The 55185-nt window shown below is 63.3% G+C and carries 54 protein-coding genes and 1 tRNA gene (1 of these 55 cut by a window edge); 29 read left to right on the forward strand and 26 right to left on the reverse strand.

Going from position 1 to position 55185, the window contains the following annotated elements:
• Nucleotides 1–358 carry the 3' portion of a response regulator transcription factor gene (locus tag AC4PTT_RS03815; protein ID WP_113153204.1) on the forward strand. It extends 254 nt beyond the left edge of the window, so only the last 358 of its 612 coding nucleotides appear in the window; its start codon lies beyond the left edge, outside the window; it ends in the stop codon at nucleotides 356–358.
• A gap of 87 nt (nucleotides 359–445) precedes the next feature.
• On the forward strand, nucleotides 446–928 hold the full coding sequence (locus AC4PTT_RS03820; protein ID WP_090328370.1) for a GlcG/HbpS family heme-binding protein: 483 nt from the start codon (nucleotides 446–448) through the stop codon (nucleotides 926–928).
• A gap of 133 nt (nucleotides 929–1061) precedes the next feature.
• Here AC4PTT_RS03820 and AC4PTT_RS03825 read toward each other — a convergent pair whose 3' ends face one another.
• From AC4PTT_RS03825 to AC4PTT_RS03845, 5 genes are all read right to left on the reverse strand, one after another.
• A complete protein-coding gene (locus tag AC4PTT_RS03825) occupies nucleotides 1062–3047 on the reverse strand; it encodes a copper amine oxidase (protein ID WP_206994897.1) in 1986 nt (661 codons plus the stop codon).
• A gap of 27 nt (nucleotides 3048–3074) precedes the next feature.
• On the reverse strand, nucleotides 3075–4508 hold the full coding sequence (locus AC4PTT_RS03830) for an aldehyde dehydrogenase family protein (RefSeq protein WP_492162132.1): 1434 nt from the start codon (nucleotides 4506–4508) through the stop codon (nucleotides 3075–3077).
• Between the two features lie 80 nt (nucleotides 4509–4588).
• A complete protein-coding gene (locus tag AC4PTT_RS03835) occupies nucleotides 4589–5557 on the reverse strand; it encodes a helix-turn-helix domain-containing protein (protein WP_492162133.1) in 969 nt (322 codons plus the stop codon).
• Between the two features lie 112 nt (nucleotides 5558–5669).
• A complete protein-coding gene (locus AC4PTT_RS03840) occupies nucleotides 5670–7751 on the reverse strand; it encodes a TRAP transporter permease (RefSeq protein WP_492162134.1) in 2082 nt (693 codons plus the stop codon).
• Between the two features lie 116 nt (nucleotides 7752–7867).
• Nucleotides 7868–8878, reverse strand: coding sequence for a TAXI family TRAP transporter solute-binding subunit (locus tag AC4PTT_RS03845; protein ID WP_206546160.1), 1011 nt, complete (start codon nucleotides 8876–8878; stop codon nucleotides 7868–7870).
• Nucleotides 8879–9076: 198 nt separating this feature from the next.
• On the opposite strand from AC4PTT_RS03845, the gene AC4PTT_RS03850 reads away from it, so the two are divergent.
• On the forward strand, nucleotides 9077–9472 hold the full coding sequence (locus tag AC4PTT_RS03850; protein WP_492162135.1) for a VOC family protein: 396 nt from the start codon (nucleotides 9077–9079) through the stop codon (nucleotides 9470–9472).
• A gap of 76 nt (nucleotides 9473–9548) precedes the next feature.
• Here AC4PTT_RS03850 and AC4PTT_RS03855 read toward each other — a convergent pair whose 3' ends face one another.
• The 5 genes from AC4PTT_RS03855 to AC4PTT_RS03875 form a co-directional block, all read right to left on the reverse strand.
• The gene (locus tag AC4PTT_RS03855) at nucleotides 9549–10751 is read right to left on the reverse strand and encodes a beta-ketoacyl-[acyl-carrier-protein] synthase family protein (protein WP_492162136.1); all 1203 of its coding nucleotides are present in this window, start codon (nucleotides 10749–10751) and stop codon (nucleotides 9549–9551) included.
• A gap of 1 nt (nucleotide 10752) precedes the next feature.
• Nucleotides 10753–11052, reverse strand: a complete 300-nt coding sequence (locus AC4PTT_RS03860) for a hypothetical protein (RefSeq protein ID WP_492162137.1) — start codon at nucleotides 11050–11052, stop codon at nucleotides 10753–10755.
• An 18-nt stretch (nucleotides 11053–11070) separates the two neighbouring features.
• Nucleotides 11071–11874, reverse strand: coding sequence for an SDR family NAD(P)-dependent oxidoreductase (locus AC4PTT_RS03865; RefSeq protein ID WP_492162138.1), 804 nt, complete (start codon nucleotides 11872–11874; stop codon nucleotides 11071–11073).
• 66 nt (nucleotides 11875–11940) lie between these two features.
• Entirely contained in the window at nucleotides 11941–12603 is a 663-nt protein-coding gene (locus AC4PTT_RS03870; protein ID WP_492162139.1) for an outer membrane protein, read from the reverse strand.
• Nucleotides 12604–12713: 110 nt separating this feature from the next.
• Nucleotides 12714–13709: an AraC family transcriptional regulator gene (locus AC4PTT_RS03875; protein WP_206546165.1), complete on the reverse strand. Its 996-nt coding sequence runs from the start codon at nucleotides 13707–13709 to the stop codon at nucleotides 12714–12716.
• A gap of 352 nt (nucleotides 13710–14061) precedes the next feature.
• On the opposite strand from AC4PTT_RS03875, the gene AC4PTT_RS03880 reads away from it, so the two are divergent.
• Nucleotides 14062–15477, forward strand: coding sequence for an amidohydrolase (locus tag AC4PTT_RS03880; protein WP_492162584.1), 1416 nt, complete (start codon nucleotides 14062–14064; stop codon nucleotides 15475–15477).
• 70 nt (nucleotides 15478–15547) lie between these two features.
• On the opposite strand, the gene AC4PTT_RS03885 is transcribed toward AC4PTT_RS03880, so the two are convergent.
• From AC4PTT_RS03885 to AC4PTT_RS03920, 8 genes are all read right to left on the reverse strand, one after another.
• Nucleotides 15548–16759, reverse strand: coding sequence for an aminotransferase class V-fold PLP-dependent enzyme (locus tag AC4PTT_RS03885; RefSeq protein ID WP_492162140.1), 1212 nt, complete (start codon nucleotides 16757–16759; stop codon nucleotides 15548–15550).
• A 13-nt stretch (nucleotides 16760–16772) separates the two neighbouring features.
• Nucleotides 16773–17258, reverse strand: coding sequence for a RidA family protein (locus AC4PTT_RS03890; protein ID WP_113153191.1), 486 nt, complete (start codon nucleotides 17256–17258; stop codon nucleotides 16773–16775).
• The gene (locus tag AC4PTT_RS03895) at nucleotides 17245–18210 is read right to left on the reverse strand and encodes an ABC transporter ATP-binding protein (RefSeq protein WP_206546167.1); all 966 of its coding nucleotides are present in this window, start codon (nucleotides 18208–18210) and stop codon (nucleotides 17245–17247) included. The genes AC4PTT_RS03890 and AC4PTT_RS03895 overlap by 14 nt, the downstream gene beginning before the upstream one ends.
• Nucleotides 18203–19201 carry an ABC transporter ATP-binding protein gene (locus tag AC4PTT_RS03900; protein WP_297564675.1) on the reverse strand — a complete coding sequence of 333 codons (999 nt, stop codon included), beginning with the start codon at nucleotides 19199–19201 and terminating at the stop codon, nucleotides 18203–18205. Before AC4PTT_RS03900 ends, AC4PTT_RS03895 begins: the two co-directional genes overlap by 8 nt.
• Nucleotides 19198–20313 carry an amidohydrolase/deacetylase family metallohydrolase gene (locus AC4PTT_RS03905; RefSeq protein WP_297562234.1) on the reverse strand — a complete coding sequence of 372 codons (1116 nt, stop codon included), beginning with the start codon at nucleotides 20311–20313 and terminating at the stop codon, nucleotides 19198–19200. Before AC4PTT_RS03905 ends, AC4PTT_RS03900 begins: the two co-directional genes overlap by 4 nt.
• Before the next feature lie 3 nt (nucleotides 20314–20316).
• Nucleotides 20317–21177 (reverse strand): ABC transporter permease, encoded by an 861-nt coding sequence (locus AC4PTT_RS03910; protein ID WP_206546170.1) that lies wholly within the window; start codon nucleotides 21175–21177, stop codon nucleotides 20317–20319.
• Nucleotides 21178–21292: 115 nt separating this feature from the next.
• Entirely contained in the window at nucleotides 21293–22234 is a 942-nt protein-coding gene (locus AC4PTT_RS03915) for an ABC transporter permease (protein WP_206546171.1), read from the reverse strand.
• A gap of 68 nt (nucleotides 22235–22302) precedes the next feature.
• A complete protein-coding gene (locus AC4PTT_RS03920) occupies nucleotides 22303–23865 on the reverse strand; it encodes an ABC transporter substrate-binding protein (protein WP_492162141.1) in 1563 nt (520 codons plus the stop codon).
• Nucleotides 23866–24007: 142 nt separating this feature from the next.
• Between AC4PTT_RS03920 and AC4PTT_RS03925 the strand changes: the two genes are divergently transcribed.
• The 7 genes from AC4PTT_RS03925 (at nucleotide 24008) to AC4PTT_RS03955 (ending at nucleotide 30574) form a co-directional block, all read left to right on the forward strand.
• Nucleotides 24008–24778: an IclR family transcriptional regulator gene (locus AC4PTT_RS03925; RefSeq protein WP_492162142.1), complete on the forward strand. Its 771-nt coding sequence runs from the start codon at nucleotides 24008–24010 to the stop codon at nucleotides 24776–24778.
• A 552-nt stretch (nucleotides 24779–25330) separates the two neighbouring features.
• The gene (locus AC4PTT_RS03930) at nucleotides 25331–26074 is read left to right on the forward strand and encodes an ABC transporter ATP-binding protein (protein WP_113153184.1); all 744 of its coding nucleotides are present in this window, start codon (nucleotides 25331–25333) and stop codon (nucleotides 26072–26074) included.
• Nucleotides 26074–26838, forward strand: coding sequence for an ABC transporter permease (locus AC4PTT_RS03935; protein ID WP_224924960.1), 765 nt, complete (start codon nucleotides 26074–26076; stop codon nucleotides 26836–26838). Before AC4PTT_RS03930 ends, AC4PTT_RS03935 begins: the two co-directional genes overlap by 1 nt.
• On the forward strand, nucleotides 26828–27616 hold the full coding sequence (locus AC4PTT_RS03940; protein WP_206546173.1) for a nucleoside phosphorylase: 789 nt from the start codon (nucleotides 26828–26830) through the stop codon (nucleotides 27614–27616). The genes AC4PTT_RS03935 and AC4PTT_RS03940 overlap by 11 nt, the downstream gene beginning before the upstream one ends.
• Nucleotides 27617–27625: 9 nt before the next feature.
• Complete coding sequence (locus AC4PTT_RS03945; RefSeq protein ID WP_492162143.1) at nucleotides 27626–28615, forward strand: ABC transporter substrate-binding protein; 990 nt, start codon at nucleotides 27626–27628, stop codon at nucleotides 28613–28615.
• Between the two features lie 3 nt (nucleotides 28616–28618).
• Nucleotides 28619–29362, forward strand: a complete 744-nt coding sequence (locus AC4PTT_RS03950; protein ID WP_113153181.1) for an ABC transporter permease — start codon at nucleotides 28619–28621, stop codon at nucleotides 29360–29362.
• A gap of 3 nt (nucleotides 29363–29365) precedes the next feature.
• Entirely contained in the window at nucleotides 29366–30574 is a 1209-nt protein-coding gene (locus tag AC4PTT_RS03955; protein ID WP_299939148.1) for a phosphopentomutase, read from the forward strand.
• A 107-nt stretch (nucleotides 30575–30681) separates the two neighbouring features.
• Here the strand turns inward: AC4PTT_RS03955 and cls are convergent, their stop codons facing one another.
• Nucleotides 30682–32100, reverse strand: a complete 1419-nt coding sequence (cls, locus tag AC4PTT_RS03960; protein ID WP_492162144.1) for a cardiolipin synthase — start codon at nucleotides 32098–32100, stop codon at nucleotides 30682–30684.
• A 220-nt stretch (nucleotides 32101–32320) separates the two neighbouring features.
• Nucleotides 32321–32395 (reverse strand) — tRNA-Gly (locus AC4PTT_RS03965).
• A 215-nt stretch (nucleotides 32396–32610) separates the two neighbouring features.
• Here AC4PTT_RS03965 and AC4PTT_RS03970 point away from each other — a divergent pair.
• From AC4PTT_RS03970 to AC4PTT_RS03985, 4 genes are all read left to right on the forward strand, one after another.
• Nucleotides 32611–33108 (forward strand): prolyl-tRNA synthetase associated domain-containing protein, encoded by a 498-nt coding sequence (locus tag AC4PTT_RS03970; RefSeq protein WP_113153178.1) that lies wholly within the window; start codon nucleotides 32611–32613, stop codon nucleotides 33106–33108.
• Between the two features lie 90 nt (nucleotides 33109–33198).
• Complete coding sequence (gene trxA, locus AC4PTT_RS03975; RefSeq protein WP_492162145.1) at nucleotides 33199–34230, forward strand: thioredoxin; 1032 nt, start codon at nucleotides 33199–33201, stop codon at nucleotides 34228–34230.
• 66 nt (nucleotides 34231–34296) lie between these two features.
• Complete coding sequence (locus tag AC4PTT_RS03980; RefSeq protein WP_206546177.1) at nucleotides 34297–34968, forward strand: LON peptidase substrate-binding domain-containing protein; 672 nt, start codon at nucleotides 34297–34299, stop codon at nucleotides 34966–34968.
• A 22-nt stretch (nucleotides 34969–34990) separates the two neighbouring features.
• On the forward strand, nucleotides 34991–35203 hold the full coding sequence (locus tag AC4PTT_RS03985; protein ID WP_317562305.1) for a Trm112 family protein: 213 nt from the start codon (nucleotides 34991–34993) through the stop codon (nucleotides 35201–35203).
• Nucleotides 35204–35256: 53 nt separating this feature from the next.
• Here the strand turns inward: AC4PTT_RS03985 and AC4PTT_RS03990 are convergent, their stop codons facing one another.
• From AC4PTT_RS03990 to AC4PTT_RS04000, 3 genes are all read right to left on the reverse strand, one after another.
• Nucleotides 35257–36186, reverse strand: coding sequence for an ABC transporter permease (locus tag AC4PTT_RS03990; protein WP_206546247.1), 930 nt, complete (start codon nucleotides 36184–36186; stop codon nucleotides 35257–35259).
• A gap of 8 nt (nucleotides 36187–36194) precedes the next feature.
• Nucleotides 36195–36974, reverse strand: a complete 780-nt coding sequence (locus AC4PTT_RS03995) for an ABC transporter ATP-binding protein (RefSeq protein ID WP_206546178.1) — start codon at nucleotides 36972–36974, stop codon at nucleotides 36195–36197.
• Between the two features lie 71 nt (nucleotides 36975–37045).
• The gene (locus AC4PTT_RS04000) at nucleotides 37046–38032 is read right to left on the reverse strand and encodes an ABC transporter substrate-binding protein (RefSeq protein ID WP_113153174.1); all 987 of its coding nucleotides are present in this window, start codon (nucleotides 38030–38032) and stop codon (nucleotides 37046–37048) included.
• A gap of 274 nt (nucleotides 38033–38306) precedes the next feature.
• Between AC4PTT_RS04000 and AC4PTT_RS04005 the strand changes: the two genes are divergently transcribed.
• From AC4PTT_RS04005 to AC4PTT_RS04040, 8 genes are all read left to right on the forward strand, one after another.
• The gene (locus AC4PTT_RS04005) at nucleotides 38307–39062 is read left to right on the forward strand and encodes a GntR family transcriptional regulator (protein WP_473468856.1); all 756 of its coding nucleotides are present in this window, start codon (nucleotides 38307–38309) and stop codon (nucleotides 39060–39062) included.
• Complete coding sequence (locus AC4PTT_RS04010) at nucleotides 39059–40471, forward strand: hypothetical protein (protein WP_492162146.1); 1413 nt, start codon at nucleotides 39059–39061, stop codon at nucleotides 40469–40471. The genes AC4PTT_RS04005 and AC4PTT_RS04010 overlap by 4 nt, the downstream gene beginning before the upstream one ends.
• Nucleotides 40472–40757: 286 nt before the next feature.
• On the forward strand, nucleotides 40758–42062 hold the full coding sequence (locus AC4PTT_RS04015; RefSeq protein WP_492162147.1) for an ABC transporter substrate-binding protein: 1305 nt from the start codon (nucleotides 40758–40760) through the stop codon (nucleotides 42060–42062).
• A 140-nt stretch (nucleotides 42063–42202) separates the two neighbouring features.
• Complete coding sequence (locus AC4PTT_RS04020) at nucleotides 42203–43084, forward strand: branched-chain amino acid ABC transporter permease (RefSeq protein ID WP_113153170.1); 882 nt, start codon at nucleotides 42203–42205, stop codon at nucleotides 43082–43084.
• A complete protein-coding gene (locus AC4PTT_RS04025) occupies nucleotides 43081–44046 on the forward strand; it encodes a branched-chain amino acid ABC transporter permease (RefSeq protein WP_492162148.1) in 966 nt (321 codons plus the stop codon). Before AC4PTT_RS04020 ends, AC4PTT_RS04025 begins: the two co-directional genes overlap by 4 nt.
• Nucleotides 44034–44774, forward strand: coding sequence for an ABC transporter ATP-binding protein (locus AC4PTT_RS04030; RefSeq protein WP_206553863.1), 741 nt, complete (start codon nucleotides 44034–44036; stop codon nucleotides 44772–44774). Before AC4PTT_RS04025 ends, AC4PTT_RS04030 begins: the two co-directional genes overlap by 13 nt.
• A gap of 1 nt (nucleotide 44775) precedes the next feature.
• Complete coding sequence (locus tag AC4PTT_RS04035; RefSeq protein WP_206546181.1) at nucleotides 44776–45483, forward strand: ABC transporter ATP-binding protein; 708 nt, start codon at nucleotides 44776–44778, stop codon at nucleotides 45481–45483.
• A gap of 201 nt (nucleotides 45484–45684) precedes the next feature.
• Entirely contained in the window at nucleotides 45685–46026 is a 342-nt protein-coding gene (locus tag AC4PTT_RS04040) for a GIY-YIG nuclease family protein (protein ID WP_492162149.1), read from the forward strand.
• A 202-nt stretch (nucleotides 46027–46228) separates the two neighbouring features.
• On the opposite strand, the gene pncA is transcribed toward AC4PTT_RS04040, so the two are convergent.
• Nucleotides 46229–46828, reverse strand: coding sequence for a bifunctional nicotinamidase/pyrazinamidase (pncA, locus tag AC4PTT_RS04045; RefSeq protein ID WP_432516850.1), 600 nt, complete (start codon nucleotides 46826–46828; stop codon nucleotides 46229–46231).
• Nucleotides 46829–46994: 166 nt separating this feature from the next.
• On the opposite strand from pncA, the gene AC4PTT_RS04050 reads away from it, so the two are divergent.
• Genes AC4PTT_RS04050 through AC4PTT_RS04075 form a run of 6 tightly spaced genes read left to right on the forward strand, consistent with a single transcriptional unit; the run spans nucleotide 46995 to nucleotide 54080 of the window.
• Nucleotides 46995–47861 (forward strand): FAD binding domain-containing protein, encoded by an 867-nt coding sequence (locus AC4PTT_RS04050; protein ID WP_492162150.1) that lies wholly within the window; start codon nucleotides 46995–46997, stop codon nucleotides 47859–47861.
• Nucleotides 47858–50605 carry a molybdopterin-dependent oxidoreductase gene (locus AC4PTT_RS04055; RefSeq protein ID WP_492162151.1) on the forward strand — a complete coding sequence of 916 codons (2748 nt, stop codon included), beginning with the start codon at nucleotides 47858–47860 and terminating at the stop codon, nucleotides 50603–50605. The genes AC4PTT_RS04050 and AC4PTT_RS04055 overlap by 4 nt, the downstream gene beginning before the upstream one ends.
• Nucleotides 50602–52128, forward strand: coding sequence for a 6-hydroxynicotinate reductase (locus tag AC4PTT_RS04060; protein ID WP_206548341.1), 1527 nt, complete (start codon nucleotides 50602–50604; stop codon nucleotides 52126–52128). Before AC4PTT_RS04055 ends, AC4PTT_RS04060 begins: the two co-directional genes overlap by 4 nt.
• On the forward strand, nucleotides 52125–53042 hold the full coding sequence (locus AC4PTT_RS04065; protein ID WP_492162152.1) for a UPF0280 family protein: 918 nt from the start codon (nucleotides 52125–52127) through the stop codon (nucleotides 53040–53042). The genes AC4PTT_RS04060 and AC4PTT_RS04065 overlap by 4 nt, the downstream gene beginning before the upstream one ends.
• Nucleotides 53035–53619 carry an amino acid synthesis family protein gene (locus AC4PTT_RS04070; RefSeq protein WP_206548339.1) on the forward strand — a complete coding sequence of 195 codons (585 nt, stop codon included), beginning with the start codon at nucleotides 53035–53037 and terminating at the stop codon, nucleotides 53617–53619. Before AC4PTT_RS04065 ends, AC4PTT_RS04070 begins: the two co-directional genes overlap by 8 nt.
• Nucleotides 53616–54080 (forward strand): MarR family winged helix-turn-helix transcriptional regulator, encoded by a 465-nt coding sequence (locus AC4PTT_RS04075; RefSeq protein ID WP_492162153.1) that lies wholly within the window; start codon nucleotides 53616–53618, stop codon nucleotides 54078–54080. Before AC4PTT_RS04070 ends, AC4PTT_RS04075 begins: the two co-directional genes overlap by 4 nt.
• A gap of 2 nt (nucleotides 54081–54082) precedes the next feature.
• Here AC4PTT_RS04075 and AC4PTT_RS04080 read toward each other — a convergent pair whose 3' ends face one another.
• Both AC4PTT_RS04080 and rpmB read right to left on the reverse strand, forming a co-directional pair.
• Nucleotides 54083–54715 (reverse strand): queuosine precursor transporter, encoded by a 633-nt coding sequence (locus AC4PTT_RS04080; protein ID WP_113153160.1) that lies wholly within the window; start codon nucleotides 54713–54715, stop codon nucleotides 54083–54085.
• A 146-nt stretch (nucleotides 54716–54861) separates the two neighbouring features.
• Complete coding sequence (gene rpmB / locus AC4PTT_RS04085; RefSeq protein ID WP_113153159.1) at nucleotides 54862–55161, reverse strand: 50S ribosomal protein L28; 300 nt, start codon at nucleotides 55159–55161, stop codon at nucleotides 54862–54864.
• Nucleotides 55162–55185 lie beyond the last annotated feature (24 nt).

Below are 55185 nucleotides of genomic sequence, written 5' to 3' on the forward strand. Positions count from 1 at the left end.
TGATATCGAGGCCTGCCGCCGGGCTTTCCGCAATGGCGCGGTGGATTTTCTGAGCAAGCCCGTCGATGAGCAGGATCTGATCGACGCCATCCAGAAGGCGCAGGACATGCTGGACCGCTCTGAGCGGGAAGCGGCCGAACACGCCGAAACGGCGGATCTTCTGGCGAGCCTGACGGGCCGTGAAAGCGAGGTTCTGGAGCGCATTGCCGGCGGCTTCACCACCAAGGAGATTGCCGCTTCCATGGCCGTTTCGCCACGCACGGTGGAAAGCCATCGCGCTTCCATCGGCGCAAAGCTCGGCACGACATCGGCGGCGGAAATGACGCGGCTCTGGCTGCAGGCGAACAGGCATCCGTAGAACTACGGAGCCCCCCGCCAGCGCTACCGATGCGGTGGAGCGGGGCAGCTTGCTAGAAACGGATCATCCAAACCCAAGGAGTTCCCGATGATCCGTTCGATTGTTCTTTCCGCCTCGCTTCTGGCCGCGACCGCCGTTTCGGCTCAGGACCTGCCCACCGCTCCCTACCTGCCGCTCGACATGGCGCAGAAGGCTGCTCAGGCTGCACTCGACGCCTGTGCGGCTGAAGGTTACGCGGTGAGCGTTGCCGTGGTGGAGCGCAGCGGCGCAACCAAGGTTCTCGTGAAAGCCGACAATTCCGGCCCGCACACGACCGGCAGCAGCGTCGGCAAGGCCTTCACCTCCGCAAGCCTTGGCCGCGACACGGCTGGTCTGGCCAACTTCATCGGTGAGAACCCGCAGAATGACGGCCTGCGCGACATGGATTCCCGTCTGGTGATCCAGGCCGGTGGTCTGCCGGTGCGCATCGGTGGCGCTCTGGTGGCGGGCATCGGTGTCGGCGGCGCGCCTTCGGGCGACATTGACGCCACCTGCGCCCGCGCCGGTCTCGACGCAATCGGCGCCGAATAATCACCCCTACGGGTTGAACAGAAGAGGCGCGGCCTTTCGGTCGCGCCTCTCTTCGTTTCTGCCATCTGGTTTATTGATGGAGCATCGGAATGATCCGAAAACCGGACTCCATTTTTCGGTCCGATGCTCTGGCCTATTCGGGCAGTCGCACGGTGAGCGCCGGATTGTGCGGGAAGAAGTTGTAGGGCTTCAGCGTGATGCCCTTCCACATGGTCGACATGACCGGCCAGTCCTCCATCTGCGGCACATGATGGAACCCCATCGTGTACCAGGTCACGATGTCGGTGTTGTCGATGCTGCGGTCCTGCTTCACCCACTCGGCGAGCGTGTCCGACCCGTCGCTCTGGAAAGCGTATTCGCCGCCGGCATAGCGTTCGTTTGCCGCATAGGGCGTGTTCCAGAACGTGTAGTCGATATAGGCGTTGCGCTTTGCGGGCGGATCGTTCTCCGTGTCCAGCGGGCTGTAGGCGACGCTGTTCTGCGGCAGGATCATGTAGCCCGGCGCATGGCCGACGCCGATTTTCCGGCCCATGTTCATGATGTGATACATGGCCGGCGTTGCCGGGTTCACGCGATAGCGCGCTTCCATTTCGGTCTTCGGCATTGTCGCCTCGGTCACCCACATGGAGCGGCGCGGCACGCCATCGGGCATGTCGCCCTTCACGAGGCCGGTGCGCATGAAGACATTGTCCTGACCGTCAATATCGAAATCGAGCCGGAAGTTGAAGAAGTGGTCGTGATTGGGCGCGACCAGATTGGGCACGATCAGCGTGCCGTAGCGGGTTTCCTGTTCGGCGGTTGCGTCCTCCATGGAGGTGGAGGCAACGCCCTTCACCGCATCGAGGCCGGTTGCGCCGACCATCACGCGGATGCGCCCGTTCTGCTCGAACACATAGTCGATGAGGTAGTCGTAATTGCCCACCTGTGAGGCGGAACGCACCACCAGCTCGCTTGCCGGGCGGCCTTCCGCCGGCACGGACTGTTCCTCGCTCTGGGCGAAGATCTCGTAATGCCGCCAGGCGGGGTCGCCGATATTGCGTTCGAAGATGCATAACGCATCCGGAATTTCGATCGGGTTGCCCAGATCGTCATGCACGGTGGCGGGCAGGAAGCGCGCATAGGCGGGGCAGTCCACGCCCGCGCGCAGCGGGCTCAGGAAGATGCCGAAACCATATTCGCCGCTGTCCATATAGGTGCGCCAGTACCAGCCTTCGTCCGGGTCCATATAAGGCACGAAGACTTCCGACAGATGGGCCTGATAGAGCACAGAGCGCCAGTCGTCGCGGTCATTGACCTCGATGTTGGACAGAACCACGCCGGGGCGCTTGTCGACGCGCCAGCGGAAGCGCCAGATGTCCCAGTTCACCATGCTGCCGTCGATGGTGAAATTGGGATCGCCTTCCTGGCGAAGCGTGGCGGGATTGCTTTCGGGCCGCAGCGCGCCCGTGCGCGCCTCGACCTCATCTTCCATGTAACCCCAGGCATCCTGCGGCACCGGCACGACGCCATTGTCGATCACCTCGACCACGGATTTGCCGGCGAGATCGACCACGGCATAGAGCCCTTCGATGGGCTTGGCATAGAAGTTGGAGCCGGTCGGATTGACGTAGCAGGGCACCTTCATCAGGCGTTGACCGGCTTCCGCCTCCCTGTCGAACGAGCCGGCCGTGAGCGGCAGGCAGAACACGTCGCCGGGCTCCAGATCGCGCTTTGCGAGGGCGGCGACGAAGTTTTCGTCGGAAAGGGCCAGATCCATGGCCCCGATGAATTCTTCCAGAAGCACCATGTGCTGGCCGCCAATGGCGCCGAAATCACTGATTTCTCCGGAAACGAGATTGACCTCGGCCTTGTAGGTCTCGTCGCCCGAGATGACATGGACGGTGGCGGCGCGTGGGCCTTCATCGCCTTCTTTCCAGGCAAGCACTTCGGCCTTTTCCGGTTCTTTCAGCTCGATCAGCGGAAAGCGGGCCTCGTCGGAAATCCGGTCATCGGATTTCATGATGGTGACGACCTCGGCGATCTCCTCTTTCGACAGGCCGTCCAGTGGGTGAGCCAGAGCGCCGCCGCATAAGACGGTGAGCGCCATGGCCGCGCAGGTGGCGGATAAGTGTCTCTTCATCGTGTCTCCTCCTCTTGAACCGTGCCGTTACATGATCAGGGTCTGGCCGACGGTGTTCTCCATCAGCCCTGCCTCGGCGAACTGCACGCCGACGCCGGATTGCTTGATGCCGCCAAAGGGGGCGTTGGGCTGGATCATGCCGTGCTTGTTGATCCACGCGATGCCGCATTCGAGTTGCAGCGCCAGCGCCTTGGCGCGTTCGGTGTCCTGCGACCAGACGGAGCCGCCAAGCCCGTTCGGATTGTCGTTGGCCCGCGCAATCACGGCCTCCACATCCGTGTAGCGGATGACCGGCAGGACCGGGCCGAACTGCTCTTCATCGACAAGGCGCATGCCGTGTTCGGCATCGGCGACGATGGTGGCGGGATAGAAATAGCCCGGCCCGCCGGAGGGCGCGCCGCCAGTGAGAATGCGCGCGCCGGAAGCCCTTGCCTCCTCGACCAGCTCTTTCACGCGCTCGAACTGCATGACGTTCTGCACCGGGCCGAGCGCGACGCCATCCTGCCGTCCGTCGCCCATGGGAATGGCGGCGGCCAGCGCCGAGAGCGCATCGCAGACGGCGTCATAGATGCTGTCATGCACATAGAGCCGCTTGATGCAGGCGCAGGTCTGGCCGTTGTTGAGGAACGCGCCCCAGAAAAGCCCTTCGGCGACGGCCTGCGGATCGACATCGGGCAGCACGATGGCTGCATCATTGCCGCCGAGTTCCAGCGTCAGGCGTTTTACCGTTTCGGCAGCCGAGGCCATGATCTTGCGGCCGGTGCCGGTGGAGCCAGTGAACACCATCTTGTCGATGCCGGGATGGGCGGACATGGCCGCGCCGATTTCATCTGCGCCACACACGATGTTGACCACGCCGGCCGGCAGCACCTGATTGATGATCTCGACGAAGCGGATCGTGGCGAGCGGTGTGTTGGGCGAGGGCTTGATGACCACGCAATTGCCGGCGCGCACGGCGGGAATGATGTGCCAGGCGGCGATCAGCACGGGGAAGTTCCACGGTGTGATGGAGCCAACCACGCCGATGGGCTTGCGGTGCACCTCCACGCGGCCCTCATTGTTGTCCTGCAGGACGGAGACCGGCAGTTCGAGGCCTGCCGTGTGCCGGGTCCATGCGGCGGCAGCCCCGATTTCCCATTGCGAGCCGAAACCGCCAATGGGCTTGCCCTGCTCAGCCGTCAGAAGGGGCGCAAGCTCCGGGATCGCCTGTTCGAGCCGGTCTGCGATCTTCAGGCAGGCTGCCTGACGGTCCGCATCGCTGGCAGCCGCCCATGCGGGAAAGGCTGCGCGGGCGGCGTCCACCGCCGCTTCGAGATCCTCAACCGTGCCAAGCGGCATCTGGCCGACCGGTGTTCCGGTTGCCGGATCAAGCACGGGCTGGCTTCCCGCGGTTGGCGCGGGGCGGCCATCGATGATGTTCTGGAACGCATCTGCGCCTGTGGCTGTCGCGGTGTCTGCCATCGTCTTCCTCCTCCGATAGCGCCGCCTTTCAGGCGGCATCAATCGGGCATAGTGGAAGCGGGCTGGCCACCGGTCTTGGACTATTGCGTCACGCTTTTGGCCGATGGCGTCGCCGCATGAAGGCGGTATTCGCCGGGCGGCACCCGGTAGCGGGCGCGGAACTGGCGGTTGAAATAGGACAGGTCGTTGAAGCCCGCGTCGAAAGCGATCGTCGAGATGCGGTCCGAGGTTCCCGCCGTCTCCTGCGCCATCAGCCGCTGGCACACATAGTCGAGCCGCGCGCCGATGAGACATTCCGACAGGGAGGAGCCGGCGGCCTGAAACCGGCGCTGCAGGGCGCGCAGGCTGACGCCCATGGCGGCTGCGACGTCTGCCGGCGTGCATTCGGGATCGCGGAAACGCTGCCGGATATAAGCCCGCGCCTTGGCCATGAGCAACTCGTTGCTGGTTTCCGGGGATGGCAGGTCGCCTGCCTCCATGCCGCAGAGATAGGCCCCCATAAGGTTGAAGAAGGCCTCGCCGATGAAATGCTGCTGCGCGGCAGCTCCCTCGCCATCGACGATGCGGTCGATGGTGGCGCGCAGCGCCATGCCGATATCGGTGGAGCCGGGGATCGGACAGCCACCCAGCGCGCAGGTGCCGAAGCGATGGGCGAATTCGGCGCGGTTGAGGTGCACGGAATATTGCAGGCTGCCGCTGTCGCCATAGAGGAAGCGGGAGGGATAGGCGGAATCGATCATGATGAAGTCGCCGGGCGCAAGCCGTACATCGGCATCGCCCTGACGCATCACCGAATGGCCCGCCTTCTGCAGAACCAGAAACAGGTGCTCGGCGGAATCCTGCCTGATGCAGCGCCAGTCGCGGTTGATCCGGGCAGCACTGTTGCGCACCACGGCAACCGCCAGCGCCTGACGCTGTTTCAGTGTGATGATGCCGCGCATGTCCCGTGCGCCGTCCGGCGGCGAAACCAGGAACTGCCCGCAAACATTGCGTACGCCAGCCTGGAAGGCGTCCAGCGGCGCCAGGCTGTTCGTCTCGTCAGACGGCATGTTTCTCCTCCCGCCGTTGCCTGCCATCGCATTGCGGGCAGGAAGCGGCGGGAGAAGCGTAGTCAGCTTTCAGCGGCTCGGCAAGGTGGGGTCTGCACCGCCCCTGCCGTCCTCAGTTTTCCGCCGTGACGGCGTCTGCCTTGCGCGCCGAGAACTGGCGGACGAAAACCGGCGCGGCGATGATGGCGCCGGCCAGCGTGGCGTAGAGATCGGGTGCCACGAACAGGATGGCGGAGAGCGCGAGCAGCAGCCGCTCATAGACGCGCAGCGGTGCAAACAACCAGCTTGAGAACGCCGCCGACAGCATCCAGATGCCGAGCATCGCGCCGATGGTCGCCAGGAAGAACTCGTTCCAGGTGAAGCTGTCGGTGACGAGCAGCATGGAGGGCGAGAAGACGAAGACGAACGGCACCAGCGCCTTGCCCATGCCGAGCCGGAAGGCGGTGTTGCCGGCCTTGAAGGCGTTGGCCCCGGCAATGCCGGCTGCCGCATAGGCCGCCAGCGCCACCGGCGGGGTGATGTCTGCCAGAACGCCGAAATAGAACACGAAGAAATGCGCCACGATGGGCTCGACGCCGAGCAGGCTCAGAATGGGGGCCGCGACGGCGATCATGATCAGATAGTTCGCCGTGGTGGGGATGCCGCAGCCCATCAGAACGCAGACAATTGCGGTCATGATCAGGGTGAAGAGCAGGGTGAGCGTGCTCACGCTGAAGAGCTCGAACGGCAGGAAGGCGAGACTGTCGGCCACGCTCTGCGCCCAGCCGGCGGCAACGGATGTGACCATATAGGCGATCTTGAAGCCGACGCCGGTGAGCGTGACCACGCCGATGATGACGCCGACAAGGGCCGCGGCCGCCGTGACGGAGAGCGAGTATTTCGCACCGACAACGAACCCGTCCCACGTTTCGCGCACGCTTTCGCGGATCGCGGTCTTGATGTCGTGGCGGATGAAATTCTGGATGACGAGCACCAGAAGACAGGCGGAGATGCCCCAGAAGGCGGCGAGATAGGGCGTTTTGCCCGACAGGAGAATGGCCACCAGCACGAAGAGCGGCAGCGTGGTGAGCCAGCCAGCCTTGAAGACGGTCCAGGCGACGGGCAGCTCATCCCTGGTGAGGCCGCGCAGGCCGCGACGGCGGGCTTCCAGATGCACCTGCACCAGAACGCCGAAGAAGTGCATGAAGGCGGGCACGAGGGCAGCGGTCAGAATGGTGGTGAGCGGCACGCCCAGATATTCGATCATCAGGAAGGCGACGGCGCCCATGACCGGCGGGGTGATCTGACCGCCGGTGGAGCTTGCCGCTTCCACGGCGGCTGCGAAATGGCGCGGATAGCCGATGCGGATCATCGCCGGGATCGTCAGCGAGCCGGTGGTCACCGTGTTGGCGATGGACGAGCCGGAGATCGAGCCGAGCATGGCGGAAGAAAGCACAGACACCTTGGCCGGGCCACCGGAATAGCGTCCGGCAAGGGCCGAGGCGAGGTCGATGAAGAGCTGGCCGAGGCCGATGCGCGTCGCAAGAACGCCAAACAGCACGAAGTGGAACACATAGGTGGAGATGACGCCCAGCGCGGTTCCGTAAATGCCCTGGCTCGTCAGGTAGAGATGGTTGACGATGTTGCTCCAGCTCGCGCCCGGATGCGCCAGAATGCCGGGCATGGACTGGCCGAAATAGGCATAGGCGATGAAGAGCAGGGCGATGACCGGCAGGGGCCAGCCCATGGCGCGGCGCGTGGCCTCAAGCAGCACGACGATAAGCACCGTGCCCATGAACACGTCGATGGGCAGAGGATCGCCGACACGGAAGGCGAGATCGTTGAAGATCCAAGGCACATAGAGCGCCGCCACCGCGCCCGCAATGGCGAGAACCCAGTCGATGACCGGCATGCCGAGCGGGTAGAGCAGGCCCTTACGCGGCTCGCGCGGCTGGTTCCAGGCGGCGAAGAAAACGAAGATCAGCGCCAGCGTGAAGGCCAGATGCACGCCGCGATGCGTGGTCGCCTGCGGAATGCCGAAACCGGCCGTGTAATAGTGATAGCAGGAGAGGACGAACAGCGCGCCGCCGGCGATCCAGCCGAGCAGTTCGGGCAGGGGTCTGAAACGGACTTCCGGATCATAGCGCTCTTCGAGCGCCTTCATCTGCTCTTCGGTCAGCGCTTCCGCGCGTTCGGATTCAGATGGATGGGCCATCCTGCAAAGCCTCTCTGGAAATCACGTTTGGTGCGCGCGTCGACGCCTGAAAAGACGGACCCGGCCCGTGGTGACAGGCCGAGTCCGTTTGCGTTGGCGATGCTTGCCGGCAGGGCTTAGTCGCCCAGCACACCCGCTTCGCGGTAGAACTTCTCGGCGCCCGGATGCAGCGGGATGCCGACGCCGTCAAGCGCGGTGTCGAGCGTGATCTGGCGGCCCTTCAGGTGGCCGGCGTCCAGAAGCTTGCGGCTGTTGTCATTCCACAGCGCCTTGGTGATCTCGTAGACCATCTCTTCGGGCTGGTCTGCGCTGGTGATCCACTGTGCGCCGACGGAAAGCGTGGTGACGTCTTCACCCACGCCCTCATAGGTGCCGGCGGGAACCGTGTTGGCGGCAAAGAAGCCATGCTCGCCCGTCACCTTGGCTGCTTCGTCGCCGGAGATGGAGACGAGCGTGATGTCGTGCTGGCTGGCGAGCTCGGCAATGGCGCCGGCCGGGAAACCGCCAACGAAGAAGAAGGCGTCCATTGCGCCGTCGCGCATGCGCTCGGCAGCCTGGTCGGGCTTCAGGTAATGCGCTTCCACGTCCTTCTCGGTAAGGCCGTAGGCATCGAGAATGATGCGGGCGTCAACCAGCGTGCCGGAGCCTGGCTCGTCGAGGGAGACGCGCTTGCCTGCCAGGTCATCGACGCTGTCGATGCCGCTGGACGCGCTGGCGACCAGGTGGATCGTCTCGGGATAAAGATTGGCGATGGCGCGCAGTTTTTCGACCGGATCACGCTCTTCCCAGATGCCCGTGCCGCTGTGCGCCCAGGTGGCGACATCCGACTGCGAGAAACCGGATTCCAGCGAACCGCCGGCAATGGCGTTCACATTGGCAACCGAACCATTGGCCGAAAGGGCGGTGGCGATCAGGCCGGGAACACCGCAGGAGCCGCCTTCCTCACAGGGGCGCGAGCCGGGCGGATTGGAGATGGCGTTGGCGATGAGGCCGCCGATCGGATAGTAGGTGCCGGCCGTGCCGCCGGTGCCGATGCGGAAAAACTGCGGCTGCTGGGCAAGCGCCACACCGCTCGCGGCGATGCCGCACAAGACTGCTCCAATAATCGCAAAACGCCGTCTGTTCACGGAAACCTCCCAAGAGATAAAAACAAGTAACGTAACGTGAGCTAGCATTCCTGCCGGTCAGCATCAATCTTTCAAGTGAGATGGTGGCAAGATACCATCACATTTATGCCTCAACTCTGTTATTCGGGTGCCTCGACAACGGAAAAACGGGCGCCCGGCAGATTAGCCAGCGCCGCTTGAAACGCTATTGGAGGCATCTTGGCCAAGTGCATTCACACCATGATCCGCGTTCTGGACGAGGCAAAGTCGGTCGCTTTCTACAAGGAAGCGTTCGGCCTTAAGATTGCGGACCGTCTCGATTTCGACAGCTTCACGCTGGTCTATCTGAGCAATGCGGAGACCGGCTTCGAGGTCGAGCTCACCATCAACAAGGACCAGACCGAGCCCTATGATCTGGGCAATGGTTATGGGCATCTGGCGGTTGTCGTCGATGATATCGATGCCGAGCACGCCCGTTTCAGGGCGGCCGGTCTTGCGCCGCGCGACATTGTCGCTTTCGAGCGCGAGGGCACGCTTCTGGCGCGCTTCTTCTTTGTGCAGGACCCGGACGGCTACAAGATCGAAGTGCTGCAGAAGCACGGCCGCTTCCATTAACTGCCAGAGAAATTCCGGCAGAACCGGCAACCGGTTTTGCGTCCGGAGTTTCTCGAGATCAGGGAAATGGAACGTTTCAGGCCCGTCGCACGACGAGGCTTGCATTGATGCCACCGAAGGCGAAGGAGTTGCAGAGCGCAGCTCCCATCGCCGCCGGACGGCGTTCATTGGGCACGGGGTCGAGCGGAATTTTCGGATCGGCCCCGAGCCAGTTGATCGTGGGGGGCGCGATCTGATCGCGCAGGGCGGCGACGGTGACGATCAGTTCGATTGCGCCAGCCGCGCCGATGCAGTGCCCGTGAACGGGTTTGGTGGATGAGACAGGCAGGTCTTGAAGGCGTGCGCCGAACACGGTGCGCAGCGCCTTGGCTTCCGCAAGATCATTGTAGACCGTGCCCGTTCCATGGGCGTTCACATAACCGATGGCGTCGGGCGCAAGGTTGGCCGATTGCAGCGCCAGCTGCATGGCGCGGGCCGCGCCATCGGCATCGGGGCGCAGCATGTCGCGCGCATCGCTGGTGGTTCCATATCCGGCGAGCAGGGAGAGCGTTTCAGCGCCGCGCGCCCGCGCGCTTTCTTCAGCCTCAAGCACGAGAATGGCTGCGCCTTCGCCCAGCACCATGCCGTCGCGGCGACGGGAAAAGGGGCGTGAAGCGACGGGTGTGAGAACGTGCAGCATTTCCCATGCGCGGAAAACGGCGGGCGTGAGCATGGCCTCCGATCCACCGACGATGACCCGGTCCAGCGCACCGGAACGGACTAGCTCGAAGCCGAGGCCGATGGCCTGGGCCGATGAAGCGCAGGCGGTGGAGATGGTCAGTGCGGGGCCGGTCATGCCGTATTTCATCGAAAGAAGCGAGGCGGCGGCATTGGGCATGACCTTGGGCACGCTCATCGGCTCGGCGTCCACATCCTTCACATAGAATGCGCGGGCGTTGCGATCCGTGCTGACAGCGCCGCCCGCACCAGTGCCCAGCACAATGCCGCAGCGCTGGCCGAAGGCTTCGCCCGGCAGGTTCGCCTGACCGAACGCTTCCCGTGCCGCCAGAAGCGCCATGGCTGCAAAGCGGTCCGTGGTCGTGTTGGTGTGTTCCGCGATGCGCGCGTCCGTCGCCTCATCCAGCGCCGCAGCGATGTTGACGCGCGCCTTTTCCCGCCCCGGCAGATCGACGGTGCGAACGGCGGAGCGCCCGGCCGCTGCCGCGTTCCACAGCGTGTCCGCACCAATGCCCGCCGCCGTGACGGCGCCCATGCCGGTGATGGCAACCCGCCTTGTCATGTCAGCCGGCTTCGCTTGCGGCGGGTTCCGCCAGCGCCTGATGCTCCATGATCCGGCTGGTGAGGAGGCCAAGCAGCTGGTCGAGCGTTTCGACATCGGCGAAATCGCTGTCGACGGCGACATAGAGGTCGAAAGTTCCCTCGATGCTCATCAGCACGAGAACGAGATCGTGCGAGGCGATGCCGATCGTGTCGAGTGTGGCTTCGGGAATGAGGCGCTCCGGCGCGATCTCGCCCTCGCGGGCGATGATCCGTGTCAGTTCTGCCCTGATGGCGGTGCCTGTGTGCGGTGGTTTGCTCATGGTGCCTCGCGGGTCGTCTCAGCCAAGACTGTCTCTGCCCCAGATCACGCCGCCATCGGCCACAATGTCGGAGCCGGTGACGAAGGCGGATGCATCGGAAGCCAAGAAAAGCACGATCTCGGCGATGTCGCCGGGCTGGCCGAGATGCGGCAGCGCCTGACGGGAGACGAACACCTTGCCCAGCCCCTGCACGAAGCGCGCGCCGCGCGCCTCGCTTCCGGGAATGGCGGCGGCGTGAATGTCCGTCGACACAAAGCCCGGCGAGATCGAGTTCACGCGGATGCCATCCTTGCCGAATTCCGCCGCTGCGCAGCGCGTGAGATGCTGGAGCGCGGCCTTGCTGACCGAATAGGCGACGGATGATGCGCCGACACGGTGCCCGGCGATGGAGGCCATGTTGACGATGCTGCCGCCGGCCGGGCGCATCAGCGACGCAAGCGCGGACATGGTGAGCCATGGCGCGCGCAGATGGACGGCAAGCGTCTGATCCAGCGCCTCTGGCGTGGTGTCTTCGACGCCTTGCGGGCTGCCTAGGCTGCCCGCATTGTTGACGAGGATGTCCAGCCTCTCGAAACGCTCGCGCACCGCTTTGGCGATGTGGTCGGCATGGTCGGGGGAAGCGGCGTCTGCGCGCAGAAAGGTTCCGCCCATGCGCTCCTGCGCCTGCCGGCCGCGGTCGGCATCGGTGCCGGTGAACAGCACGCTGGCCCCCGCCTCAAGCATGCGTTCGACCACAATGGCTCCGATGCCGCGCGTGCCGCCGGTGACGACGGCAAATTTGCCGTCGAGGTCGGCGAAGCTCGTCTTGTTGTCCGGCTTCATTCTGGTGCGGGCCGGCTTGGGTATGCGTGTGGTTCCTGTGTGTGCATTGCGCGCGTCGAAGCCTGTTCAGAACTGATAGTTCAGGCCAATCGTGACGTTGGGCGCGTTTTCTTTGTAGCCCGAGGGGCAGGAAAACCCGCCGGTGCAGAAATCGTAATCCTTCTCATTGGAGAAGCTGTAGACGAAACGACCGTCGAGCGACCAGTTGTCGGCAAACATGTATTCGACGCCCGCGCCCACAACGCCGCTGAGATGCGTTGCGCTGGAAGACGTGCCCACGGGGTCTGTGACCTTGACCCGCGCGACGCCGAGGCCGACCAGGCCATAGGGCATCCACTGGCCATAGGCGCGGCCGATCTTCACGCCGGTATAGGCGGCCCAGCGCGGATCGACGTCATAGGTGCCGAAGATCGGCACGTCTGCGTCTTCCTGAGGCTTGAGAAGCGGGACATTGGCGAAGACGCCGAGCACCCAGTTCTGGTCGACGGCAAAATTATAGCCGACTTCCACACCGCCAACCGCACCGCTCAGGTCCAGATCGTCGCCGCAAATGCCGTTGCAATAGGTGTTCTCGATATTGCCCCAGTGATAGCCCAGCCATGCGCCGGCATAGAAACCCTGCCACTTCTCGGCTGGCGCTTCACCCGCCGAGGGAAAGGTGTCGGCGGCGTGGACACTGGTTGCGCCGACGGCGAGCAAAAGCGCGGTCGCGATGGTCAGTCGTTTCATGTAACCCCCCGGGACCCCCCTTGAACATTTTCCGGAGCCTTATCAAAAAACGGCCATGCAGGGTGTCTCACGGCTGTGCGCAGGGTCTCAAACGGCACAAATGAACCGGCTTATCTGTCGGTTTCCTGATGGCGCTCCCGGAAATCCGAGGGGGTGAGGCCAGTGGCGGCGCGAAACGCGCGGGCGAAGGCGGCGGCGTCGGCATAGCCGCAGCCATGGGCGATCTGCTTTACCGGCGTGTCGGGGCGATTGACGAGCTGTGTCGATGCAAGCTCGATGCGGGCGTTTCTGATGGCATCGCCAACGGCCCGCCCATTGGCCGCGAAGACGCGGTAAAGGCGGGCCCGTGAGCAGCCAATCGCGTCGGCGATTGCGGCTGCGGTGAGGTCGAGCTGGCTGGTTCTGGCGCGGATGTGGCGCAGCGCAGCGGTGAAGATCGCGCTGTCATGGGGCCTGTCCGGCTCCGCGTCCAGCGCGTCGCGTGTCCGGGAGAGTGCGCCTAGCGCGAGATCGGTGGCGACTTTCAGCGCCAGTTCGGCAGAGCGCCTGTCCATCCCGTCGCCCTCGCGGGCAATCATCTGCAAATGGGCTTCCAGAATGCGCGACAGGCCGTTTTGCGGAAGAAAAGCGAGGCCGTCTTTCAGGACGCCCGTTTCCTCTCCGGCAATGGCGGCAACCATGTCGCGCGGCAGCGTCATCCAGAGCGTTGCGTGTCCGTAGCTCTTCGTCCGAAAGGGTCTTGTGCCGTCCAGCGCGAGAAGTCCCGACGCGGCATCGACCACATGTCGGCGGTCGCCGGAGAGTTCAAGCTCGGCGCGGCCCGAAAGCGTGAGGTTGAGCAGCACGAAATCGCTTTCCGGCCTGGCGAAACGGGCATGGGTGTTGTCATTCGCGCCGAAGCCGAAAACGCATCCGTCCGGCGCCTGATAACGCATCAGCCTGGCCTTGAACTGGCGAATGCGGCTCTTGTCCGAAATGTCGAGTTCGATAAGGGGAAACAGGCTGCGCCAGAATTCGAAGCGCTGGTCGGGTCTCTGATCGAGGGTGGAGACGCTCGCAAAGGCGCTGCCGGGTGGTTGGTCGCCGGTTTCCTGCTCCCCTGTCATGCGCGCTCCCCCTGTCGGTAGTGTTGCTTGAAGCCGACTACCTTGTTTCCCCTAGGAAAGGTGGAGGAGAGGCGGGTGTCAAGGTCGCGGATTTCGCATGGTTTCCGGGGTTTTTTGATCTGTCTTTCTGTTTACGCGTTTATAGGAAACATTTGAAGAAGACCTGGATTTTCACGGTTTATGGCCCTTGTTGAAAATAGAGACGCCGCCGTTTTTAAAGATCGTCTGTCGAAAAATACAAATTGTGCTTCCTCATGGTTCCGATCCGCTGCTAGCTTGCTTTGCCAATTAATAAAACTACGAGGATGCAATGAGATTGTCGGTTACGTATGCGTTGGCTGCGGCCTTGGCTATGGCGAGTGCGCCGCAGGCTCTGGCTGCGCCGCTTACGGAGGAACAGCGTGCGGAACTGGCCGGGCTGGTGCAGGACTACAGCCCGCGCATGAACGAGATCGCGACCCGGATGTGGGCCAATCCCGAGCTGGGATATCTCGAGGAGGAGACCTCCGGTCTGCTGATCGCGGAGCTGGAAGAAGCCGGCTTCGAAGTGGAGCGCAATGTCGGTGGCATTCCGACGGCTTTCATTGCCCGCAGCGGGTCGAAGAGCGGTCCGGTGATCGCCATTCTGGCGGAGATGGATGCACTGCCGGGCATGTCGCAGGCGGCGGTGCCGCACGAGGAAGCGGCCGAGGGCGTTGAAAGCGGGCATGCCTGCGGCCATCACCTGTTCGGCGCGGGCTCGGTTGCAGCCGCCATCGCCGTTTCCAAATGGCTCAAGGAAAACGGTGTCGAAGGCCAGGTCCGGCTCTACGGTACACCGGCTGAGGAGGGCGGTTCGGGCAAGGTCTACATGGTGCGCGACGGCCTGTTTGACGATGTCGACGTGACGCTGCACTGGCATCCCTCCAGCACCAACCGCGCAGGGCAGGGCCGTTCGCTCGCCAATGTCAGCGCCAAGATCCGTTTCGAGGGCGAGTCCGCCCATGCGGCCATGTATCCCGAGCGGGGTCGTTCCGCACTCGACGGTGTCGAGGCCATGCATCACATGATCAACATGATGCGCGAGCACGTGCCGCAGGAAACCCGCATCCACTATGTGATCACCAATGGCGGCCCGGCCCCGAACGTGGTTCCGAATTCGGCGGAAAGCTATCTCTATGTGCGCCATCCCGATCCGGCCGTCGTGGCCGACGTGTTCGAGCGCATTCAGAAGGCTGCCGAAGGCGCAGCGCTTGGAACGGGCACGGAGTTCTCCGTCGAGCGTGTCGGCGGCGTCTATTCGGTTCTCCCCAATGACGTGCTCGGCAAGCTGATGGATCGCAATCTGCGCGCTGCCGCTCCGATCGCGTGGGACGCGGAGGAAACCGACTTCGCCACGAAGCTCCAGACCACGCTGCGCAAGAAGCCGGCCCTGAGCTCGGTGGCGGATGTGCAGGACTATTCCTTCGGCGGTCAGGGCTATTATTCCACCGATGTGGGCGATGTGAGCTGGGTTTCGCCGACCGTAGGCCTTGGAACGGCAACCTGGGTGCCGGGAACGGCCACGCATAGCTGGCAGGCCGTTGCGGCGGGTGGCATGTCCATCGGCCACAAGGGCACGCGCCTTGCCGCCGAAACGCTGGCGACGGCGGCGGCTGAACTGTTCCAGTCGCCCGACGTGATCGAGGCTGCGAAGGTCGAGTTCGAAAACGCGCGTGGCGAAGAATTCAGCTATTCGGCCCTGATCGGCGACCGCGAGCCGCCGCTGGATTACCGTCTGTCCAACTGATCGCCGGACCAATGCGTCGGCCCCACCCCCTCATGTGGGGCCGACGCGCCGGGCAACCTGAAAGACCGGCTCAGGAGAGCCAGTTGAGATAGGGATCGACGCCGCCATTGCGGGCCGCGTGATAATCGTCCGCCCGTTCTTCCAGCTTTCCGGCCTCCGCGCAGACCTTTCCCAGAATTTCGGCAGCCAGTTCGGCCTGTCCCGGCTTCAGATTGCACGGATCGAGCTGGAAATAACCAAGCTCCACCTCGTGATTGCGCACGATGAGACGCGGTTCCTGCTCGCCCAGCGCGCGGGCGACTGTCGCTGCGCTCGCGCCAAGCTTTCGCGCATCGACATTGACCTGAAGGCGCTCCAGCGGGTTCCCCGTGGGGTCCGGCACGATCACCGGGTCGATGCCGGGGAAGGCGGAGAGCGTTTTCTGCCAGAGCTCCAGCGCGGCGCGCTCCTGCCTGCGGATGCCCTCATGATCGCGCTTCTGCCATTGTCTCAGAGCGGCAATGGCGCCGGCGATGCTTTCCTTGCCGACCTTCATGCCACGCCCGATGCCCATGTTCTGAAGATAGGCGGCGCGCACCAGATCGCGCCGGCCCGCAATGAGGCCGGATGTGGGGCCGCCGAGGAATTTGTGGCCGGAATAGATCACGATGTCCGCACCCTGATCGATGAACCCGGTGAGGTCGTATTCCGAAGCGGCGTCTACGATGACGGGAACATTGGCGCGGTGGCAGATTTCCGCAAAGCGGGCGAACGGGATCTGCCCGTAATGGACCACATGGTGCGACACCACATAGAGGGCTGCCGCCGTCTTTTCATTAAGCGCGCTTTCAAGCTGGTAGTCCATCACATGGGTCGACTGGCCGACGGGCCGCACGGTTGCGCCGGTCAGGTCCACGGCCTGCGAGACGGGTGCGCCATAGCCGCACAGATGACCAAGCTGAACGACCACTTCGTTCTTCTCGCCGGGATCTTTTGGCAGAGCCTCCACGCGGCCCGGGTTCAGGCCGGTCATGCTGGCGGCAATTGCAAGCGAGATGCCCGCACTTGCCGATGCCGTAACGCAGCCGGCTTCCGCGCCCGTCAGGTCGCAGATGGCGCGGCTGGCATGCGCCTGCAACTCATGCATGTTGACGAATTCGCCCATGATGGCCGCCGTCTCGTCCTGCACGGCGGGGCTCGTGATCGAGCCGCCCAGGCTCGTCATGGTTCCCGATACATTGATCAGCCGGGAGCAATTGTGGGTGTCGTGCCAGGACCACATGCCGTCTGTCTCGCCTGCCATTTTCAAAAGTCCCTTACTCGTACAGCTCGAAGACCGCTTCGATTTCCACGGTGATGTTGTTTGGCAGCGAGCCTACGCCGAATGCGGAGCGGGCGTGAATGCCGTTTTCTCCAAAAATGTCGGCGAACAGGGTGGAAGCGCCATCGATGACATGCGGGTGCCGCTCGAAATCCGGCGTCGCGTTGACGAGCCCCAGAAGCTTGACGACGCCGCTGATGCGCTCAAGCCCGCCCAGATGATCGCGCAGCGTGGCGAGAATGTTGAGCGCCACGAGCTGCGCGTGTTCGCGGGCGGTGTCTGCGTCCACGTCTGCACCCACCTTGCCGCGCAGCAATGTGCCGTCCGGCAGAACGGGGCCCTGGCCGGAAACATAGGCGAGGCGGCCTGTCTGGCGCACGTTGCAGAATGCGCCGATGGGCGAGGGAGCGGCGGGCGGCAGCTCGATGCCGAGTGCCGCAAGCCGTGCGGAAGCGGGTTCTTTGAGATCAGGCTGTGGCATAGAGTTCTTCTGTTCGCTTGCAAAAGGAGTGGTGGCCGGGGCCGGTTTCGACGGGTGCGGGAACGCCTTCGGCACAGATGTCGGCTGCATGCGGACACCGTGTGCGGAAGACGCAGCCCGATGGCGGATCGAGCGGGCTTGGAATGTCGCCGCGAAGAATGGTGCGGCTGTGATCGCGCGCCGGGTCGGGCACGGGGATCGCCGAAAGAAGCGCGCGTGTGTAGGGGTGGCGGGGATCGCTGTAGAGCGGCCGCGAGGGGCCTTTCTCCACCAGCCGCCCGAGATACATGACGATGATCTGGTCGCAGAGATATTCCACCACCGAAAGATCGTGCGCGATGAAGAGCATGGTGAGGTTGCGGCGCTCGCGCAGGTCGAGCAGCAGGTTCAGCACCTGCGCCTGAATGGAGACGTCGAGCGCCGAAACGCTTTCATCCGCGACGATGAATTCCGGCTCCAGCGCAAGGGCGCGGGCAATGCCGATGCGCTGGCGCTGGCCACCGGAAAACTCGTGCGGAAACTTGCTCATGTGATCGGCCTGAAGGCCGACCTCTTCCAGAAGTGCGGCAGCCTTGTCGCGCCGTGAGGCGCGGTTGCCGATGCCATGGGCGCGCAGGCCCTCGGTGATGATGTCGGCGACGCGCAGGCGTGGATTGAGCGAGGAAACCGGGTCCTGATAGATGATCTGCATGCGCCGGCGCGCATCGCGCAGCTCAGAGGCGCTGAGCGTGTTGAGATCCTGCCCGTCGAAGATGGTTTGGCCTTCGGTCGGTTCGACAAGGCGAAGCAGCGTGCGGCCAAGCGTGGTCTTGCCAGAGCCGCTTTCGCCCACCAGACCCGTGATGGAACCGCGCGGTATGTCAAAGCTCGCGTCGCTCACGGCATGGATGGTGCCGCGCGGTGTGACGAAACGCTTGGACAGATTGCGGATCTGCAGAAGCGGTTCAGACATGGGTCACCTCCCGTCCGGCGTGGAAACAGGCAACACGGTGGTTGGGCGCAAAATCGCTGAGCGAAACCGGCTTGCGACAGGCTTCATCCGCCAGTCCGCAGCGCGGCGCGAAGGCGCAGCCTTCCGGCATGGCGTGCAGCGGCGGAACCGTTCCGGGAATGGGCACGAGACGCTCGCCCTCCGGCCTGCCGGGCATCGGGATCGAGTGCAGCAGACCGCGCGTGTAAGGGTGGCTTGGCCGGGCGAACAGTTCCGAAGCGCCCGCCTGCTCGACGATGGCGCCGGCATACATGACCGCCACATCGTCGGCCATTTCCGCCACCACGCCCATGTCGTGGGTGATGAACAGGATCGACATGCCGAGTTCTTTTTGCAGGCGGCGCATCAGATCGAGGATCTGCGCCTGAATGGTCACGTCGAGCGCCGTGGTCGGCTCGTCGGCGATCAGCAGGGCGGGGTTGCAGACCATGGCCAGCGCGATCATCACGCGCTGGCGCATGCCGCCGGAAAGCTCGTGCGGATAATTGTCGATGCGGGATGCGGCGGCGGGAATTTCCACCAGCTCCAGCATTTCCAGAACCCGCTGGCGGCGCTGCCTGGCGTCGAGATCCGTGTGCAGGAGCAGCATCTCGCCGATCTGGTCGCCGATGGTGAACAGCGGATTGAGCGAGGACATGGGCTCCTGAAAGATCATGGCGATCTCCGCGCCGCGTCGTGCGCGCATCTCGCTTTTCGATGCTTTCGTGAGGTCCGAGACGCTGCCGTCCACCGCACGATAGTGGATCGCGCCACCCGTCACCGCGCCATTGGGCGGCAGAAGCCCCATAATGGCGAGCGAGGAGACGGATTTGCCCGAGCCGCTTTCGCCCACCAGCGCCAGCGTGCGGCCCGGGTGCAGCGTGAAGCTGACATCGCGCAGCGCCGTCACCGAAGAGCGGCGGGCGCGGAAGGCGACCCGCAGATTGCGGACGTCGAGAACGGGTTCGTTCATGCGCTCCTCCTTGCAGCCGGCATGGCCGATGCGCCGATGACCGTGAGGCGCGGCTCGAACCGCTTTTCGAGTGTCAGATGCCCGCCGAGACTGTCGACGGCGTCGATGTTTGCGGCATCCACATCGAAGACCGTGAAATCGGCTTTCTGACCCGGTGTCGCGCCGCCCGATGCGCCAAGGCCCAGAACGGAGCGGGGGCGTTCGGTCACGCCGGCGATGACCTCGTCGAAGGAAAGGCCGACGGCCAGCAGTTTCGACATGGTGGTGGCGAGGTCATAGACCGGCCCGTTCACATTCCGCAGATGCAGATCGGTGGAGATCGACCAGGGTTTCAGCCCGTTGGCGATGGCCTCGCGCGCGGTGTCGAAGCTGAACGAGGCGACGCCATGGCCGATATCCATGCGCACGCCGCTCCCCGCCAGTTGCTGCGCCTGCGCGAACAGCGCCTTCGTGTCGCGGATCGAGCCGGCCTTCTTGCCGTTGAAGCAGTGGGTGACGATGTCGCCGGGGGTGAGAATGTCGAACACTTCGTCGATCAGCGGTGGCGGTTCGCCGATATGAACCATGAGCGGCAGATCGAGAATTTCCGCGACCCGCTTGGCGATCTTTGCCGGTGTGATGCCCCATGCGCCGGAAATGACGCCGCTTGCCCGCACCTTGATGCCGCAGATGACATCGCGGTTCGCTTCGGCGACGGCCAGCGTGCGGTCCACATCGATGGAGCGCAGGTCGATCAGCTCCGGCACGCGGTTGCAGGCGACAAGCCCGATGGAGCCGATGTTGAGAAAGGCGCGAACCGTCTCCTGCTGCTGCTCGATCACATATTCGCGCAGGCCATGAAATGCGGCTTCGCCGGATGAGCCCGCATCCGCCATGGCGGTAACGCCGGTCTTGCGGCCGGCCTCGGAAGCGCGCACGGAAATATCCGTGCCGCCGTGCCAGACATGCACATGCAGATCGCACCAGCCGGGCGAAAGATATGCGCCTTTGCAGTCGATGGTTTCCGCGCCGGTGATCGGCGTGCCGGCCACGAGCCCGTCATCGCCGACGAAGATTTCAGCCGGTGCGTTGTCGAGACCGACAGGACGGAAATTGGTAAGCCTGAGCGCCATGTCTCAAAGATCCTTGCTCAAACGGGGGTCGAGCGCGTCGCGCAGTCCATCGCCGATCAATTGCAGGGAGAGCACTGCGATGGAGATCGCGATGCCGGGGAAGAAGATCAGGAATGCCGCCTGATCGATATATTGCCGGCCCTCATTGATCATCGTGCCCCAGCTCGGCGTTGACGGATCGATGCCGACGCCGAGGAAGGAGAGCCCGGCCTCCGCCAGCATGGCGTAGGCGAAGATGAAGGTTGCCTGCACGATGATGGGCGACAGGATGTTGCGCAGCACATGGGTGGTCATGATGAAGAAGGTGGAGGAGCCGAGCGAAACCGCCGCTTCCACATAGGGCAGTTCGCGGATCACCAGCGTTGAGGCGCGCACGATGCGCGCAATGCGCGGCGCGTAGACGATGGAGAGGGCGATCACCACATTGACGATGGAACCGCCGAGGATCGAGACCAGCGCGATGGCCAGAAGAATGTCCGGGAAGGCCATCATCGCATCGACAAGGCGCGACATTGGAGCGTCCAGCCGGCGGAAGAAGCCGGCCATAAGGCCGATCACGATGCCGATGGCCGAAGAAACAGCGGCAACGCCAAGCCCGATGGAGAGCGACACGCGGCCCGCATAGAGAAGACGTGAGAACACATCGCGGCCGAATGCGTCGGCGCCCAGAAGATAATCCGCGCCGGGCGCGGTGAGGCGTGCGCGCACCGACATTTTCGCCGGATCTGCGGGCGCGATGAGCGGGGCGAAGACGCACAGAAGGACCAGCACGACGAAGATGACGAGTGCGATGAGAACGGCGCGCCTTGAGAAGAGGGCGGTGAAGAATTTTGGTTGATCTGCGACAGCGGATGCAGCGGCCATGATGCCTTCTCCCTAGAGCGCTGTGCGTCCATTCGGACGCACAAAGGACGCTCTAACCTATTGAATCTACGCATTGCGCTTTCCGGAAATCGATTCCGATTTCCGGGCCGATGCGCTAGTACCGAACACGCTTGTCGACGGTCAGATAGAGCAGGTCCGTGACAAGGTTGATGAGCACATAGAGCGACGCGACGACGATGAGCGCGCCCTGAATGACGGGGTAGTCGCGGCGCAGGACCGCGCTGACCACCAGGTTTCCCATGCCGGGAATGTTGAACACGCGCTCGGTGACCACCGCGCCGGAAACCAGAAGCGCGAAGGTGAGGCCGATGACCGTGATGATGGGAATGGCCGCATTCTTCAGCGCGTGGCGCAGCACGACGCGCGGTTCGCCCATGCCCTTGGAGCGGGCGGTGCGGATATAGTCCTCGCCCAGAATGTCGAGCATGGACGCGCGGGTGAAGCGCAGGATGAGCGCGGAATTGACGATGCCGAGCACGATGGAGGGCAGGATCAGATAGCCCATCCGCTCGATGAAGCTGGCGTCCGGCCCGCCATAGCCCGATGCGGGAAAGAGACCGAGATCGGTGGCCAGATAGCGCTGGAACATGAGGCCGGTCCAGAAGCTGGGAATGGAGGCGGCGAGCATGGCCGTGCTGATGGCGCTCTGGTCGAGAAACGAGCCCCGCCGATAGGCCGCGTAGATGCCGATGGGTGTTGCGATGACCAGCGCGAATACGAGAGAGAAAAGCGCGAGGAAGATGGTGGGCTCTGCCCGCGCCGCCAGCACCTGCGTGACCGGCTGGCGGAAGAACAGCGAGGTGCCGAGGTCGCCCTGGGCCGCGTTCACGACGAAGGTGAAATATTGCACCACGATCGGGCGGTCGAGGCCGAGTTCGGTGCGCAGCGCGGCTGTTTCTTCAGGCGTTGCCTCCGGCCCCAGCATCAGGGCGGCGGGATCACCCGGCGCAAGACGAACGATCAGGAAGGCAATCGTCAGTACGAGAAAGATGACGATGAACATTCCCAGGATGCGCTTGAGGATATAGCGCGCCATACGCGTTCTCCGAACTCATATCCAAGAAAGGGGCCGCCGGGAGCGAAGCGGCCCCTGAAGAGTGGCCGTTACTGGACCTGTGCGTTCCAGAAGAAGGGCCACGGAGAAGCCGGCACACCTTCAAGACCCTTGCGGGTGCCCTGAAGCGCGTTGAATGCGCCGATCTTGATGAAGCCGACATCCTCGAAGACCTGCTTCTGCAGTTCGGCGAAGAGCTCCTTGCGCTTTGCAATGTCGGTCTCGCTGGTGAACGCGTCGAGGATCTTGTCCTTCTCCGGGTTCGACCAGCCAAGGCGGGACGACTTGTCATAGAGCGAGGTGAGCGCCGGCTCGGGCAGGAAGGGCGAATGGGTGATGTAGATGTCCCATACGGCCGGATCGTCGCGGCGCTGGCCGAGCGTTGCCCAGTCGACCACGTCCATCTGAACTTTGAAGCCTGCCGATTCCAACGCCATCTTGGCCACTTCGGCCATCTTGAAGTGGAACTCATACTGGCGCGAGGTGAGGATGCGCAGCGGGGTGCCGTCATAGCCGGCTTCCTTGAGCAGCTCACCGGCCCTGGTCTGGTCGTTCTGGTTGAACAGTTCGGCGCCTGCTTCGGTGCGCCATGCCCAGCCTTCCGGGTAGAGCGGCCCGTCGGTGATGAAGAAATTGTCGTCGCCAAAGGCGGCAAACAGCATGTCATCGATGGGCAGCGCCGCCTGAACAGCCAGACGGATGTTCTTGTCCGTCAGGAGGCCATCCTTGTGGTTGACGGCGAAGATCGGCCAGCCGAACGGCTTGAGAAGCAGCGGGTCGGCCGTTTCGTTCTCTTCAAGGCGCTTGTAGCTTTCAGCCGGCAGGCCGTCGGCGAAGTCGAACTGGCCGGACAGAAGCCCTTCGACGCGGGTGTTCGGATCGGGAACCGGAATGAAGCGGATTTCATCGGCCAGCTGTGCGCGTTTGCCGGCAGCGCCGTCCGGCGCTTCGTCGCGCGAGGCGTAATCTTCAAAGCGCACGAGCTGGAGATGCTGGTCCGGCATGTGCTCGGCGATCTTGTAGGGGCCGGTGCCAACCACGGTTTCAATCGTGTCGGCGATGATCTCTTCCGGATAGACCGCCGCGGCGGAATTGGAGAAGGCCAGCAGCGACAGGAGCGGCGAATAGGGCTCCTTCATCGTGATGGTGACTTCGTAATCGCCGGTCGCTTCGACGGACGCCACCTTGTCGGCCACGCCCTTGCCGCGTGTGGCCACTTTCAGCCAGCGGTCGAGGGACGCCACGACGTCCTTTGCATCCATGCTGGAGCCGTCATGGAAGGTGACGCCTTCGCGGATGCCGATCTTGTAGGTGAGGCCGTCATCGCTGATTTCCGGCAGCCCGGTCGCCAGAAGCGGCGCAATGTTCCAGCCGCCATCGAACGTATAGAGCGTCTCGACGAAATGCTGGGTGACGATGGAGACCACGTCCTTGGTCGACATCATCGGGTCGAACGTGTCGGCCTCACCGATGATCGCGACGTCCAGCGTCTTGCCCTCGGCAAATGCCGGGCCTGCTGCAAGCGAGAGCGCGCTTCCGGCCAGAAGGGCGGCCAGAGGGGCGCTCAGAAGGGATGATTTTCCGGTGAACTTCCCAATGATCTTCAATGCCATTCTCTCCTCCATTATTATGTATTATATTTTACAATAACGGTATATGCGTGCTAAACATCCGTCAAGTCTGCGTGCGCCCTCTGCCCGTTGGGTGCGGGTGCGTGCTAAGGCGGCTGAATGGAAACGGCAGCGGGAGCGTCAGATGAGCGGTGAAGCGAGAAAGCGGGTTGGAGCCATCGACCGGACGCTTCAGATTCTGGACATTCTGACCGAACGCCAGCAGCCGATGAGCACCTATGATCTGGCGCGCTCCACCGGTGCGCCGGCCTCGACCATCTACAAAATTGTCGATGAGCTTCTGGAGCGCTCCATGCTGTCGCGCAGCGGTGAGAATTCCGTCTGGCTCGGCCCGCGGCTGATGCGCTACGGCCTCACCTATCGTTCACGCATGGATGTGTTCAAGGAAGCCAAGCGCGAGATGGAAGCTTTGGCGGAAGAGCTGGGCGAAACCATTCAGATCTGCGCGCGCGACGATGACATGATGACGGTGATCGGCATGTCGCGCGGTGAGGATCACTTCAATGTCGCGTCCGATGTGGGCACGCGTGTGCCGCTTAACTGGACGGCGTCGGGCCGTTTGCTGCTGGGCCATCTCGACGAGGCCGAGCGCGTGCGCATCTTCAGTGAAATCGCGCGGCCCTCGACCACCGGGCGCGCCGAGACCGATGCGGTTCTGCTTGCCGAACAGGCCGGGCGCGAATTCAGCGAGCGGCTCGCAGTCCAGATGAGCGCATCGGAATATGCCGTCGCCTGCATTGCCGCGCCGATCTGTGATGAGACGGGGGCCTGTGTGGCGACGATCTCCATCGTGCTGCCGGAGACCAAGGCGCGCGCCGAAACGCAGCGCCTGTCCGACGCCGTGCGCCAGTCGGCCCGCAACATCGAGACGGCCCTGGGGCGGCGCGCCGGCTAGGCTGAGCGGTCGAAAGAATCGTTTCCCAGCAAAATTGATTGTTGATTGCCGCAGCAGCGTCTGACGGGCCGCGCAATTATCCGCTAATCACCCGTCGAGCTGTTAGCCGGGTCGCGCGTTTGCGCGCTTCCCCGGGCTTGTTGTGACGTGGGCTGAAATTTTCTCGATGGCCGGATTGGGGCGTCGGGAGACGGAGCAGAAAACGACTTGTATCAATAATTAGAATTTCCCCTCCAGTCTCTGGTGCGCGTCGCTCTTCTATGCGTGTTGCAGAAATTAGTCGGCGTCATGTAATGCTCGATGAATATTCTGGTGTGTCTGTTTCTGTTGTGGCGGTCTACTTTTAATGTGCTGAATTCTTTTGAGAATTTTTCTCGCTTGTCATGACTTCCCAAAACGCTTTGGAAAATCCTGTGATGATCCGCGTCGCATTCACGACAGGCGCTGCCTTCCCGGCGTCGCTGGACAAGGTGTCTAAATTTTGAGAATATGCGTTGAAACGTCGCATTTTTATGCGTCTAATCGGTTCAGTTACCTCTGAAAGGTCTCAGATTGATAACAACCTCTGGTCTGACGAAGAGCTTCGATCTTGATGGTGGAAGCATCCTCGCCCTGGCGCCTCTCGATCACCGGATTGAAAAGGGTGCATTTGTCTCCATCGTCGGGCCGTCCGGCTGTGGCAAGTCCACTTTCCTTCGTCTGATCGCGGGGCTGGAAGACGCTTCCGGCGGCACGATCGAACTCGATACGGGTTCGGCCAAACGCCCGGTCGGTTTCGTGTTTCAGGATGCCGTTCTGCTGCCGTGGAAGACCGTTCGCGACAACATCCGCTTTCCGCTCGACACCGCCGGTGTGCGCCGCGACGAGGGCAACCGGATCGTCAGTGAACTGATCGAACTGGTGGGGCTCTCCGGCTTTGAGGACGCGCTGCCCAAACAGCTTTCCGGCGGCATGCGCCAGCGTGCGGCCATTGCCCGGGCGCTGTCCGACGATCCGCCGATCCTTCTGATGGACGAGCCGTTCTCCGCCGTGGACCTTCTGACCCGCGAAACGCTGAACGACGAATTGCTGCGCATCTGGCAGCGCACGGGCAAGACCATTCTTCTGGTCACGCACAGCGTTGAAGAGGCGGCTTATCTCGGCAGCGAGGTCATGGTCATGTCGCCGCGTCCTGGTCGACTGAAGAAGACCTACACGGTGGACCTGCCGCATCCGCGCGGCGAAGCCACCAAGCTTGATCCCGCTTATCATCAGCTGGTCGCGGAGCTGCGCCAGGACATGCGGGAAACGGAATGATGAGCCGCTTTCGTCCCGTTTTCGAATATGGTGTGGCGCTGGCGCTGCTGACCGTGGCCTGGTGGTACGCCAGCGGGCCGATGGGCATTCCCAAATATCTCCTGCCGTCGCCGCAAAGCACGGTTTCGACGCTCTGGGATTCGCTTGTGAGCGGCGAACTGTGGCCGCATCTCTGGTTCACCGTGCGCAACATCCTTCTGGGGCTCGGCATTGGCAGCGTGGCGGGCATCGCCGTCGCCTACCTGCTCTACAAGATGCCCCGGCTTTCGACCTTTCTGGATGGCCCTCTGGTCGTCTTCCAGACCGCGCCGAAGATTGCGCTTGCGCCGCTGTTCGTCGTCTGGTTCGGCCTTGGCCTCACGGCCAAGATCGTGCTCATCGTCTCGCTGGTTTTCTTCCCGGTTCTGATGGGCGCGCTTGCCGGCTTCCGCAGCATCGACAGCCGCATGCACGACCTTGCGAAGCTTCTGAAGCTGAACCCGTTCTCGCTGTTCTGGCGCATCGATCTGATGGCGGCGCTTCCGGGCATTTTCGTCGGTCTCAAGATCGGCGCGGTGCAGGCGCTCGTCGGCGCGATCCTTGCCGAGTGGATCTCCGGCAGCGACGGCCTCGGCTATCTGATGACCTTCGCCTCCGCCACCTACAAGACGCCGCTGCTGTTTGGCGCGGTGCTTCTGACTTCGCTTCTGGGCATCGCCCTTCACGGGCTTCTCGGTGTGATCGAGGGGCGTCTCTTGTCATGGAAGGTGCAGGATGGCCGATAGTTCAAAACCCACCGCACGCCTGCCATTTTCCGGCGGTCGTCCGCCGCATCTTCCCTGTGGGCCGGGCGATGTGGCCGAAGATGTTCTGGTGCCGGGTGATCCCGACCGTGTTGCGCTGCTGCGCGACATGCTCACCGATGTGCAGGATTTCGGCCGCAAGCGCGAGTTTGCGCTTGTAACGGGAACGTTTGAAGGCCGGCGTCTGACCATCTGTTCCAGCGGCATTGGCGGTCCGTCGACCGAGATCGCCATGGTTGAGCTCGCCATGCTGGGCGCAAAGCGTCTCATCCGCATCGGCGGGTGCTCCGCGCTGGTGCCGGAAATTCCCACGGGTGATTACATCGTGCCGCACACGGCGACCGGCCTGACCGGCGTTGCAGCGCTCTATGCCGAACACGGTTACACGCCGGAGGCCGATCCCGCACTCGCGTCTGCGCTGGAAGAAAGTGCTGCGGCGCTGGGGCTTGGCGCGCACCGGGGCATGATCGCCTCGACCGACAGTTATTACCTCGGGCAGGACCGGCCGCTCAGGCTTGATGCGGTCGACAGCCCGGACGCTGGATATCTGGACCGTTTCCTTGCCGAGGGGGCCATCGGAGTGGAAATGGAATCGCAGGTGATCCTGGCCGTTGGCCGGGCTCTTGGCCTCAGGGCGGCCTGCCTCTTGGGTGTGCACGGCAATCGCGCCACCGACAATTGGCTTGTCGATTATGAAAACACGCAGCGAAACCTGCTCCGCATTGCGGGCCGGGCTCTCGCGCATGATGCGTCCCAATAGGAGAGAACAATGAATGTGATGCTGAAAACCGGCGTAGCCACGCTTGCCCTTATTGCTTCGGGTGTTGCTGCACTTGCTGCCGACAGGGTGGTCATGCAGATCGACGGCGCTGCAGTGCCTTTCTATTCGCCGCTTTATGCCGGTGTTGAAAACGGCTTCTTCGCCGATCAGGACATCGAGGTTGAATTCATCTATGCTGGCGCGTCCGACATCCTGACCAACATTGCCGCCGGCAATGTGGATTTCGGCTTCCCGAACGGCGACGCCGTTGTGGCGGCTGCGGCCAACGGCCTGCCGGTGAAAGTGGTTCACACCACCTACCAGCGCGGCATTGGCGCATTGCTGGCAAAGGCTGAAACCGGCATCGAAACCTATGCGGACCTGAAGGGCAAGACGGTCGCCGTCACTTCGCTCGGCTCGCCCAACTACCTGCAGCTTCAGGTCGGCCTCCAGGATGCGGGCCTCTCGCTCGACGACATCAAGCTTGAAGTCGTTTCCACGGGTGCAATCGTTCAGGCGCTGCAGAGCGACCAGGTCGACGCCATCGTGTTCTCCGAGCTGCGCAAGTACAATCTGGAAGGCGCCGGCGTCGATGTCACGATGATCCTGTCCAACGATTTCCTGCCGTCCTTCGGCAATGTCGTTGTCACCTCCAGCCGCCTGCTCGAGGAAAATCCGGATCTCGTGAAGCGCTTCACCAATGCCGTCACCGCATCCTATGAGTGGGTGATCGACGGTCACGTGGACGATGCTCTCGAAATCTCCTTCGAGAAGTACACGCCGACCTGGGCCGACCAGAAGGAGCTTCTCTCCACGGCATTCAAGAACAGCTTCGTCGCCTCCGTCTGGCAGAGCGACCTGACCAGGGAAAAGGGCCTCGGCGCTGCCGATCTCGACGCCTGGCAGGCCAATGCCGACATTCTGGCGAAGTATGAAGTCGTCGACGAAGCGCCGAAGGCTGCCGACTTCGTGGTCGATCCTTCCTCGATCGGCGAATAAGCCATGCTGAAGCGCGGGATCGCGGGCCTGGTTCTCATCGTCGCCCTCTGGGGCGGCGGTGTGTTCCTCTTCAATGTGCCCGATTATCTGTTGCCAAGCCCGGCAGCCGTCATGGAGCGGATGGTGTTTCTCTACAAGAACGCCAATCTTCTGGGGCATGTCTATGTGACATTGATCGAGATCTTCTGGGGCTTCCTGCTCGGCGCTCTGGCCGGTGTCGCGGCCGCATTGCTGTTTGCCCGCTTTCCCGTTGCCGAGCGGATGTCCACGCCGCTCATCCTGCTTCTGCAGACCGCGCCCAAGATCGCCATTGCGCCATTGCTTCTGCTCTGGCTCGGTCTTGGGCCGGCTCCCAAAGTGGTGCTGATCGCCATCGTCACCTTCTTCCCGGTGATGACGGGCATGCTTTCAGGCCTGCGCTTCGTCAACAAATCCTATCTGGATCTGGCGCGCGTGCTGAAGCTCTCGCCCCTGCAGCGCTTCCTGCATATCGAACTGCCTTCGGCGCTGCCGACGCTCTTTGCCGGCGCGACAGTGGCGACCACGCTTGCCATGACGGCTGCCGTGATCGGCGAGCTGATGGGCGCCAATGAGGGCGTGGGCTATCTCCTTTCTTCTGGACAGGAGAACGCCGACACGGCCACAGTGATCGGCATGGTGCTGCTCCTCTCCCTCATGGGCTGGAGCTTTTATGAAATATTCGAAGCGTTGCGGCGTCGCATGGAGGCGCGCTTCGCGGAAGGGTGACGAATGTCTGTGAACGGTCGTGTCTTCCTGTGCGTTCTGGATTCGGTGGGCATAGGCGGCGCACCGGATGCCGAGCGGTTCGGCGATGCCGGTTCCAACACGGTTCTGCACATCGCCGAAGCCTGCGCCGCAGGCCGGGCGGAAGAGGGGCGCTCCGGCGCGCTTCATTTGCCCAATCTTTCCGCGCTTGGCCTTGGCGCCGCGCTCGAACTGGCCTGTGGCCAGTCCGCGCCGGGGCTTTCCGCACCCGAGGCCCATGCTTCCTGGGCGGCCCTTCAGGAAGAAAGTGCCGGCAAGGACACCCAGACCGGACACTGGGAGCTGGCAGGCCTGCCGCTCACCAGGGACTGGCACTATTTCCCGCATGAAGTTCCGGCCTTTCCGGAAGAGGCGATGGCGCGGCTGCGGCGCGCGGGCGGGCTGGAACGCACGCTTTTCAATGCGCATGGTTCGGGCTCGGATGTGCTGGAGCGGTTTGGCGCGGAGCACATGGAGACCGGCGCGCCGATCGTCTACACCTCGGCTGACAGCGTGGTGCAGATCGCCGCGCATGAGGAGACATTCGGCCTCGAACGGCTGTTACGTCTGTGTGAGGCGGCAGCCGGGATTTTCCATCCGATGAATGTGGGCCGCATCATCGCGCGGCCTTTCGTCGGGGACGCGGAGAACGGCTTCACCCGCACCGCCAACCGGCGCGATTTCGCGATTCCGCCTCCCGGCGACACGATCTGCGACCGCGTGGTGGCTGCTGGCCGCACCGTGCATGCCGTGGGCAAGATCGGTGATATCTTCGCTGGCAAGGGCATTTCCCGCGTGCTGAAGGGGCCGAACGACGACGCGCTGTTCGACCGGCTTCTGGAGACGGTCGAAAGTGCCGCCGATGGCGATCTTGTCTTCGCCAATTTCGTCGAGTTCGACAGTCATTACGGCCATCGCCGCGATGTGGCGGGATATGCGCGGGCGCTGGAGTGGTTTGATCGCCGTCTCGCCGGGCTTCTGCCGAAACTGCGCCCCGGCGACCTGCTCATGCTGACCGCCGATCACGGCAACGACCCGACCTGGACAGGCACGGACCACACGCGCGAGCGGGTTCCGCTGCTTCTCGCCGGCGATGCGAGGCCATGGCAGGGAAGCGCCGGCGTGCTGCCGTTCACGCAGGCTGCGGCGATTGTCGCCGAGCATCTGCAGATCGATCCGGACAACGGGGACTGACGCGCCGCGCCGGGGCCGTACCTCCAGTCCGCATGCAGGCGGGTCTAGAGTATTGTTTTTACGCAATTCCGGACGGAAAACCGGTCCCCACTTTTCCTGGAATTGCTCTAGAGTATCGGCCCCACAATCGCGAGTGCGTTCTGCTTGAGCCGCTGGAGCATGCTCCAGCCGCGCACCTCCTCAAGCGTGATTGGCCGGCTCTGGGCGAGATACTCCTCCTGCCGCGCGCGCATTGCGGCGGTGGTCTGCGGGTCGTGCAGCAGGATGTTGTTTTCGTAATTCAGGTCGAAGCTGCGCCGGTCCATATTGGCCGAGCCGATCAGCGTCACGTCTCCATCCACGGTCAGCGACTTCGTGTGCAGAAGGCCGGGCTGGAACTCATGCACTTTGACGCCCGCTTCCAGCAGGCTTTCATAATGGCTGCGGCAGGTCGCGCCGACGGCGAAATCGTCGTTGCGGGCGGGGAAGATGATGGTGACATCGACGCCGCGATTGCCGGCGGCGCAGATCGCAGCCTGAAGCGCCTGTGTCGGCACATAATAGGGGGTGGTGATGAACACGCTGCGCCTCGCCGAATAAATCAGGCTCTCGAACATTTCGGGCATGGCGGAGGCGCGGAAGGTCGGGCCGGTCGCCACCACCTGCGCGAAGAAGCCGCCTTTCGGCGCTTCCACGGGCTCTGTCAGAATCTCGGTGATGTCGTCGCCGCCATTGCCCATCCAGTCGCTGGCGAAGAGGTGCTGGTTCTGGCGCACCACTGGCCCGGTGAAGCGCATGACGGCATCGAACCATGGCGCGAATTTCGCCTTGGGCAGAAATGCGGGATCGGCGCAGTTCTGGCTGCCGCAATAGGTGATGGCGTTGTCGATCACGAGCACTTTGCGGTGATTGCGCAGATCGATGCGGCCATCGAGAATGCGCAGGAAGGGATTGCCCACGGGCAGGGCGGTGCGCGTGTGCACGCCGGCCTCCGAGAGCTTGCGCCAGAGCGGCGCCTTCACCAGGGCGCGTGAGCCGATGTCGTCGACCATGGCGCGGCAGGTGACGCCACGCGCGGCGGCGCGCATCAGCGCATCGGCGATCTTGTTGCCATTGCCGTCATCCAGCCAGATGTAGAAGACGAGGTGCACGTGATCGCGGGCCGCGTCGATATCGGCCACCATCGAATCAATCGCAGCATCCGAATCCTTCATCAGCTTTGCATGGTTGCCGCTGACCGGCTCATAGCCGGAGATGGAGCGCCCGACCCGGAACAGGGCCTCGTCCCATGCTGAAAGCGGTGTCCGGGCTTCTGCGTTCTGCGTCTGGGGGCGCGGCAGGTCGTTGAAGGCGCTGGTCAGCCTCTTGATGCGCTTGCGGCCAACGCTGGTCTGGCCGAGCAGCAGATAGGCGAGGGCTCCGAGATACGGGAGCGTCATGACCACGACGAGCCACGCCATGCGCGATTCCGGCTGTCTGTTGCGGCGCAGCAGGATGTGGAGCGTCGCAGTGGTGACGATGGTGATATGGACAAGGACAGCCAGCATTCTCGAAACCTTCAGCTAAATCACGGTCAGCATGGCATAAGCCGGCTGCCGGACAAGCGTCGGGTTGCATGAATTCGCGCTGGCTGCAAGGCGTCTGGCCGTCTGCCGTGCGGGCGCTTGGCCAGTGCCGGTTTCACAGGGGAATTTTCGGGAGCGCGCTTTTCCTGATCCGGAAAACACAAAAGCCGCGGATGACCGCGGCTTTTTGAGTTTCGGAAACTGGAGCGGGCGATGAGATTCGAACTCACGACCCCAACCTTGGCAAGGTTGTGCTCTACCCCTGAGCTACGCCCGCTCGCTTCGTCGCTTCCGACGATGGGCTTATAGTCTGATCCCGCTCGCAGATGCAACAGGAAATCGACAGTGATGTTGCGTTTTTTTAAAAACGCCTTCGCAGGCGCAAAAAAGTCGGCGGTGGAGGAACCTTCAATGTCGCTCAAGGGCTTGCATTTGCTGGCTTTCAGCGGCTAGTTCGCTCTGAAGACGCCGTTGTTGAAAAGGGGTGAAACCGTGCCGAAAACTCCCGAAAACCTGCTCGAATATCTCGAAACGCTGGGAATCGACGCGAAAACCCATCGGCACCCGCCGCTTTTCACCGTTGCAGATTCCCAGTCGCTGCGCGGGGAGATTGAGGGCGGGCACACGAAGAACCTCTTTCTGAAAGACAAGAAGGATAATTTCTTTCTTGTGACCGTCGACGAGGATGCGCAGGTCGATCTGAAGACGATTCATCACAAGATCGGCGCTGCCAGCCGCGTTTCCTTCGGCAAGCCTGACAGGCTGATGGAATTTCTCGGCGTGGAGCCGGGCTCGGTGACGGTTTTTGGCGTGATCAATGATGAAGAGCACAGCGTAAAGGTGGTGCTCGACGCGGATTTGATGGAAAATGATCTCATCAACGCGCACCCGCTCACCAATGAGGCGACCACATCCATCCGGCGTGACGACCTGATGCGCTTTCTGGAAGCGGTCGCGCATGAGCCGCTCGTCTTGAAAGTGACCGAGTGATCGCCACATTTGGAGCGACGAAACGATTTCTATCGGCCGGCCGGGCGCTGCACGAACAGCGAGCCGGACCGCAAGCAGGAAGAGGCTTTTATGAACAACGGTGACAATCCTTACGGGAAGTCCGGCGGTTATGGCGCAGCCGGTGGGGACTACACCACCAATGTGGATTTCGGCGGCGGCGCAGCGCCCGCATCCGCTCCCGAGCCGGCTTCGCAGACCTTCACGCTGTCGGATGAGCCCCAGCTCGCAGCGGTCGATCTTATCAAGGACACGACGACGGCCGCTTTCACGGCTGACGTGATCCAGGAATCGCGCAATCAGCCGGTTCTGGTGGATTTCTGGGCGCCCTGGTGCGGCCCCTGCAAGCAGCTCACCCCGATCATTGAAAATGCGGTGCGCGCGGCGGGCGGCAAGGTCAAGCTGGTGAAGATGAACATCGACGAGCACCCGGCGGTTGCCGGCCAGCTCGGCGTGCAGTCCATCCCCGCCGTCTTTGCCTTCAAGGATGGGCAGCCGGTTGACGGGTTCATGGGCGCATTGCCTGAAAGCCAGGTGAAAGCGTTCATCGACAAGCTCACCGCCGGCGCGGGCAATGACGAGATCGCCGGCGCGCTTGAGGCCGCCAAAGAGGCTGTCGCCAATGGCGACCAGCAGATGGCGGCACAGATCTATTCCGCGATCCTTCAGCGTGAGCCGGAGAATGTGGACGCCATTGGCGGTCTTGCCGATCTGCTTTTCGAAGCGGGTCAGACTGAGCAGGCGGCACAGGTGCTTGCGCAGGTTCCTGAAAAGCAGAAAGATGCAGCGCCCATCGCCGCCGTGCAGGCCAAGATGGCGCTTGCCGAGCAGGTGGCCGATCTGGGCGACGCAGCCGCTCTGGAGCAGCGGCTTGCCGCCGACCCGAACGACCATCAGGCCCGCTTCGACCTGGCGCTTCTGCAGAATGCGAAGGACGACCGGGCGGCGGCGGCGGAAAGCCTGCTGGCCATCGTTCGGGCGGACCGCGAGTGGCAGGAAGACGGCGCGCGCGCCCAGCTTCTCAAATTCTTCGAGGCCTGGGGCGCAACCGATCCGGCAACGCTTTCGGCGCGGCGCAAGCTGTCGTCGCTTCTGTTCTCATAAGCTGCCCGATTATTTGCCTATTGGCGAGGCTGCTCCAGATATCGGGTAAACATCGGGAGACGTCGTGTGAAGGCAGGTAATTTTTCGTATCGCAGCGGCCGCGATATCGACAGTGTGATCCCCGTGTTTCCATTGTCGGCGGCCCTGCTTCTGCCGGGTGGACGATTACCGCTCAACATTTTCGAGCCGCGCTACCTGGCCATGACGGACCATGCGCTGTCCGGTGGGCGGCTCATCGGCATGGTGCAGCCGCGCCTTGATGGCGCGACGCGGCCCGATGGCGAACCGGCGCTCTGCGATGTGGGGTGTGTCGGGCGGCTGGGTTCCGTTTCCGAGACGGGAGACGGGCGCTATCTGATCACCCTGATCGGCATTTGCCGGTTCCGGCTGCTTGAGGAACTGAGCGTCAAGACACCGTTCCGCCAGTGCCGCATCCTGCCCTTCGAAAGCGACCTGCATGACGATCCGGAAGAGCCGGAGGTGGACCGTGCGGCGCTGTTGCGGGCGTTTCGCGCCTATCTGGAGGCCAATGATCTCGAGGCCGACTGGGACAGTGTCCATCAGGCCGAGGATGCGAGCCTCGTCAACGCCCTGTCGATGATGGTGCCTTATGGTCCGGCGGAAAAGCAGGCGCTTCTGGAAGCGCCTGATCTGAAGACGCGGGCCGACACGCTGATCGCCATTACGGAGATTGTTCTGGCGCAGGGTGAGGGCGACGCCACGCACCGGCTTCAGTGACGGGATCTCGAGGGAAAAGACGATGAATGATGAGAAACGGGACGGTCAGGCGGTCTCTGCGGTCGCACCGATGGATGGCAAGCTGCTTGAGCTTCTGGTCTGTCCGCTGACCAAGGGCCCGCTGCGCTGGGACCGGGAGACTGGCGAACTGGTCTCGAAGAGCGCCAAGCTCGCCTATCCCGTGCGTGACGGTATTCCGATCATGCTGCCTTCCGAGGCGCGGCCCCTCGATTAGAACATCCACCGTATTAGAGCGGTAAAATGCTCTGAGGCCGCGCCCGGAGTCTTCTACTCGCGGAAGCTTTCGCGCGGTGTCGCCGCCTGCCGGCTGCGCGCGGCGCGCAGCGTGGGCAGGGCCAGCATCAGCAGCACGAATGCGCCGGTTGCAAGCTTCAGGTCGGGTGGGGGCATGCCTGCCGCCAGACACAGCGAGACCAGCTGGTAGTAGACCATCGCGCCCGCGAAGGGTGCGAGGAGCTGCCGCCACACGGTCGCCTTGCCGACGATTGCCTCACCGATCATCAGCGCCGCAAGGCCGTTGATGAGGATGCCGAGGCCCATATTCACATCGGCGAAGCCCTGCGACTGAACCATCAGCGCGCCGCTGAAGGCCGAGAACGCGCCGGCGAGGCCGATGCCGCCAATGGTTGCCGCCCAGACATTGATGCCCTGTGCTTCCGCCATCACCGGGTTTGCGCCCACGGCGCGCACTGCCGTGCCCTTCTCCGTCGTGAAGAAGAAGTTGAGCGCCAGGAAGATCACCAGCGTGATGAGGCCGACGGCGATGATCTTGGCGAGCGGGAAGCCCGGCTGTACGAACGGCACCCAGTCGAAGATGGTTTCCGTGCCGAACACCGAGAGGTTCGAGCGCCCCATGATGCGCAGGTTCACGCTGTAGAGCATGGTCATCACCAGGATGCCGGCCAGTAGCGTGTGGATGCGGAAGCGCAGATGGATGAAGGCGGTGCAGCAGCCGGCGATGAAGCCGGTGAGCAGAGCCAGTCCGATGGCCGTGAGCGGGCCGAGGCCGGACGCAAGCGCCAGGCCGCAGACGCAGCCGCCCAGCGGAAATGCGCCCTCGCTGGTGAGATCCGGAAAGCTCAGCATGCGGAAGGGGATCATGATGCCGGCGACGACGAAGCCGAGGATCAGGCTTTGCGCGAGCGTTACGGGGATGAGTGCGACGAAGCTCGTCAGAGTGGTTTGCAGAAAATCGATCATCGGGGTCAGCTCGCGAGCAACATGCTGTCGGTCTTGATGGCGAAATGGCCGACCAGGTCGGCCACGGTCACATTGGCCTTTTCTTCTCCGCCGATTTCCAGATGCACGCGCCCGGCATTGAGCATGATGACGCGATGGCCGTAATCGACGGCGTGCTGCATGTTGTGCGTCACCATAAGCGTGGTGAGCTTCAGCGCGTCCACCGCGCGCACGGTCGCTTCCATCACGATGTCAGCGGTGCGCGGGTCGAGAGCGGCTGTGTGCTCGTCGAGCAGCAGGAGGTCGGGCGAGCCGCCCACCGCCATGATGAGCGACAGCGACTGGCGCTGGCCGCCGGACAGAAGATCGACGCGTGTTTCGAGGCGCTCTTCAAGGCCGAGGCCCAGAATGGCGAGCCTGTCGCGGTAATCGGCAAGGCGCTTGGCGTTGAGCCCGTGGCGCAGCGTGCGCTTCTTGCTGCGCAGCTCTGCAAGCAGCATGTTTTCCGCCACCGTCATGCTTGCGGCGGTGCCGAGCATGGGGTCCTGAAACACGCGGGCAATGCGGGTTGCGCGCTTGTGCACGGGCAGGGCCGTGATGTCGTCGCCATTGATGAGGATCTGGCCTGAATCAAGCGAGAGCGACCCGGAAATGGCATTGAGCATGCTGCTCTTGCCCGCTCCGTTGGAGCCGATCACGACGCCGAATTCGCCAGTTTTCAGGGTGAGGTCGAGCCCGTTGAGGGCGATCTTTTCGTCGGGTTGTCCCCGGTAGAACACTTTGCGTGCGGCACGAACTTCAAGCACCGGCACCTCCCTTAAAGCTGACGCGGCGTCCCGAAAAAGGGGGGAGACGCCGCGTCTGGTCTCTTGCCGTATCAGTCGACGATGCAGTTGCAGTCGGCGAGCTCTTCGGGGATCTCGAGGCCGAAGGCCGCCATGGCCTTTTTCGAGATGCGCGGCGAGTGATCTTCATAGGCCGGGTTCATCGGCGGGATCGACTTGGGGTCCGTGCCGTCGAGGATCTGCAGCGCGATCTTGCCGGCGTTGAGGCCGACCTGCTGGTAGTTCACGGCAAAGCTTGCCGGAACCACGCCATCGGAAACGGCGCCATCATCGGAATTGATGATCGGGATGCCGGCCTGTCGGGCGGCAGCCGAAACGGCGGCGATGGCCGGCTGCAACAGGTTGGAGGCGGGCGTGTAGATCACGTCGGCCTTGCCGGCCAGCGACGCGACGCGCTGCTGAATGTCGTTCACATTGTCGACGCCCACGGCCACGACCTCGAAGCCGGCGGCGGGAGCGGCTTCCTGAACCTTTTCAAGCAGCGCCACGTCGTTGGCCTCGCCCGGATTGTAGGGCTGGCCGATGCGCTTTGCGTCCGGAACGAGCTTCTTGGCAAACTCCATGACGGCGGCGACATCCTGCAGGTCGGTCGCGCCGGTCATGCCTTCATCGCCGGCTTCCCAGGAGGGGACGAGCTTGGCGGCCACCGGATCGGTGACGGCGGAAAAGACGATCGGAATGCCGGAACCGGCAAGCGCCTTCTTGGCGATCTGCGAGACCGGCGTCGTCACCGTGTACATGAGCACCGGACCTTCGGCCTGCAGCTTGGCGATCATCTGCGGCACGAGCGAAGCATCGAAATTGGTGTGGCTCTCGGAGTAGACAACGTCCTTGCCTTCCTCGTAGCCGCCGGCGGCCATGGCGTCTTTAAAACCCTGGATCGCGGTGTTGAGCTGCGGATGCTCGCCGAAATTGGCGATGCCGATGCGGATCGGCTCGGCGCTTGCCGCGCCAAGACCCAGAGCCATAGCGCCGGCGGCAACGACGCCGCGCAGCCATAAGCGTGATTTTACAGTCATGTCATTCCTCCCGTGGCGGCCCGAGGGGCCTGAAACATGAGGATGGCCTCCACGCCATATCTCATGTCAAACATCAAATCAGAGGTCGCCGGTTTGCCCGCATCAACCTCTGTCGGATGGGCTTTGCATGCTGGATGCGTCTCCTCCCCATCCGAATGCGTAAGGCATCATATCGCGGGCGCTATGCCTGTCAAACGCTATATATAATCGTTGAACACCTCTTGAATTATATATACTTTTGTTCTGAGGAGGAGCCATTTTGCATCATACGGTCGTGGACGATGACGCGCCTTTGACGAAGACGGAGGCAGCCTATCACCATCTGCGCCGCGACATTCTCGCGACGCGCCTGATGCCGGGGCAGCCGCTGCGGATTGCGGCGCTGCGCGATGCCTATGGCTTTGGCTGGACGCCGCTGCGCGAGGCGCTTTCACGGCTGGAGGCCGAGCGTCTCGTCACGGCGGAGAGCAATCGCGGATTTGCCGTTGCGCCCGTTTCGCGCGCGGAGCTTGAAGACCTCTCCAAGGCGCGGCTTGCGGTGGAAACCACGCTTTTGGAGGAATCCATTCGCAAGGGCGACGCCGACTGGGAGGCTGCCGTCGTCACGGCGCATTATCGTCTTTCTCGCTGCCAGATACCGGCCGAGGGGCTTTCCGACGACGCCTTGCATGAATGGGTGGAGCGGCATCAGGCCTTTCACGAGGCGCTGCTTTCTGCGGCGGACGCCACCTGGCTAAAGCACTTCTACACCCAGATCTGGGGGCAGCTCTGCCGGCATCACATCTTTCTGACGGTCACGCCGACGCTGCGCGCGGCGGCGGGTGCGGAGGATGGCCATGAGGCGGCCATTGCCGCGCTCGATGCGGCCATGTCCCTTGACCAGCACACGCAACTCATGGAGCTTGCCCTGGACAGAAATCTGGAGGGGGTGCTGGCGCTGATGAAAGAGCATGTGGGGCTGACCGTCGACGTGTTCACACTTGCCGATCTTGATGGAGCAACGGCTGGAGACCACGGAAAACAGGCATGAAAACGCCTGTATCGCGTGCGTTTCTGACCGGGGTCGCCTTATGCGCCGCCGCCGGTGAAGCGCTGGCGCATGCCTCCGAGCGCGGCCATGTTCTGCTTCTGCCGACCGATTATTACCTGTTCGGCGGCATGCTCTCCGTTGCGCTGAGCTTTCTGGTTCTGGTCTTTCTGCCGGTGCATGGTTTCGAGCGGCTTTCGGCAAGAAGGGTTGCGCTGTTTCCGATGCCGCTGGACGGGCGTGCGCTAGTCAGCACGCTCTCATTTCTGGCGCTTGCAGGTCTTGTGTTTGCCGGGTTTCACGGCAGCCGCGACCCGCTTTCCAATCCGCTGCCGCTGATGATCTGGACGCTTCTGTGGGTCGGCGTGACCATTGTGCAGGGCGTTCTTGGCAATGTCTGGGACTGGATCAACCCCTGGTATGGGCCGTGGCGCATGCTGTTGCGTGTGGGTGTTCCGAAAGACGGGTTCTGGCGTCTGCCCGCCTGGCTGGGGATGTGGCCGGCCTTTGTGACGCTGTTCGGCTTTGCCTGGTTCGAGCTTGTCTATCTTGCGCCTTCCGACCCTGAAAGGCTTGCGATTGCCGTCTCGCTCTACTGGGGCTTCACCTTTGCGGGCATGGTCCTGTTCGGGCATGAGCGCTGGAGCGGCCGGGTGGAGTTTCTGTCGCTGTTTTTCACCATGCTCTCGCGCCTTTCCTTCTTTGCGCTGGAGGCTGGCGACAGGGGGCGGCGGCTGGTGATCGGCCTGCCGGGCTACAAGCTTGGAGAGGCCGCGGCGCTGCCGCTTTCCGGCATCGCCTTTCTGCTTCTGGCCTTAAGCTCGGTGTCCTTCGACGGGCTCACGCACACATTCTTCTGGCTCGATCTCATCGGCATCAACCCGCTGGAATTCCCCGGCCGTTCGGCGGTTGTCGGGGCGAACTCGCTGGGGCTCGCCCTGATGTTCGTGCTTCTGTTTTCCGCCTTCATGGGCGCGGTCTGGCTGGGTTGCCGGTTTGTGGGGGAGGCGGATGTCGTGAAGACGGGCGGTCTTCTGGCCTGGTCGATCATTCCCATCGCGCTCGCCTATCATTTCTCGCATTATCTGGTGGGGTTTACCATCAACAGCCAGTATGCGCTTGCCGCGCTCTCCGACCCGTTGATGCAGGGCTGGAACCTGTTCGGCACGGCGGGGATGCATGTGCAGGCCGGCGCGACGCTCGGCGCGCGGTCTGCGTGGCTGATCTGGAACGCGCAGGCGGTGGCGATTATCGGCGGGCATGTGCTGGCCGTTGTCCTGTCGCATCTGATCGCCTATCGGCATTTCGGCTCTGCGCGGGTGGCGACCATCAGCCAGATTCCGCTTGCCGCGCTGATGGTCGGTTACACCGTTTTTGGCCTCTGGCTGCTCTCCGCGCCCACCGTGGGCTGAGAAGGCGGATTAAAATTTCTTGATCCCGGCATTTGCGTTACGGCTGTTTCTGCCGGGCAGGTCTTCTTGGTAACTCTTTGTTTCTTCGTCACTTTGTCCCCCGTCTGCAATTCCGCTGCGTCTTAAAATGTTTTAAAAGACAGGCGCGTTTCCCTTGGGGCATGTCCTGTTGCCAAGGGATTGGATTGGTGATTTAGTTTGTACACAAGTGATTTTTCCAACGCTGGAAAATGCTTCCAACCGTTGGAAATGCTCGGTCAAACGATCACAACAATGGGGAACCGGCATGAGTGAAAATCGCAAGTCTCTGGTTAATTTAAACAGCGGTCTCAGCCGCAGGTCGGCGCTCAAGGGCCTCGGCGCTGCGGCCGGTCTCATCGCCGCGCCCGGCTTCGTGCGTTACGGGCAGGCGCAGTCTTCCGAGCCCATCAAGATCGGTTTCCAGTGCCACCGCACGGGCATCGGCGCGGCCTATGGCCGTTGGTACGATCGCGTCACGGCGGCGGCGGCCAAGCGCATCAACGATGCCGGCGGCATCAACGGGCGGCCGCTCGAAATCGTGATCGAGGATGACGGCACGGACCCGAAGCGCGGTGCCGAGGTGGTCGAGAAATTCGCCAACCAGCACAAGGTCGACCTGGTTTACGGAACGCTGTTCAGCCACGTGGTCGTCGGTTCGGCTCCGGCGGCGGGCGAGCTGAAAATCCCCTATTACGTGGTCAGCGAGGGCTATCACGTCGCATCCGGCAAGCTGAACCGCTACTGCGTGCAGCCGGGCATCACCGATGTGAAGTCGCAGGCCCGCTCCATGGCGCCGTGGATTGCCGACAATCTCGGCAAGAAGGTCACGCTGGTCTATCCGGACTATGCGTTCGGACATGACCACCGCGACTTCTTCACCCCGGCCATCGAGGCGCAGGGCGGGCAGGTGGTGGCCAAGGTGCCGATCCCGCCGACGGAGACCTCGTTCACGCGCTATTTCCCGCAGATCCCGCGCGACACGGACGTGATCTATCACGTCATGGTCGGCCCGGCCGTGCTCACCTTCGTGAAGGAAATGGGCGAGTTCTTTGGCTCCGGCGGGCCGCAGCTCTTCGGCTTCATCGACTCGCTCGAGGCCGTGGATATCGCAAGCCCGGGTCTGGAATTCCTTGAAGGAAGCCATTTCTGGGAAGGCATGCCGCGCTACGCGCAGCCGGATCAGCCGGACTATGTCACCGCCTATCGCGAGACGGTGGGCATCGACGACAATGGCGCGAGCGTGAATGACGGCAAGGACATCTCCACCGCCGCTCACATGTTCGGCTGCTGGGAGACGCTCAACGTCATCAAGGCCGCGATGGAAGCCTGCGACTACAAGGGGCCGGATGACCGCGCCGCCATGATCGAGGCCACCGAGGCGATGACCGGGATGGAAGCCGGCCCGGACCATCCGCAGGGCAAGAAGCTGTTCAACGGCAAGATCCACCAGGTCTTCGGCGAGCAGAGCATCAGCCAGGTCAAGGACGGCAAGCTCGAAGTGGTGCACCGCACCTCCATTGAGGACGGCGCTTACGAGCCCGAGGCCGACTACACGGAGATGTCGTTCTAAGACATCAAGGCGGGCGGTGTTTGCCCCTCACCCTTACCCTCTCCCCGCATGCGGGGAGAGGGGATGTCAGCGTTGCGGCTTTTCCCATGGGACGGTTCGGCGGCGTGTCTTCGGCTCCTTTCATGAAAGTGCGTTTGTGAATGGCCTTCGGTCCGTATTTTCTTCTCGCCACGCTTGAAGGGCTGGTGACGGCGGCTGTGCTGGCGCTGATGGCGCTTGGCCTGTCACTGGTCTTCGGCGTCATGCGGGTGGTGAACGTCGCCCATGGCGAGTTCTACATGCTGGGCGCGGTGCTCGCCTGGTGGTTCGCGTCGCTGTTCGGCGGTCATCCGGCGATCGGTTTTCTCGTGGCGCTGGTGCTGAGCCCGCTTGTGGTGGCCGCCATCGCCTTTGTTGCCGAGCGGCTGGTCTTGAGCCGTCTCAAATATGAGCCGGAGGCGACCATCGTCGCCACGATCGGCCTGATGTACATCATCCAGCAGCTTGCCCTGACTTTTTACGGGCCGGAGGCGCGGCCGGTCGAAGCGCCGTTCAATTACCGCATGCAGCTGCCCTGGTTTGGCTATTCTGCCTACAAACTCGCGGTGATCGGCTTCTCCATCCTGATGATGCTGGCCACATGGTTCGTGCTGACGCGCACGAAGATCGGCCTCGTCATGCGCGCCACCCAGTTCGACCGTGAGACGGCGCAGGCCTTCGGCATTCCGGTCGGGCGCGTCTATGCCGGCGTGTTTGCGCTGGGGGCGGGGCTTGCCGCTGTGGCGGCCGTGCTGATCGTGCCGATCCAGCAGGCGCATTACCTGATGGGTCACGATCCGCTGCTTCTGTCGTTCATCGTTGTGATCATCGGCGGTCTGGGCTCGTTGCGCGGCACGGTTCTGGCGGCGGTGCTGATCGGCCTGTCGGATGGCATCATCTCGATGTTCTTCTCGCCGACGCTCGCCAAGATGCTGGCGACGCTGGCGGTCGCGATGATCCTGGTGTTTCGCCCGCAGGGCCTTTTCGGAGAGGCCGCGCGATGACCAGACTGACCCCTTCTGCAAAGACCATTACCCTTCATGTCGGCGTGGTCCTCCTGCTTCTGGCGCTCAACTTTCTGCTGCCGGAATATCATCGCGGCGTGTTTGCGCGCGTTCTGGTGCTGGCCGTTTTCGCCATGGGCTACAATCTGGCCTTTGGCTACACGGGGCTGCTCAGCCTCGGCCACGCCATGTTCTTCGCCGCCGGGCTCTACGGGGCGGGGCTGACGATCTACCATCTGGAATGGAGCGTCTGGCCGGCCTTCGGGACGGGGCTTGCCGCGGGTGCGACGCTGGCGCTGGTCGTCGGCTTTTTGGCGCTGCGCACAACCGGCGTCGCGTTCATGATCGTAACGCTGATGTTCGCGCAGGTCTTCTATCTGATGACCCTTTACTTCACGACCTATACGCGCGGCGAGGAAGGGCTCGTTCTGCCGCAGGCCTCGCGCGTTCTGGAATTTCCCGGCGGGGCGCTCGATCTCTCCGATCCCTCCACCCGCTATCTCGTGGCGCTTTCGCTTTTCACGCTGGTTCTGGGAGCGATCCTGTTTCTGGTGCGCGCGCCCTATGGCCGCTCGCTGATCGCCATTCGCGAGAACGAGGAGCGCATGCGCATGCTGGGTTATGACGTGTTCGCCAACAAGCTCATGTCGATGGTGCTTTCGGGCATTTTCTGCGCCGCCTCGGGCGCTGCCTATGCGGTGCTGTTCGGCTATGTCGGGTCTGGTTTTGCGGCGATCCAGTATTCCATTCTGCCGCTGCTCTGGGTGCTGGTCGGCGGTGCCGCGACGACACTCGGCCCGCTCATCGGAACGCTGTTCATGTTCTATGTCATCGACACCGCGTCGAGCTACACCACTGCGCATCTGCTGGTGGTCGGTCTGGTGCTGATCGGCGTCATTCTGTTCTTCCCCAATGGCATCACCGGTACGGTGCGTGAAAGGTGGTTGCCATGGCTGCCGTGAGCCCGCTTCTTGAAACCATGGGCCTTGCGCGCGCCTTCGGGGGGCTGCGCGCGGTCGATGGTGTCGACTTCGCGCTGCCCGAGGGAGAGACCCATGCCATCATCGGCCCGAACGGGGCCGGCAAGACGACCTTTGTGAGCCTGATCTGCGGGCGTGTCGCGCCGACGGAAGGACGCGTGGTTTTCGACGGGCAGGACATTTCGCAGATGCCGGCCCACAAGCGGGTGCGCGCCGGCATCGCCTACACGTTCCAGATCACCAGCGTGTTCGCCAATCTGACGGCCTTCGACAATGTGGCGCTGGCGGTTCAGCGGCAGTTGATCGATGACCACGCGCGGGGGCTTTCAGCGCGCGCGCTCACCGAACACGGCATGGACGCGCTGGAGAAGGTGGGCCTTGCGGAGCACGCGCAAAAGGTGGCCGGCAATCTGTCTTACGGGCATCAGCGGCTGCTTGAAGTGGCGATGGGGCTGGCGCTGCGGCCGCGTCTCCTGATCCTCGATGAACCCACGCAGGGTCTCTCCGACAGCGAGATCGAGAATTTCATCGCGCTGGTGCGCCAGATCGGCGAGGAGGCGACGGTGCTTCTGATTGAACACAACATGGATGTGGTCATGGCGCTTGCCGAGCGCATCACGGTGATGGAGCAGGGGCGCATTCTTGCGCAGGGCGCGCCTGCCGAGATCCGCGCCAACCAGGCCGTCCAGCAAGCCTATCTCGGAGGTTGAGATGACGGCTGCCCTGAAAATGGAAAATGTCGACAGCGCCTATGGCCATGTGCAGGTGCTGCGCGGTTTCGATCTGGAGTTACGCTCCGGCGAGGTGCTTTGCCTGCTTGGCCGCAATGGCGCAGGCAAGACCACGGCGCTGAAGACGATCATGGGTCTGGTGCCGGCAACGGCGGGCCGCATTCTGCTTGGCGATGTGGAGTTGAACAGCCTCGCGCCGCACGAGGTTCCGAAAGCCGGCGTCGCCTATGTGCCGCAGGGGCGTCGGCTGTTTTCGGAACTGACCGTGGGCGAGAACATCGAGATCGGGCTGATGACACGCGGCAAGGGCGCTGCCACGCGTGACAGCGTGCTCGAGCTCTTCCCGGTTTTGCGCGAGCGGCTGAAGCAGCGCTCCGGCACGCTTTCGGGCGGCGAGCAGCAAATGCTGGCCATGGCGCGCGCACTCTGCCTTGAGCCGCAGGTGCTGCTTCTGGATGAGCCGACGGAGGGGCTCATGCCCTCGATGATCGCGCGTATTCGCGAGACAGTGGCGGGGCTGCGCGAGCGCGGCGTTTCCACCATCCTTGTCGAGCAGCGGGTTGATGCCGTTCTGCCCGTGGCGGATCGCGTCGCCTTCATCGAGAACGGCCGCAACCGCGAGACGGTGGATGTGGAGCGCCTGCGGGAAGACCCGGACATGGTGCACCGTTATGTAGGAGTGGGGTGACGCGGGACGTTGGTCCCGGGCGCCCTCGCCCTTCGACAAGCTCAGGATGAGGGCTACTTTAGCGCTGTCGCAATGTGGGTGGATGACAGGCGCAGCGCTTCAACAGCCCTCATCCTGAGCCTGTCGAAGGGCGAGGGCGCTTGACTCCGTGGCCCGCATGAAATGCAATCAGAGGATGCATTTATTCTGGCGGGAAGCGCGATGGAAGCCACGGTCTATAGCCTGCGATGCGCGGATGGCTCCTATTACACCGGATTGACCAAGCAGCCGGTTGAAGCGCGTGTGTGGGAGCACAATGCGGGCATTCTTGAGTGTTACACCAAGCCTCGCCGCCCGGTGGAGCTGGTGTTTACCGAAACTTATGATCGCATTCTCGACGCCATTGCCCGGGAACGGCAAATAAAGGGCTGGTCGCGCGCCAAGAAGGAAGCGCTGATGGCACTCGACTATGAAGCGCTGCCGGATTTGTCGCGGAACGGGCAGGGGGGTGGTGCCGGGTGCCTTGGCGATCATCGCTCGAAAAGCGCGGGTGGTCGAGAATGAGGAGCGTCGAGAGAAGGTGACCTGGCTTCGGTCATGGTGCCTGGCACCCTCGCCCTTCGACAGGCTCAGGATGAGGGTTACTTTAGCGCTGTCGCAATGTGGGTGGATGACAGGCGCAGCGCTCCAACAGCCCTCATCCTGAGCCTGTCGAAGGGCGAGGGCGCTTGGCATCCTGACTTGGCTCCTAACCCGCCCCCCAGTCTCACACCAGCGTAACGCCGGCCTCTTTCATCTTCTCGGTCATCGCCGCCAATGAACCACCAAGGTCGATGGCGCGGCAGCCTTCGAGGATGACGGTGGCATCAAAACCCTGACGGCGGGCGTCGATGGCTGAATAGGCGACGCAGAAATCCGTCGCCAGACCGGCGAGCGTTACCCGGGTGATGCCGCGTTCGCGCAGATAGCCCGACAGGCCCGTCGGCGTTTCGTGATCATTCTCGAAAAAGGCCGAATAGCTGTCGATCGACTTGCGGAAGCCCTTGCGAATGACAAGTTCGGCCCTGTCCCATGAAAGCCCGTCATGGAAGGCTGCGCCCTTCGTGCCCTGAACGCAGTGGTCGGGCCACAGCGTCTGGGTGCCATAGGGCATTTCGATTGTCTCAAACGGGGCTTTGCCCGGATGCGAGGAGGCGAAGCTGGAATGGCCCGCCGGGTGCCAGTCCTGCGTCAGAACCACGTGGTCGAAGCGCTCGATCAGTCCGTTTATGACCGGTACAACCTCGTCGCCCCCGGCCACGGCGAGTGCTCCGCCGGGGCAGAAATCGTTCTGCACATCGATCACGATCAGCGCCTCGTCGGCCATGCCCTGTCTCCTTCTCGCATGAAATCGCCGGCAAGGTGGACCGAATGTTCCCCTTTGACAAGCGTGCAGAGGAGCGTATCATTCGTGTACAAATGAATTTAAGCCCCGCCGTCAGAGCAGCAAAAAGGGCTTGGGAACGACATCGCGATTGGCAGGCAGGCGCAGCATGGACTATGCCAGACCGACCGAACTGGAGGAAGCGCTGGGGCTTTTATGCTCAAGGCGCTGGACGATTCTTGCCGGCGGCACGGATTTCTATCCCGCCCTCGGCGCAGGCCCGCTGAAGAGCGGTGTGCTCGACATCAACGGGTTGTCGGCCCTTGATGGCATTCACGAAACCGCGACGCATATCGTCATCGGCGCGCGCACGAGCTGGAGCGCGGTGATCGATGCGCCGCTGCCGCCCGCCTTCGACATGCTCAAGCTTGCCGCCCGTGAAGTCGGCTCGGTGCAGATCCAGAATGCCGGCACGGTGGCCGGCAATCTGTGCAACGCATCGCCGGCGGCCGATGGTGTGCCGCCGCTTCTGGCGCTTGATGCCGACGTGGAGCTGCGGTCTGCGGAGGGTGTTCGGTATCTGCCGCTTGCAGCCTTCATCCTTGGCAATCGCAAGACGGCGCGTGCGCCCAATGAACTGCTTACGGCGATCCGTGTGCCAAGGGCCTCGGCGCGCGGGAACTCGGGCTTCGTGAAACTGGGCGCGCGGCGCTATCTGGTGATTTCCATCGCCATGGCCGCTGCGCGGGTGGTGATTGATGGCGGGCGGATCGCGGAAGCGGCGGTCAGTGTCGGTTCCTGCTCGGCGGTGGCGCAGCGGATCTCAGGCCTGGAGGCGCAGCTGAAAGGCGCGCGGGTTGCGGATATCCGCTCTGCGGTTGCGTCGTGCGACCTGTCCGAACTGTCGCCAATCGACGATGTGCGCGGCACGGCCGCCTATCGGCTGGAAGCGGCGCGCGAAATCACGGCGCGGGCGCTGGAGCAGGCACTTGAGCGGGCGCTTGGCGTTGCACCGGAAAGAGGGGCCATGGCATGAGCGCAGAGCGACTTTCCGTTTCGTTCGAGGTGAATGGCAAGCCCGTGGTGACAAAGGTTTCTCCACTCCAGCGGCTTTCTTCCGTGCTGCGTGACGGGCTGGGGCTGACCGGCACCAAGGTTGGCTGCGATGCGGGCGATTGCGGGGCCTGTTCGGTTGAGTTGGATGGCGCGGTGGTCTGCGCCTGCCTCGTGCCGGCGGCGGGGCTGTCGGGCAGCCGCGTGCGCACGGTGGAGGGGCTTTCCAATGGCAGCCTGTCGGCGCTTCAGGAATCCTTCCTGCGCCATGGTGCGGCCCAGTGCGGCATCTGCACGCCGGGCGTTCTCGTGAGCGCGGCAGCACTTCTGGAAAAGAACCCTGCGCCTTCTGAAGCCGAGGTTCAGGATGCGCTTGGCGGGGTTTTGTGCCGCTGCACCGGCTATCGCAAGATCATCGATGCGGTGATGAACGCCAACCGTTCGGTTGCTTCGGATGCGGCCATGGTGGAGCAGGGCCGCGCCGTCGGGGCGTCGCCCATCAGGCTTGATGGCGAACGCAAGGTAAGTGGGGCTGAGGTGTTCGGCGCGGATGAACGTCCGGCCGATGCGCTTTCGGTGGCGGTGGTGCGCTCGCCGCACTGGCATGCGGATTTCGAGATCGGCGACATGGATGCGTTCATCGCGGCGCATCCCGGCATTGTCGCGGTCTTTACGGCAGCCGACATTCCGGGCGATAACCGGTTTGGCGTCATTCCGCCTTTCGCCGACCAGCCGGCGCTGGCCGAGGGGCGGGCGCGGTTTCGCGGTGAGGCGGTGGCGCTGATTGCCGGCGAACGCGCGGCCATCGAGGCGCTCGACATGGATGCGTTTCCGGTTAGCTGGAAGGCGCTGCCCCATGCGCTTACGCCGGATGAGGCGCGGCGGCCGGACTTTCCCGATCTGCATGAGGGGCGCACGGGCAATCAGCTTACACAGGGCTTTGTGGAGAGTGGCGATCCCGAGGTTGCTCTGGCCGATGCTTTCGTTTCTGTCTCCGGGGAAATCGAGACGTCTTATGTGGAGCATGCCTATATCGAGCCCGAGGCGGGGTTTGCGGCGATGGAGGGCGACACGCTGGTCATCAAGGCCTGCACGCAGGCGCCTTACATGGACCGCGACGACACCGCCAGGGTTCTGGGGCTGCCGCCTGAAAAGGTGCGCATCGTGCCGCTGGCGGCGGGGGGCGGTTTTGGCTCCAAGCTCGACATCTCGCTACAGCCGCTGGTGGGGCTGGTGACGCTCAAAACGGGACGGTCGGCGGCGATGGTCTACACGCGGGGCGATTCCATGCGCTCCACCACCAAGCGGCACCCGGCGGCCATGCGCGCCTCAATCGGTACGGATGCGGCGGGGCGGATTACCGGCATGGTGTTCGAGGGGGATTTCAACACCGGTGCCTATGCAAGCTGGGGGCCGACCGTGGCGAACCGTGTGCCGGTTCACGCCTCCGGCCCCTATCGCACGCCGAATTATCGCGCCACGGGCCGGGCGATCCACACCAATGGTCCGGTGTCGGGCGCGTTTCGCGGCTTTGGCGTGCCGCAGGCGACCATTATGCAGGAAACGCTTTATGACCGGCTGGCGGAGAAGCTTGGCCGCGACCGGCTAGCGTTCCGCATCGACAACGCGCTTGTCGATGGTGATCGCACCACCTGCGGTCAGGCGCTTTCAGGCGTTGGCATTCGCGACTGTCTTGAGGCGCTGAAACCGCACTGGGCGCGCGCCCAGGCGGAAGCCGATAGCGCGAATGCGGGCGACGGGAGGCTGCGGCGCGGCATTGGCGTTGCGTCCTGCTGGTATGGCTGCGGGAACACGGCGCTGCCGAACCCCTCGACGATCCGCGTAGGGGTCACGGCGTCCGGTGCGGTGATGCTGCATCAGGGCGCGGTGGATATCGGGCAGGGCTCCAACACGGTGGTGACGCAGATCTGCGCGGACGCCAGCGGTTTGCCGCTTTCGGCGTTCCAACTCGTGGGCGGGGATACGGGCGTCACGCCGGATGCGGGCAAGACGTCTGCTTCGCGCCAGACCTATGTGACGGGCAAGGCTGCGGAGAAGGCGGGCCGCGCCCTGCGGGAGAAAATTTTGCGCTTCGCAAATGTGTCGGATGCGGCGGTGATCGGCCTTGAAGACGGGGCGCTTGTCATTTGCGAGGGGGCGGTGCGGCGGCGTGTTGAGCTCGCTGAGATTGAAGCCGGTTCGGATGGCTATGTGTTCTGCGCGGAGGAAACCTACGATCCGCCCACAACCGCGCTGGACGAGAAGGGGCAGGGTGTTCCCTACGCCGTTTACGGCTATGGCGCGCAGCTTGTGGAGCTGGAGGTCGACACCACGCTTGGTACGGTGCGGCTTCTGCGGATCGTCGCCGCTCACGATGTGGGCCGCGCCATCAATCCGCTTCTGGTGGAAGGCCAGATCGAGGGCGGCATTGCGCAGGGCATCGGCCTGGCGCTGATGGAGGAATATGTTCCGGGCCGCACGGAAAACCTGCACGATTATCTGATCCCCACCATTGGCGACGTGCCGCCCATCGAAACCATTCTCGTGGAGGTGCCGGACCCGGAAGGGCCGTTCGGGGCGAAGGGGCTGGGCGAGCATGTGCTGATCCCCACCGCGCCGGCGATCCTCAATGCGATCCGTCATGCGGTGGGTGTGGAGGTGACGAAAGTGCCGGCCACGCCAAGCCGCATTCTGGCGGCCATCCGGGCGCGGGAGGCAGGACAATGAACGAGCTGACCGAACGTTTCGAGGCGACGCCGCCCAAAAAACCGGCAGGCGACAAGCTGCGCTGCGATGCATGTCCCGTCATGTGCTACATCGCCGAGGGGCGCACGGGCGCCTGTGATCGCTATGGCAATTTCGACGGTCGCATCACGCGCTGCGACCCGGTGACCATTCTCGAACACGCGGCCGAGGAAGGCGACCCGGTGGTACCCTTCGAGGGGGAAGCGCCGTGGGATGGCGAACTGGTCAACACCAAGCGCCGCTTCGTGAGCGCGGTGGGCGCGGGCACCACCTATCCCGACTACAAGCCCGCCCCCTTCATTGTGTCGCAGGAGGTGGAAGGCGTCGATCTCGTGACGGTCGTGACGGAGGGGATTTTCTCCTATTGCGGCGTGAAGGTGAAGATCGACACCGACCGGCATCTCGGCCCTGAAGCCGCGACGGTGCGCGCGGATGGCGAGGCGGTTGGCCATGTGACCACGGCTGAATATGGCAGCCAGATGCTCTCGCTCGGCGGGGTGCAGCACCTGACGGGCGGCTCCAAGGCGGAAGGCCGTGTCACCTGCCAGGCGCTGATGGACCTGTGCAACAAGAAGCCGGTGGAGCTGACCATCGACGGCGGTGCAGGCATTGTCGTGCAGGCGGGAAAGCCGCCGGTCATCGACGGCACGCGCGAGGAGCGCATGCGGGTCGGCTGCGGGTCGGCGACCATTGGCATGTTCGCCTCGCAATGGAAGGGGCTGGTGGACGAGGTGGTTGTCGTCGATGACCACATCACCGGCGTCGTGTCCGAGCATCAGGCGGGCAAGGTGATCGGCTGGGAAGACACCGGCATCAAGATCATCGGCCGACGCTCCACACCGGGGCGCTATTTCAAGGTGTCCGAGCCGGGGCTTGGCTGGGGCGGCACGACCATTGACGATCCGCTGGAAATTCTTGGCCCCTTCAATGAGAAGAAGGGCGCACGGCCCGGACTTTCGCTGCTCATGGTGTCCACCACGGGCGAGCAGTTTTCCTATTACGAGCTCGATGAGGCGCTGAAGCCCGTCAAGAAACCATTCCCCGAACGCCTGCGCAAATCCGTGGAACTGATCGAGGAGAATTGCGAGCCGGCGCTTTGCACCGTTCTGTTCATGGGCGGTGCGGGAGGCAGTCTTCGCGCTGGTGTGACGGAGAATCCGGTCAATCTCACGCGCTCGGTTCAGGGGCTCAGAACCTATGTCACGGTTGGCGGCGCGCCGGTCTATGTGTGGCCGGGCGGTGGCATCACCATCATGGTGGATGTGATGCGCACGCCCGAAAATGCTTTTGGCTATGTGCCGACCCCGGCGCTGGTCGCACCCATCGAGTTCACGCTCCGGCGGGAGGATTACATTCGCCTCGGCGGCTATGCGGATGAGATCCGCAGCGTGGAAGACGTGCTGGAAAAGGGCGGCGAGTACTTCAATCAACGTGAGGCGCGGGGCGCTGCTGCATCGAACCCCTGGCCGCCGCTACACCAGTTGCGCCGGGAGCCGAAGCGATGAGCGGCCCGACCGCCAACTGGTTGGCCGATGGGCGTCGTCTGCATCTGAACCACGGCCCGATTGATCTGATTGTCGAGGCGTTCGGCGCGGAAGATGAATGCCGTGCGGCCTGTCGGCAGGCCGTTGCGCGGTTCGATACGATCCTTGAAGAACTGGTGGCGGAACTGCCGGCTCTGCGCAGCCCTGTCGGTGAAGAGCCGCGCAGTTTTGCATCCACCACCGCGCGCCGCATGGAGGCGGCGGCAGAGCGCCATGCGCCTGCCTTTGTCACGCCCATGGCGGCGGTGGCCGGGAGCGTTGCCGATGAGGTTCTTGCTGCTCTCGTTGAGGGGCGGACGCTGGCGCGCGCCTATGTGAACAATGGCGGCGACAGCGCGTTTTATCTCAGGGAAGGCGAAAGCCTCGAAGCGGCCATTGCCGGAACTGGAAACGGCTTCGCCGACCGGGTGACAATCCGCTCAGACGATCCCGTGCGGGGCATGGCGACGAGCGGGTGGCGCGGGCGCAGTCATTCGCTCGGCATCGCCGATGCGGTGACGGTGCTGGCGCGTTCCGCTGCTTCTGCCGATGTGGCAGCGACGCTGATCGCCAATGCGGTTGATCTGCCGGGGCACCCGGCAATATCCCGCGTTCCGGCCTGTGAAATCGATCCCGACAGTGATCTGCGCGACCGTCTGGTGACGCAGGCTGTTGGCGCGCTTTCGCGGTCCGGGGTTGCGCAGGCGCTTGGGCGCGGTCTTGCGGTGGCCGAGGCGATGCGCGACCGTGGTCTCATCGAGAGTGCGGCCCTTTTCCTGTGCGGTGCGGTGCGCGAATGCGGCGCTGCCCCGCTTGTCAGCATGCGTGATCGCGCCGCCAAAGGCGCAACCGGACCCAGAAACATTTCCAGCAACAGGATTGCCCATCATGCCTGAATTCGCCCTGCGCAAGATCGCGCTCGTGACCGAAGAAATTCTCCATGAGGGCGGCCCGGCCCCGATGAAGCCGCGTCGCCGCGCCGCCGCTCTGGCACTGGTGAAGAACCCCTTCGCCGGGGGCTATGTGGAAGAGGTCGAGAGCGCGATGGAGGATTTGAAGCCGCTCGGGCTGGAGATGTCCGACCGCCTCATCGCTGCGCTTGGCGGCGACATTGCGGTGATCGATGGTTTCGGCAAGGGTGCCATTGTCGGTACGGCCGGTGAGCTGGAACACGGAGCGCTGTGGCATGTGCCGGGCGGCTACGCCATGCGTGAGCGGCTGGGCGATTCGAAGGCCATCGTCCCCTCGTCCAAGAAGGTGGGCGGGTTTGGCGCGCGCATCGATATTCCGCTCGGCCACATCAACGCGGCCTATGTGCGCAGCCATTTCGACGCGATGGAAGTGGGGATGCCGGATGGTCCGCGCCCCGACGAAATCCTGTTTGTGCTTGCCATGGCCTGTGGACCGCGTATCCATGCGCGCATGGGCGGCCTGACGGTCGACGAAGTGAAAGGCGAGGACGGTCTCAGATGACAGTGGAGCGCGACGGGCTCGGGATGCAGGCCGAAAACAACACGGCCGATGTCTATGAGCTCGGCGAGCAGGTTGGCTTCATCCTGCGCAAGGCCAACCAGCGCCATCTGGCGATTTTTGCGGCGCGCATCAGCGATCTGACGCCGCCGCAGTTTGCTGCGCTGGCAAAGCTTCACGAGGTTGGTGCAACCTCCCAGAATCAGCTTGGCCAGCTGGTGGCGATGGACGCCGCGACCATCAAGGGCGTTATCGACCGGTTGAAGGCGCGCGATCTCGTTGCGCTTGAGCCGCATGGCAGCGACAGGCGCCGTCTGGTCGTCAGCCTGAGCGACAAGGGCAGGGAGACGATCGAGGCGCTCCTGCCGGATGCGCTGGAGGTGAGCGAGGAGACGCTGGCTCCACTCACCCAGCGCGAGACGGCCACTTTTCTGCGCCTTCTGGCAAAGCTCGCCGAAGGCTGAGGCTAACCCCGGTTATAGGCGGGTTTTGCGCGCAGGAATGTGAGCAGTGCGCCATAAGGCGCGAGCATGGCGAAGCCGATCAGCAGTTTTACCGCGAAATCGCCAAGCGCCAGCGAAAGCCACAGGGGCGCTTCAATGCCTGTGCCGAACAGCGAGACCGGGAAGGCCAGAGAAGCGTCTTCCAGGCCGAATGCCGTGTCGAGAAAGGCAAACCGCGCGGCAAAGGCCAGCGAGAAGAAGAGCACCGTGTCGAGCATGGAGCCGATCAGCGTCGAGATGAGCGGCGCGCGCCACCATGCGCTGCCGCGAAGCCGGTCGAAAACGGCGACGTCGAGAAGCTGTGCAAAGAGGAACGCTGCGCCCGAGGCAATCGCGATGCGCGGGCTGGCGAGCCAGATCGAGAGAATCACTGCCAGCACGAAACCTGAAAGCACCACCCGCCGGGCGGCGCCGGGGCCGAAGCGGCGATTCGTCAGATCGTTGATGAGAAACGCCACCGGATAGGTGAAAGCGCCCCAGGTGAGAAGCTCACCCAGGCCAAAATGGCGAAACGGAAACTGAACGAGAAAGTTCGAGGCGGTCACGATGATCGCCATGGAGGCCATGAAAGGCCAGATCGCATAAAGCCGATTCATTTTTTTATCCTGGGTGATGGAACCAGAAAGCTCGCCAGCGGTACAAATCCTGAAAAGGCTTGAAGCCTCAACCCGGAAATGCACGCCCCATGGCGAGCCGATCATCCTGTCAAACAGTGCCCCGGCTTTGCCGGGGCGCAGAAGCCTCAGGCAGCTGCAACCTGTTCGGACATCTTCTTCTCGACCTGCTTCTTCAGCAGACGTGCACGCTGGGAAAGCTCATTCGCTTTCGCCTTCACGAGGAACGCGTCGAGGCCACCACGGTGCTCCACCGTGCGCAGGGCGCTGGCGGAAACGCGCAGACGCACGTTCTGGCCAAGAGCCTCGGACTGCAGGGTCACGTGGCACAGGTTGGGCAGAAAGCGACGACGCGTCCTGTTGTTCGCGTGGCTAACATTGTTGCCGGTCATTACGGCTTTGCCGGTCAGTTCGCAGGCGCGGGACATTTTTCAAACCTTCATCGTCTTGGC

Source organism: Nitratireductor sp. WH36-1 (assembly GCF_058725515.1).

What these genes read in the sequence shown, in the direction of transcription:
- AC4PTT_RS04030 (WP_206553863.1), top strand. Translation starts at nt 44,034, where the DNA reads ATGGCTGCCGTGAGCCCGCTTCTTGAAACCATGGGCCTTGCGCGCGCC.
- AC4PTT_RS04070 (WP_206548339.1), top strand. Translation starts at nt 53,035, where the DNA reads ATGCCTGAATTCGCCCTGCGCAAGATCGCGCTCGTGACCGAAGAAATT.
- AC4PTT_RS03935 (WP_224924960.1), top strand. Translation starts at nt 26,074, where the DNA reads ATGAGCCGCTTTCGTCCCGTTTTCGAATATGGTGTGGCGCTGGCGCTG.
- AC4PTT_RS04055 (WP_492162151.1), top strand. Translation starts at nt 47,858, where the DNA reads ATGAGCGCAGAGCGACTTTCCGTTTCGTTCGAGGTGAATGGCAAGCCC.
- AC4PTT_RS03890 (WP_113153191.1), bottom strand. Translation starts at nt 17,258, where the DNA reads ATGCCACAGCCTGATCTCAAAGAACCCGCTTCCGCACGGCTTGCGGCA.
- AC4PTT_RS03825 (WP_206994897.1), bottom strand. Translation starts at nt 3,047, where the DNA reads ATGAAGAGACACTTATCCGCCACCTGCGCGGCCATGGCGCTCACCGTC.
- rpmB (WP_113153159.1), bottom strand. Translation starts at nt 55,161, where the DNA reads ATGTCCCGCGCCTGCGAACTGACCGGCAAAGCCGTAATGACCGGCAAC.
- AC4PTT_RS03870 (WP_492162139.1), bottom strand. Translation starts at nt 12,603, where the DNA reads ATGAAACGACTGACCATCGCGACCGCGCTTTTGCTCGCCGTCGGCGCA.
- AC4PTT_RS03885 (WP_492162140.1), bottom strand. Translation starts at nt 16,759, where the DNA reads ATGGCAGGCGAGACAGACGGCATGTGGTCCTGGCACGACACCCACAAT.
- AC4PTT_RS04040 (WP_492162149.1), top strand. Translation starts at nt 45,685, where the DNA reads ATGGAAGCCACGGTCTATAGCCTGCGATGCGCGGATGGCTCCTATTAC.
- AC4PTT_RS04075 (WP_492162153.1), top strand. Translation starts at nt 53,616, where the DNA reads ATGACAGTGGAGCGCGACGGGCTCGGGATGCAGGCCGAAAACAACACG.
- AC4PTT_RS03895 (WP_206546167.1), bottom strand. Translation starts at nt 18,210, where the DNA reads ATGTCTGAACCGCTTCTGCAGATCCGCAATCTGTCCAAGCGTTTCGTC.
- AC4PTT_RS03915 (WP_206546171.1), bottom strand. Translation starts at nt 22,234, where the DNA reads ATGGCGCGCTATATCCTCAAGCGCATCCTGGGAATGTTCATCGTCATC.
- AC4PTT_RS03945 (WP_492162143.1), top strand. Translation starts at nt 27,626, where the DNA reads ATGAATGTGATGCTGAAAACCGGCGTAGCCACGCTTGCCCTTATTGCT.
- AC4PTT_RS04010 (WP_492162146.1), top strand. Translation starts at nt 39,059, where the DNA reads ATGAAAACGCCTGTATCGCGTGCGTTTCTGACCGGGGTCGCCTTATGC.
- AC4PTT_RS03860 (WP_492162137.1), bottom strand. Translation starts at nt 11,052, where the DNA reads ATGAGCAAACCACCGCACACAGGCACCGCCATCAGGGCAGAACTGACA.
- AC4PTT_RS03840 (WP_492162134.1), bottom strand. Translation starts at nt 7,751, where the DNA reads ATGGCCCATCCATCTGAATCCGAACGCGCGGAAGCGCTGACCGAAGAG.
- AC4PTT_RS03820 (WP_090328370.1), top strand. Translation starts at nt 446, where the DNA reads ATGATCCGTTCGATTGTTCTTTCCGCCTCGCTTCTGGCCGCGACCGCC.
- AC4PTT_RS04050 (WP_492162150.1), top strand. Translation starts at nt 46,995, where the DNA reads ATGGACTATGCCAGACCGACCGAACTGGAGGAAGCGCTGGGGCTTTTA.
- AC4PTT_RS03955 (WP_299939148.1), top strand. Translation starts at nt 29,366, where the DNA reads ATGTCTGTGAACGGTCGTGTCTTCCTGTGCGTTCTGGATTCGGTGGGC.
- AC4PTT_RS03880 (WP_492162584.1), top strand. Translation starts at nt 14,062, where the DNA reads ATGGCGAGTGCGCCGCAGGCTCTGGCTGCGCCGCTTACGGAGGAACAG.
- AC4PTT_RS04065 (WP_492162152.1), top strand. Translation starts at nt 52,125, where the DNA reads ATGAGCGGCCCGACCGCCAACTGGTTGGCCGATGGGCGTCGTCTGCAT.
- AC4PTT_RS03910 (WP_206546170.1), bottom strand. Translation starts at nt 21,177, where the DNA reads ATGGCCGCTGCATCCGCTGTCGCAGATCAACCAAAATTCTTCACCGCC.
- AC4PTT_RS03905 (WP_297562234.1), bottom strand. Translation starts at nt 20,313, where the DNA reads ATGGCGCTCAGGCTTACCAATTTCCGTCCTGTCGGTCTCGACAACGCA.
- AC4PTT_RS03835 (WP_492162133.1), bottom strand. Translation starts at nt 5,557, where the DNA reads ATGCCGTCTGACGAGACGAACAGCCTGGCGCCGCTGGACGCCTTCCAG.
- AC4PTT_RS03855 (WP_492162136.1), bottom strand. Translation starts at nt 10,751, where the DNA reads ATGACAAGGCGGGTTGCCATCACCGGCATGGGCGCCGTCACGGCGGCG.
- AC4PTT_RS03925 (WP_492162142.1), top strand. Translation starts at nt 24,008, where the DNA reads ATGAGCGGTGAAGCGAGAAAGCGGGTTGGAGCCATCGACCGGACGCTT.
- AC4PTT_RS03920 (WP_492162141.1), bottom strand. Translation starts at nt 23,865, where the DNA reads ATGGCATTGAAGATCATTGGGAAGTTCACCGGAAAATCATCCCTTCTG.
- AC4PTT_RS03875 (WP_206546165.1), bottom strand. Translation starts at nt 13,709, where the DNA reads ATGACAGGGGAGCAGGAAACCGGCGACCAACCACCCGGCAGCGCCTTT.
- AC4PTT_RS03830 (WP_492162132.1), bottom strand. Translation starts at nt 4,508, where the DNA reads ATGGCAGACACCGCGACAGCCACAGGCGCAGATGCGTTCCAGAACATC.
- AC4PTT_RS04000 (WP_113153174.1), bottom strand. Translation starts at nt 38,032, where the DNA reads ATGACTGTAAAATCACGCTTATGGCTGCGCGGCGTCGTTGCCGCCGGC.
- trxA (WP_492162145.1), top strand. Translation starts at nt 33,199, where the DNA reads ATGAACAACGGTGACAATCCTTACGGGAAGTCCGGCGGTTATGGCGCA.
- AC4PTT_RS04060 (WP_206548341.1), top strand. Translation starts at nt 50,602, where the DNA reads ATGAACGAGCTGACCGAACGTTTCGAGGCGACGCCGCCCAAAAAACCG.
- AC4PTT_RS04015 (WP_492162147.1), top strand. Translation starts at nt 40,758, where the DNA reads ATGAGTGAAAATCGCAAGTCTCTGGTTAATTTAAACAGCGGTCTCAGC.
- AC4PTT_RS03940 (WP_206546173.1), top strand. Translation starts at nt 26,828, where the DNA reads ATGGCCGATAGTTCAAAACCCACCGCACGCCTGCCATTTTCCGGCGGT.
- AC4PTT_RS04020 (WP_113153170.1), top strand. Translation starts at nt 42,203, where the DNA reads ATGGCCTTCGGTCCGTATTTTCTTCTCGCCACGCTTGAAGGGCTGGTG.
- AC4PTT_RS03950 (WP_113153181.1), top strand. Translation starts at nt 28,619, where the DNA reads ATGCTGAAGCGCGGGATCGCGGGCCTGGTTCTCATCGTCGCCCTCTGG.
- cls (WP_492162144.1), bottom strand. Translation starts at nt 32,100, where the DNA reads ATGCTGGCTGTCCTTGTCCATATCACCATCGTCACCACTGCGACGCTC.
- pncA (WP_432516850.1), bottom strand. Translation starts at nt 46,828, where the DNA reads ATGGCCGACGAGGCGCTGATCGTGATCGATGTGCAGAACGATTTCTGC.
- AC4PTT_RS04035 (WP_206546181.1), top strand. Translation starts at nt 44,776, where the DNA reads ATGACGGCTGCCCTGAAAATGGAAAATGTCGACAGCGCCTATGGCCAT.
- AC4PTT_RS03985 (WP_317562305.1), top strand. Translation starts at nt 34,991, where the DNA reads ATGAATGATGAGAAACGGGACGGTCAGGCGGTCTCTGCGGTCGCACCG.
- AC4PTT_RS03900 (WP_297564675.1), bottom strand. Translation starts at nt 19,201, where the DNA reads ATGAACGAACCCGTTCTCGACGTCCGCAATCTGCGGGTCGCCTTCCGC.
- AC4PTT_RS04080 (WP_113153160.1), bottom strand. Translation starts at nt 54,715, where the DNA reads ATGAATCGGCTTTATGCGATCTGGCCTTTCATGGCCTCCATGGCGATC.
- AC4PTT_RS03865 (WP_492162138.1), bottom strand. Translation starts at nt 11,874, where the DNA reads ATGAAGCCGGACAACAAGACGAGCTTCGCCGACCTCGACGGCAAATTT.
- AC4PTT_RS04025 (WP_492162148.1), top strand. Translation starts at nt 43,081, where the DNA reads ATGACCAGACTGACCCCTTCTGCAAAGACCATTACCCTTCATGTCGGC.